The organism is Paracoccus methylovorus (assembly GCF_016919705.1).
Taxonomy (GTDB): Bacteria; Pseudomonadota; Alphaproteobacteria; order Rhodobacterales; family Rhodobacteraceae; genus Paracoccus; species Paracoccus methylovorus.
Window position 1 is genome coordinate 1,118,919 of record NZ_CP070371.1, and the last position, 57,671, is coordinate 1,176,589.

The window sequence follows — 57,671 nt, forward strand, 5'->3', positions numbered from 1 at the left end:
CTTGATGCGACCTTGGTTGCCCATCGACATCATCGGAAAAAGGGCGAACGGCCCGTTGTCATCATCGCAATCCGCCGCACGCAGCGGCTTTGCGCCGCCGCACAGCGGGCAAAGTTCAAGCGTCCTTTGGCAGGGCCGAGCGGACCCGGGCGATGAACATGTGGAATTCCTGCATGAAGCTGCGCAGGAAGTCAGCGGTGCCTTCGTTCGTCACCTCGCCGTCATCGGTGATCAGCCCCGGCGTAAACTGGATATAGGCCTCGGGTGCATTCATCTGCGGCGAGTTGCAAAAGCTAAGCACACTGCGCAAGCTCTGCTGGGCCACGGCTGTTCCGATCGCGCCGGGCGATGTGCCGATCACCGCCGACGGCTTGCGCGTGAAAGAGTTGGTGCCATAGGGACGGCTTGCCCAGTCGATGGCGTTCTTCAATCCGCCCGGGATCGAGCGGTTGTATTCCGGCGTGACGAACAGAACCGCATCAACCGCCGCGATGGCGTCCTTGAACGCCCTGCCGGCTGGCGGATAGTCGGCGTCATAGTCATAGCTGTAAAGCGGCAGGTCCTTGAACGAGATCTCCGACATCTCCAGCTCTGGCGGGGCCAGCCGCACCAGCGCCATGGCAAGCTTGCGATTGATCGATTCCCTGGCAAGACTGCCGATAAGATAGCCAACCTTGTGCGTCGTCATTGTCATATGCCCCGTCGTGAGAAATAAGTTTTCCGGCCGATTCAGGATGCGGTAAACGCGCTGTCACTGTCCACCAACCGGGGCAGAAAGTCACGGCTTCTTTGGTAAAGAGACGGCCGCTTCGGCTTTACCAGCCCCGGTCCCATTCCGGCTTTCCACGAAAATTATTGGCAAGGAAATCAACCAGAACCCGCACCTTCGAGGCCAGATGTCGCGCCGGGGGATAAAGGGCGTGGATCGTGCGCGGCGCGTCCTCCCATTCGGCCAGCACCTGCCGCACCTGACCCGCGCGGATCGCGGGACCACCGACGAAGCTTGGCACATACGCGATGCCATGGCCGCGCACGGCTGCCGCCAGACAAGCTTCGGCGCTGGAAAAGCACAGCCGGCCGGCGACCTGCACGATCAGCGCCTCGGCCTCTGCCGGCCGGGCAAAGCGCCAGCGCGACGGGTCGGGAAAATTGCTGTCCAGGATGCAGTCATGCGTGGCCAGATCCGCCGGGCTTGCGGGCTCGCCATGCCGGGACAGATAGTCGGGCGCCGCCACGGCCACGACCCGCGCATCGCACAGCTTGCGCGCGATCAGGCTGCTGTCTGCGGGCTTGCCGATCCGCACCGCCAGATCAAAACCCTCATCCACAAGGTTGGTGGTGCGGTCCGCAAAGCTGACATCCAACCGGATCTGAGGGAAGGCCTGCGCAAAATCCATCAGCAGCGGCACCAGAGCGATCGTGCCAAAGCTCATCGGAGCGGTGATCCTCAGCCGCCCGCTGGGCGCGCCCGACGCATTGCGCACCGATGCGTCAAGCGCGTCGAACTCTTCGATCAGCGCCTTGACACGTTCGAAATAGGCCTGCCCAACCTCGGTCACCGACAGGGCACGGGTGGTGCGGTTGATCAGTTGGACGCCCAGTTCGGCCTCCAGCCGGGACACCAGTTTCGATGCCTGACCGCTGCTGGTGCCAAGGCGACGCGCGGCTGCCGCAAAGCTGCCCTCGTCCAACACGGCGACAAACATCCGGTCGCAATCAAGACGGTCCATCCGCGCATCCCCTTCCGGTCGGTTTTCCGTGTCAGACCGATGTATAGCACAAAGCAGACCGCCGCATCGGGGATGAGCGGCTTGCATATGCCTTGTCCCGGCGGGGGTTCAGGCCGCACCGCCAAGCCGGACGGCGACCGGATCCAGCCCCGGCATATCCGGGCCGACCGGCACGATCCCGGTGGGGTTGAGCGCCAGAATCGAGTAATAGCCGTGCTTGATATGGTTGATGCTGACCGTGTCGCGCACGCCCGAAATGGCCAGAACCCGCGCCATCCAGCCGCTGATCGCCGGATAATCCGCGATCCGGCGCAGGTTGCATTTGAACAGCCCGTGATAGGCCGCGTCAAACCGCACGGTGGTGACGAAAAGGCGGATATCGGCCTCGGTGAACCGATCGCCCAGCAGGAAGGGGCCGCCATGGGTGAACCGTTCCTCCAACTCGTCAAGCTGGGCGAAGACCTCGGCGAAAGCCTCCTCGTAGGCCACTTGGGTCGTCGCGAACCCCGCGCGATAGACGCCGTTGTTCAGACGCGGATAGATACGGTCGTTCAGCGCATCGATTTCCCCGCGCAGATCCTGGGGATAAAGGTCCGGGCCGCTGGCAAGATCGCCGAAGCCCGAATTGAACATCCGCAGGATCTCGGCCGATTCATTGCTCACTATGGTGCCGCGTTTTTTGTCCCACAGCACCGGCACGGTTGCGCGGCCGGAATAATGCGGGTCCGCGCGGGTATAGATCTGGTGCATGAAGCTGGCGCCATTGACCGGATCGGGATCGGACCCCGAAAAGCCGCCAAACCGCCAACCCTGTTCGGACAATACCGGATTGACCACCGTGACCGATACCACATCCTCAAGCCCCTTGAGCTTGCGTCCGATCAGCGTGCGCGAGGCCCAAGGACAGATCAGCGCGACATAAAGGTGATAGCGCCCTGTCTCGGCCGCAAATCCCCCTTTGCCGCTGGGGCCGGCACTGCCGTCCGGCGTCACCCAGTTGCGAAAGCCCGAGATCTGACGGACGAAACCGCCCTTGTCATCCTTGGCCTGAACCGGCTGCCAATTCTCGACCCATTTACCATCGACAAGCATCTTCGCATCTTTCCGTCTTATACAATGTGCAGGGCGATGGGTGTGCCCCAAGGGTCGTACAGCGTGGACTGCGCGGCCATGTCGGTGCGGTCGCGGATCGCCTTGGCGCGACCGGCATCCAGCCGGATCTGCACCTCGGCCAGCCCGGTCGAGGGGAAGCTGCGCTCACCCGCACCACGGCTGTTCCAGATATTCGTAGCGATATGATGGTGATAACCATTCGCAGCATAGAACAACGCGCCGGGATAGCGGTTGGTGACAACAAGGCCCAGCACACCGGCATAGAAGCTTTCCGCAGGGGCAAGCGCACCGACCTGAAGGTGGACGTGGCCGATCACCGAGCCCTGCGGAACGCCCTGCCATTGCCGGCCCTCGGTCGTGGCAAGCAGGTCGTCAAGGTCCAGTTGCTCGGTCACCATATGGACTTCGCCGTCTTTCCATGTCCAGGACGAGGCCGGGCGGTCGGCATAGATCTCGACCCCGTTGCCTTCCTGGTCCGACAGGTAAAGCGCCTCGCTGACGTCATGGTCGGAAGCGCCGACCACCGCCGCCCGCGTGTCGATGGCGTGCCGAGTCCAGCGGGCCAGATCGCCGCGCTCGGGCAGCAGAAAGGCGGTGTGAAACAAGCCGGCTTCACGAGCAGAGCGGCGACGGGCAGCGGTATCGCGGCGCAGTTCCAGCAGCACCTCTGACTCGGTGCCAAGTTCAGCGGTCTCGCCGTCCGAGCGCAGCAGGTGCAGACCCACCGCCTGCTCATAAAAGCTGCGGACGCGGTCCAGATCGTTCACGGTCAGCGCCACACGCCCCATGGACAGAGGGGCAGTAATGCGGTCGGCAAGTTTTTCTTCGGTCATATCGATCTCCCCGGGCGGATCGCCGGGACGGCTGTTTCCAGCGACATCCGGGTATCCGCTTGATCCAATTTCTGAAACCAATATGCCCAATGGCGATCTGGAAGATTAGCCGTGCAGATCGGGGTAAACCCCTTCCAATATGGAATGAATTGCCCCTGGGTGCTGGCTGTCAGGCGGCGGCTGAAAACTGCCGGATGATGACACGTGCCAGCGTATCCAGACCATAACCGATGACACCGATCACCAGCACCACCGCCATCAGCTCGTCATAGGCCAGCCGGTCGCGGGTATCGGCAGATCGATCTGCCATTCGCCGATGATGCCTGCTGGCGCTCCGCCCAGCAGAAGAACCCGGTCCAAAGGGGATCGCGAGACTTGTTTCCATAGATTATTTTGCAAAAACATGCAATTAGACTTGCTTTCCAATTTATCTGACGCGTTTGGAAGGACGTTCCCTAAACCGGAGGATGCTTGGGATATTTTGCCCCGTGGCCAAATCACCCGAAGGCTGTTCCACCATACCACATCACCGATATCGACGGCCGATAACAAACGATGCGTCGATGACCGGAAACGGCAACAAGCCGATGCAAATGGATTTCCCGATCTGCCCACCGTGGGCGATCTCTCGCACTGCAATCAGAACCTGCGAAAACTCATCGGCCGGCGCGGATGAAACTCGCGATCCGCTCGGCCATCATGATCGTCGGGATATTGGTATTCGCGCAGGGGATGGAGGGCATCAGCGAAGCGTCACAGACCCGCAGCCCGTCGACACCGCGGACCTTACCTGTCGGGGTGGTGACCGCCTGCGGATCGTCAGCGGCACCCATGCGGCAGGTGCCCGATGCATGCCAGGTGCCGCCGACATGGCGGCGCACGAATTCCGTCAGGGCAGCGTCATCGCGCAACAACCCCTCCATCGTGGTGCCAAGCGTAATCACCGAATGAACCAGCGCCGCACGCAAGGGACCGGCCAGGTCGATCATACCGGACAAAAGCCCGCGTTGCGCCGCATTCCATGCGCCCGGCACCGCCACTTTCGCCACTCGCGGCGAATAGCTTGACGGAAAGATCGTGCCGCGACGACCTGCCATATGCGGGTCGGCCAATAACTCGGCCCCCATGCGCAAGGCCTGTTTCAGCCGCTCAAGATCGCGCTCGTCCGAGAGCATACGGAAATCGACCTCGGGTTCCATGGCCAGATCGGCCGAGCGCAGCCGCAGGAGGCCGCGCGAATAGGATTTGTTTACCCAAAAGAGCAAACTTCCCATCCGATGGCCCACCGAATGCCAGCCGGCGCGTGACAGGATCGCGGCATGCATATCGCCTTGCGGCACGCCGGCCAGACCAGAGGAATAGCGCCAGATCGCCTGCTCATGATGTTCAGCCAGATTTTTTTCACGCATCGCGGGCGGCAACCATGTCGCGACGGCAATCGACGGGTGCTCCATCAGATTGCGTCCTACGCCCGGCAGTTCGTGGACGACACCGATACCATGGCCGGCAAGTTCTTCGCCGCGCCCGATACCCGAGCGCAAAAGCAGAGCCGCGCTGTGGATCGCACCCGATGACACGATCACCTCGCGCGCGGACAGGGTCCGGCGCAGACCGGAAGTATCGACGATCACCGCGCCGGTCGCACAGCGCCCGTTGAACACAAGCCGTTCTGCCCGCGCCGCGGTGATGATTGTCAGGTTCGGGCGGCGGCGAACCTCGGGCGTCAGCCATGCCAGAGAGGTCGGCATGCGGCGCCCGGTATCGCTGATCGCCGCCGCGCCGCGATAGGCGCCGTCCAGCCATTCGCCGTTCTGGTCCGGCCGGATGGGCCAACCGCGTTTCTCAAGCGTCTGCATGACCCGCAGCACGAAGGGCGAGATCCGTTCGTCGTCGATCCGCCGGATTGTCAGCGGCCCGCTGTCGCCATGAAGCGGTCCTTCAAAATCCCGGTCGCTTTCGATCTTCACGAACCACGGCAGGCAATCCTGCCAGGACCAGCCCGCCGCCCCCAAATCCTGCCATTCGTCGTAATCGGCAGGCGCACCGCGATTGGCCATCAGCGCATTGATCGCCGAACCACCGCCAAGGATTTTTGCCTGCTCATAGCGCCGCGAAGATCGCGGCGCGCTGTTCGACCGCGCATAACCCATCAGGGCCGTCAGTTCGTCCCAGATATTGCGCGTATCAAGATAGGCGCGACCGGGATATCGGCTGATGACATCGGGCGGGACATCGCTTTCGTTTATATCGCGCCCGGCCTCGACCAGAACCACCCGGCGCGCCGGGTCTTCGGACAGCCGCGCAGCCAGAACGCAGCCCGCCGAGCCTCCGCCAAGGATCAGGTGATCCGCAACCGCACCTGTGTTCATCGCAACGGTCATGCCCACAACCTCTTAGACGGATGTTCGGGGAACGCAGTACTCATGATAGCAATCCCTGTTGACGTGTTCTGACGAAGCCCAGGCCATTTAACGGCTGTTGCGCCAAGTGATCGCGGCCTTCAGACCCTGTTCCTTGCGTATCCGGTTGAACTCGACGCGCTCGGCCCCGCCCGAGGCTTCGATCACGATGTCGGTCTCTACCGCCGCCAGCAAAGCGTTGCGCATGCCCCTGATATCAAAGCTGCGATTGATCGCCCGCTTGGTCAGTTCGACCGACAACGGCGCCGCAGCAGCGATCTCGCGCGCTTTTTCAAAGGCCCGGTCGATATGTTTTCCTTGGCAGACGGTCTCGGTCACCAAACTGATAGCGGCGGCCCGGCTGGCACTGATCTGGTCGTTGCCGGTCAGCAATATGTCCTTGGCATGCTTTGGCGCGATCATCCACGGCAGGATCATCGCGACAATGCCTGATCCGAAACGCACCTCCGGCTCGCCGAAAATCGCGTCCTCGCCGGCAATGGCAATGTCGCAGGCGACGGCAAGCTCCAGCCCGCCGCCGATACAATGACCGTGGATGGCCGAGATCGTGGGTTTCGGGCAGTCCCAGAACTGCATGATGAAATCGAAATCGGCCTCCAGCACGCGACGCCAGTCCTGCACCTTGCGTTCCTCGGCTGCGGCGGATTCCTTCAGGTCGAAACCTGCAGAAAAGGCCCGCCCCTCGCCTGACAGCACGAAACAGCGGATCTCCGGCTGCTGCTGCAACGTGCTTAGGGCCTGGGTCACCTCGCGCATCATCACGGAATCGATCGCGTTCAGGACGCGCGGGCGGTTCAGGATGATATGGGCGATACCCTCGTCCGAGATTTCAAGGCGGATGGTCTCGTAGTCATTGTTCATGCGATGCCTCTTTCCGACGCAGGGCCAGGCAGTCGACCGCGACCGCGCCCTCTGGTCCGGCCAGGACCGGGTTGATTTCGATTTCCGCGACCCGTCCCGCCACCCCAACGGCAAAGGCGCTGAAGCGAGAGATCAGCGTGCAAAGCGCGTCCAGATCGGCCGGGGGGCGACCGCGCGCGCCCGTCAACAGCGGAAATGCCTTCAGCCGCTCCAGCGCGCGCCGCGCCTCGGCCGCGCTTACAGGCGGCAAAACCGCCGTTGTGTCACGGAAGATTTCGGTGAAAACCCCGCCAAGGCCCAAGGTTATCAATGGACCAAAGTCCGGGTCGGTGGTCATCCCAAGGATCAGTTCCACGCCCGAGGCCATGGCCTGAACGATAACCGGCGCCTGCGGATGACGGGCGGAAAGCGCTTGCCAGGCGACTGTCGCCTCTTGCTGGTTCCTTAGCCCCAGGAATACGCCGCCCTGATCGGATTTATGCGCGATGGCCGCATCGTCGATCTTCAATACCACCGGCCAGCCGTGCTGTGCGGCGAAAGCCGCGATGTCTTCCGGGGCGCGGATCTCGGCGAAAGGCGCGCTGGGAATGCCCGCTTCCACCAGCAGCCGGAAACCTTCGGCACTGCGCAGCATATCCCCCCCTGCCCCGTCGAGTATCGCGTGGACCGCAGGCGACAGCCGCTGCGGCGGTGGCTGATCCGCTGCAGGCTGGCCGAACCGCCAGCGCCGCAGATGCCCAAGCGCCGCCAGTCCGCTGGCCGTGCCCATCAGCACCGCAATGCCCCGACCGCGCAGCTCGGCTGCGATATCGGGCGAAAGGGTGGTCGCGATATTGCCCATGACCGCCACCGGCTTGTCGGTTTCGGCATGAACCCTGCGGATCGCCGCCGCCGACATTTCGGAAAAACGGCGGTCTGGCGGCAGGTTGGTCGCCATCACCACGATGCCCACGCCAGGGTCCTTTGCCATCGCGCCCAGCACCGGCGCCATGACATCCGCGCCGTCGCCCCAGTAGTCCAACGGGTTCGAGACCTCCATTCCCGCATCAAGATGTGCACCCACTGCATCCATGGTCGCCGGCGCAAGTTCGGTAAACGGCAAAGCCAGATCAGCGGCCAGATCGACGATCAATTGACGCTCACCCCCGGAATCCGTGCCAAGCGCGATGCCGGACACCGGCATGACCCGGCGCAGCGCCAGAAGTTCGGCGGTATCGAGCAACTCATCCAGGCTGCGGACCTGAACGATGCCATGGCGTTCGAAGAACGCGTCATAGGCGGCATTCGACCCCGACAGCGCACCGGAATGCGAGATGGCAAAATGCTTTGCCGCCTCGCTGCGGCCCAGCTTCAGCACGATGATCGGCACGCCCTTGGCCGCGGCAAGCTGGGCTGCGACAAGAAAGCCGGCGGGATCACGGATGGTTTCCAGCACGCAGGCAATCACCCGGACATCCGTGGCTTCGACAAGAAAGCGGATGTAATCGGCCGCACCGGTCGCAAGCTCCAGCCCGGCCGAAATCGCGTAGTCGAACCCCATCTGACGGCGGTTGCCGACAAGCCCCGACCAGGTCGAGCCGGAATGCGAAATCAGCGCAACACCGGACGGAGCAGGCAGCGACTTGAAGGGCATTCCCGTCAATTGCAGCCCGTCCACCAGATTGACGAAACCCATGCAATTTGCGCCGCAGACCGCCATGCCGGAATTGCTGGCGATATCGCGGATCACATCGATGCGGGAACGGGCACCCTCGTCGCCATGGGCGCGACCGAACAGCACCGCGCCGCGCAGACCGGCCTTGGCAGCCGCCGTCAAAGAGCTTGCCAGATGCGCGTCACCCACCGCAAAAGCGGCGCAATCAACTTCGCCCGGCACTTCGGACAGGCTGCCATGGCATACCATGTCGCCGATCCGGTCATAGCGGGGATTGACCAGCACCACTTCTCCGGCAAATCCAAGATAGCGGATGGATTGCAGCAGGTTTGCGCCGAAACTATCCTCTTTCGGGCTGGCACCAACGATGGCCAGCCGTCGCGGGCGCAGAAGGGCCGAAATGGCCATGTTCATTCTTGTTCTCCTGCAGGAAGGGGCTGAGTGGCGGAAACTGCGCCCAGAAAACTGCGGGTGATCGCCAGCCCGTCATAGATCGCCTCTTCGGCGCTGCGGGCGATGGTGCAATCGCCGATGGTGACGAAGGGCAGCCCCAGGCCGGCAATCTCGCGTTCCAGCGTCATGTCGGGGGCATTGCCCTCGACCAGCACCACGCTATCGACGCCCTCGACGGTCACGGCCGCCCCGCTGGCGGTATGAAGGAACCAAGCGGTGTCATGGTCGACGCCGTAAATCCGCGCATAGGGGATAACCTCTATCCCCGCCTCGTGCAGCCGGCCCGCCCAAAGATCGCGCACATATTGCTGCAGATTCTGGCCAGCACAGACTCCGCTGACTGCCAGACGGACATGGTGCCCGCGCCGCGCAAGCAGGATCGCCAGCCCGATGCCGATCTGGTCGCAACGCCAATCCGCCACGACCACCCTGCCGCCGGGCTTTGCCTTGCCGGTCAGCACATCGGCGGCGGTGACGACATGATCACCCAAGTCGCCCTCGATCCGAGGCATGACTGGCGCCGAGCCGGTGGCGACGATCAACGCATCGGGCCTTTCCTCGGCCAGCATCGCGGCGGTGACACGGGTATTCAGCCGGATCTCGACCTGTCTCAGCGCAAGCTCGGTCACGAGATTGGTCACCAGCCCGCCGAATTCCGCACGATCAGGCAATAGCTGCGCCAGCAGCGCTTGACCGCCAGGCTGCGCCGCCGCTTCGGCCAGAACCACCTGATGACCCATCTCGGCGGCGGTGACGGCGGCTTTCATCCCCGCCGGCCCCGCCCCTGCCACCATGACCCTGAGCGGGCGGGCCGCGGGGGGCGGCTCCAACGGCAATAGCGTTTCACGCCCGGTCAGCGGATTCTGAATGCAAGAAATCGGGTAACCGGCGTGAAAATGGCCGATGCAAGCCTGATTGCAGCCGATACAAGCCCGGATTTCATCCGCCCGGCCGGTGCGCGACTTGCGCGGCATATCGGGGTCCACGATCAGCGCCCGCGTCATGCCGCACATATCGGCCTGACCTGCGGCCAGCACGGCTTCGGCGATCTGCGGCTGGTTGATCCGCCCTGCGACAAAGACCGGCACTCCAACTTGTGCGCGGATCGCAGCCGCATGGGGTGCGACATAGGCGGGGTCGATCTCCATCGGGGGGACGACATGGATCGAGCCGCCCGGCCCCGCCATCGTCCCCAGCGTAGTGTTGATATAATCGACCAACCCCTCGTCGCTAAGCCGTCGACAGACGTCGAGCACCGCCTGCTGGTCAAGGCCGCCCTCCTCTGTCTCATCGGCCGAGATGCGCAGGCCGACCACGACCCCCTCGCCGACCGCACGACGCGCGGCGATCAAAGCCTCGCGCAGAGGGCGCAGACGATTTTCCTCTGAGCCGCCATATTCATCTTCGCGCAGATTGACCGCTGGGTTGAGGAATTGCGCGAATAGCAGGCCATGGCTCGCCATCAGTTCGACACCGTCGTAACCGGCTTCGGCATAGCGTCCGGCAGCGGCCCCTGCGGCCTCGATGATTTCCGCCACCATCGCGGCAGGCATTTCGCGCGGCACGACGTGAAACCGGTTCTCGGGCACCGACGACGGTGCCCAGACCACGCCGCGCATTCCGTTCATCATCCGTCGCGTCACCCGGCCCGGATGCGAAAGCTGGCCGAATATCTTTGCGCCGTGGCGGTGAACGGCGGCGGCAAGCCGCGCGTAATGCGCAATCGCCTCGTCGTCAGTCAGCGTCAGATCCGGCGCCTCGCCAATTGCCGAAGCATGAAATCGCGCCGATTCATTGACGATCAAGCCCACGCCACCGCGGGCCCGCGCCTCGTGATAGGCGATCATCGCCTCGCCCGGCCGGTTGCGCTCGGCCAGCCATGTCTGGTGGCCCGTGGACAGGATTCGATTGCGGATCTCATGACCACGGATGGTCAGGCCCGAGAAAAGATAGGGAAAGCTTGCGGACGAAATCGGATGACCTTCCTGCTGGCAAGGTAGCCGCAAGGCATGCGGACAACCTGATCTGAGGTTACCCTAGCATCCCCATATTCCAAGTTTAGCGACGAAATAGTATGGTTGACATAACCTGAAATCATGACAGAGGCTAACCCATGCCGTTGCGCGCAAGACTGCCTTCCTCTGGCGCCCTTTTCATGTTCGAGGCGGCGGCGCGGCACTGCAATTTCACCCTTGCGGCCGGTGAGTTCAACGTGACGCAACCCGCAATCAGCCGTATGATCTCGCGGCTGGAGCAGCATCTGGGCACTAGCCTCTTTCTGCGCAAAGCGGGCGGGCTGGAACTGACCGAGGAAGGTCTGTTGCTATACCGCGCGGTTCGCGACGGTTTCGAGCGCATCGAGGAAACCGTCTGCGAGATCCAGAACCGCCAGCAAAACCCCGAAGTCGTGACGGTTTCCGTCACCTCGGCCTTCGCGATTCACTGGCTCATGCCGCGCTTCGACCGTTTCCGCCGCGAGGTGCCCGGCGTCACGATCCGGCTGGACCTGATCCATGGCGAACCTTTAGGCCGCCTTGGCGCCGCAGATATCGGCCTGCGCTACGGTATGCCCGAGGGCGAAGAAACCGAGGTCTGGCCGCTGGTCGAAGAGGTGGTGATCCCGGTTTGCAGCCCTGCCTATCGCCGGGACCATGGCGCGATCGACGGGCGGGGCGGGTTGAAAGGTCAGGTGCTGGCCAGCCTGACCGGCAAGATGCGGGTACCATGGTCCCGCTATCTGCAGGCAATCGGCACCGGACCGATGCATGAGGCGACCGAGCTAAGCTTTTCGGATTATGCCCTGATCATTCAGGGGGCGATCAAGGGACAGGCCGTGGCTCTTGGCTGGTGGCATGTCGTAGCCGGAGAAATCCTCAGCGGTGGGCTGGTTCCCGCGGGCCGGAGCCTGCTGCAGACCGGCACCCTTTATCACCTTGTCGCCCGCCGTTCGGCGATGGGCCGCCCTGCGGTGCAGAAGGTGCGCGACTGGTTTCAGGACGAATTCGCAGCACTGGAAAGCCGGCGCAACGAACTGGGGCTGATCCCGGTTCGCAGCGCCGTCCAGATCCCGCCGGTGGAATAACCCTCGCCGGACAGCCCCCTGCCTATGCGGCACGGCCGGCAATGATCCGGTCAAGCCAACCCACCGCCATGTCCGGCACCGAGGCCAGAAGCGTGCTGGTATAGGGCGCGTGCGGCGGCAAGAAGACCGCCTCTTTCTCGCCCTGTTCGACGATGGCACCGTATTGCATCACCACGACCCGGTCGGCGATGGCCCGCACCACCTCGATGTCATGGGTGATGAAAAGATATGACACCCCGAGCCGTGCCTGAAGCTTGATCAACATCCTGAGCACATCGGCCTGAACCACCTTGTCCAAAGCCGAGGTGATCTCGTCGCAGATAATCAGTTCAGGCCCCGCCGCCAGCGCACGCGCAATCGAGACGCGCTGCTTCTGGCCGCCGGAAAGCTGGTCCGGGGTACGGTCGGCATGGGCCTCGGACAATTCCACCATCTTCAGCAGCTCGACCATCCGCGCCTCGCGCGCGGAACCGCGCAGCCCGTGATAAAGCGTCAGCGGTCGCCCGACGATATTGCGAATGGTCTGGCGCGGGTTAAGCGAAGTATCGGCAGATTGATAGATGATCTGGATGCGGCGCAGCACCTCTAGCGGGCGCTGACGCACCCTTTTGGGCAGAGGCTTGCCGTCAAAGACGATCCGGCCCTCCGCAGATTCCTTCAGCCCGGTGATCACCCGTCCCAACGTCGATTTCCCCGAACCGGATTCTCCGACCAGCGCCACCGTCTCACCACGGCCGATGCACAGGTCGATATTCTTCAGCACCACGAAATCGCCATAGCGAGCCGTCAGCCCCTCGACCGCCAACAGCGGCGACCCCTTGGCGTCATGCATCTCGGAAGGAATCGCGGGCATCTCATGCACCGCCCACAGGCTTTTCGTATAGGGATGCTGCGGGGCATCCATGATCTGCGTGATCGGGGCTTCTTCGACCACCTGGCCATAGCGCAGCACCGCGACGCGATGCGCGATCTGCGCCACCACAGCAAGATCATGGGTGATATAGATCGCGGCTACGCCGAATTCCTCGATCACCTTGCGGATCGAGATAAGCACCTCGACCTGCGTGGTCACATCAAGCGCCGTGGTGGGTTCGTCGAAAACGATCAGCGCAGGATTGCAGATCATCGCCATGGCGACCATCGCACGCTGCAACTGCCCCCCCGAAACCTGATGCGGATAACGACTGCCGAAGTTCTGCGGATCGGGAAGCTGGAGCGCGGTAAAAAGATCGACCGCACGCTTTTCGGCCTCATGGCGCGACATGCCGCCCCTATCGGTCGCAACCATGGTGATCTGATCCATCAGCCGATGCGCGGGGTTGAAGGCGGCCTGCGCGCTTTGCGCGATATAGGCGACTTTCGTGCCGCGCAACCGGCGGCGTTCTTCTTCGCGAAGCGTCAACAGTTCGGTCCCGGCCAGCCGCACTGAGCCGCCGATGGCGCGCGCTCCGGGCCGCAGATAGCCAAGCGCGGCAAGTCCGATGGTGGATTTTCCGGCGCCGGATTCACCGACAAGGCCCAGCACCTCGCCCGGCCGAATTGCAAAGCTGACGCCTTTCACGATCTCGGACCAGCGGTCGTTGGATTTCGCCTCGATCCGAAGATCGGTGATCTCGATCACGGGGCCGGTGGATCTATGTATCGTGCTCATGCCCTCAGACCTCTTCATTCAGGCCACTTGCGCGGCTCAGCAGCCAATCGACGACAAAGTTCACCGCGATGGCCAGCAAGGCGATGGCCGCCGCCGGGATCAGCGGAGTGATATCGCCCATGTTGATCAACGCAGCATTATCACGCACCATCGAGCCCCACTCCGCCGTGGGCGGTTGGATGCCCACGCCCAGGAATGAAAGAGCGGCGATGGACAGGAAGATAAAGCAAAAGCGCATCCCCAGCTCTGACAGGATCAACGGCAGGATATTGGGAAAGATTTCGTGGACCGAAATCCACAGCAGGCTTTCGCCCCGCGCCTTGGCACCCTCGACGAAATCAAGGCTGGCGACATTCAGGGCCGCAGCGCGCGAAATGCGAAAGAACCGGGTCGAGGTCAAAAGCGCGATGATCAGGATCAGGTTGGGGATCGAGGAGCCAAAGATCGACAGGATCATCAGGATGAAGATCAGATCGGGGATGGACATCAGCGCATCGACGAAACGAGAGATGATCTGATCGACGATTCCGCCCACCAAGGCCGAGAAAACCCCCAGCAGACATCCGATGACAAAAGAGATCGCCGTGGTGATCAGCGCGATCGAGATCGAATTGCGCGCGCCAAAGATCAGCCGCGACAGGAAGTCCCGACCAAGCTGGTCGGTGCCCAGCAAATGATCGGCGCTCCAGACATCGAAGGGCACCCGCGAAACCACCTCGACCTCGCCATAGGGCGCAAGCAAGGGCGCAAAAACCGCGACGAAGGCATAGATCGCCATGACGACCATGCCAAGTTTCGCCGTAAAGGGGGCCGAACGGATCAGTCGCAGGCTGCGGGTCACGCGGCCCGGTTTGACGTATGGAGTTTCGATGCTTTGTTCCATGGGGTCCCTCAGCGCGGATGCAGCAAACGCGGGTTGCTGATGATCGAGATGATGTCGGCGATAAGGTTGAAGCCGATATAGGCGGCGGCAAAGATCAGCGCGCAAGCTTGGATAACCGGCACGTCGCGGTTGCGCACCGCGTCGATCATCGCTTGACCGACGCCGGGATAGACGAAGACCACTTCGACCACGACCACCCCCGAGATCAGATAGGCAAGGTTCAGCGCCACGACGCTGGCGATCGGGCCGATGGCATTGGGCAGGGCGTGGCGCAGGACGACCCGGCCTTCGGGCTCACCCTTCAGCCGCGCCATTTCGACATAGGGGCTTGCCATGACCGACAGGATCGCCGCCCGGGTGTTGCGCACCATGTGGGCAAGGATCACCATCAGCAGCGTCAGGATCGGCAGCACCATGCGATAAAACTGCTCGCCCCAGTCCATGCTGTTGCGGATCCCGGCCATCGAGGGAAACCACTGCAGTTTCACCGCAAAGACCATCATCACGATATAAGCGACAAAGAATTCCGGCACCGAGATCGACGCCAGTGTCGATGTCGAAAGGAACCTGTCCAGAAAGCGACCGCGAAACCGCGCGCAAAGGACGCCCAGCGTGATCGCCAGCGGCACGGCAATCACCGCCGTGATCGCGGCAAGAGTGACGGTGTTGCGAAGCCGCGGCCCAAGCACATCCAGCACCGGACGCCCGGCGAACGACATGCCCAGATCGCCCGTGGCTGCCCCGCCAAGCCAGGACAGATAGCGCCAGAGCGCGGGCTGGTTCAGCCCCAGCTTGTCCTCCATCGCGGCAACCGCCTCGGGCGTGGCGTTCTGCCCCAGAATGGCAGAGGCATAGCTGCCCGGCAGAAGGCTGACCGAGAAAAAGATCACAAGGGAAACGATCAAAAGGCTCAGAAACCCCAAACCGATCCGACTGACCACCATGGACAATATCGGATGGGAAGATTTGTTCATGTTCTGATGTCTCCGGTAAGGCGGCTTTTTGCAAAGGTCTTCGCCGGCACGAACCGACGAGCACGTCGGGTATCTAAACGTCGGTGCGCCACCAGCGTTCGGCGCACCGGTGATTGTCGGCAGGCAGAATGCCGCCAGTTTCGCCATGGCCGATGTTTTGTGTCATCGCGAGCCGCCAACTGACAAAGGCCACGGTTATCACGCCGCCATCGTCATGCAGGATCTGCTGCATCTCGGCATACTCTGCAGCCCGTTTGACCTGATCGCTTTCTGCACGCGCCTGTTGATGAAGTTCATCGAACCGAGCGTTTTTGAAGCCCGTGTTGTTCCAGGGCGAATCCGACGTGTACGAGGTTGCAAACAACCAGTCGGGTGTCACCCGCCCATACCAATCCGAAGCGTTGAAGGGCTTTTTCAGCCATACGTTGTCCCAATAGCCGTCGTCCGCCTCTTGGATCACATTGATCACGATCCCCGCCTTGGCCGCATGTTCTCGAAACAGGACGGCAGCTTCGATGGCACCTGGAAAGGCCGAATCCGAAACCGACAGATCCACCTTCAATTCTTCCATCCCGGCTTCTTTCAAAAGCGCGCGCGCAGCCTCAGGATCATACACGTATTGCGGTGGCGTTTCCGCCCAAAGCGGCATGATCGGGGCAACGGGGTTGTCATTTCCCACCTCTCCCTCGCCCAGAAAAACCTTGGCGATAATGTCCTCGCGATCAATGGCCAGCTTCAGCGCATTGCGCACGGCGGGATTGTCAAAAGGCGCAACCGAGCAATTCATATCAAAAGTCAGGTGCCGCAGGCTGGGGGTGCGATGCACCTTCAGCGCAGGATTGCGTTCAATCAGGGTGACGTTACGGATATCCACATCCTCGATCACATCGACTTCGCCGGTCAGCAGCGCGTTCAGCCGTGCCGTGCTGTCGGCAATGTTGACGAATTCCACTGCATCAAAATGCGGCAGCCCCGGCTTGTGATAATCGGGATTGCGCACAAGGCGCACGGCGATACCGGGTTCAAAGCTTTCCAGACGGAAGGCGCCGGTCCCAACGCCGCTTTCCCAGTCGATGCCGCCACCTTCGCGCGCGGGAAAGATCGAAAGATGGTAATCCGACAGCAGATAGGGAAAATCGGCATTTCCTTGGGAAAGCGTGATGACAAGCCGATCCTCGCCGTCGGTTTCGATAACGCTGATCTGGCTGACGATGGCAAGCGCGCCAGAGGTGCTGTTTTCGCCCATGTGATGCAACAGGGACTGGCGCGCATCCTCGGCCGTGAAGGCGCGGCCATCGTGGAATTTGACCCCTGTGCGCAGGGTAAAGGTCCATCGTGTCGAATCCGCGTTGCCCTGCCAGCTTTCCGCAAGGTCCCCGGCAAGCGATCCATCGGGCAAAAGCTCGACAAGGTTATTACACAACGCGCCATTGAAGGCCGCGCCACACATCACAGTATTCCAGCTTCCCGGCTCCAGCGCGTCCTGCTGCGACCCGTCATTCATCCCATAGCGCAGAACGCCGCCCTTCTTCGCCGCCTCTTGGGCTCCTGCAAAGGCCGGCATGACCAACGACACGGCAATCATGGCGGTCCCACCAAGAAAGCCGCGACGGGACGGGGCCATGTTCCTCGGCGACGACAGGCCAGGCCCGCCAAGCAAACCTTTTGAATAGCGCATCGAGGTTCCTCCACCCTGTGTGAATCATCGTTGGTATGCCAATTGGGGTCCGGCCATATTCATATTGCGCTGGCCGGACGGGCCCAAGGCAGCCTTTCCCAGTGGGGGCCGCTTCTTTTGGGCTCCGTCCCCGAACCGCGCGGCGGATCAGTCCTTGAGCCACCAGCGTTCGCACATCCGCATGTTGTCGTTGGGCATCAGCCCGCCGACCTCACCGAAGCCGACGCGATTGGAAACCGCATTGCGCCAGCTTACGAAGGCCACCGTTACGATATTGCCATCGTCATGAATGATCTGCTGCATTTCCGCGTAATAGGCGGTCCGCTTCGCCTCATCCGTCTCGGCGCGGGCCAACGCATGCAACTCGTCAAAGCGGGCATTCGACCAGCCGGCATTCCATGGTGCGTTAGAGGTGTAGATCGTTGAGAACAGCCAGTCGACGGTGGCGCGGCCAAACCAGTCGATGCCGGCGAAAGGTTTTTTGAGCCAGACGTTCTCCCAATAGCCGTCCGCCGCCTCGCGGATGACGTTGATCGATATTCCCGCCTTCGCCGCATGTTCCTGATAAAGCGTGGCGGCCTCGATCGCGCCGGGAAAGGCGTTATCGGCCACTGACAGATCGACACTCAGCCGGTCCAGCCCCGCCTTTGCCAGATGTTCCTTTGCCTTTTCGATGCTGTAGTCCCGCTGCGGCATCTCATGGAAAAACTTCTGGATCTCGGCGACGGGATTGTCGTTGCCCTTGGTGCCCTCGCCCAGGAACACCTTGGCGATCACATCGTCCCGGTCCAAAGCGTATTTCAACGCCAGACGCACATCGGGATTGTCGAAGGGCGCGACCTTGGTATCCATGTCGAAGGAAAAGTGCCGCAGGCTTGGGGTTCGCTGAACCTGAAAGTCGGCGTTGCGCTCGATCAACGGCACGTTGCGGATATCGAGGTCCTGAATGAAATCGACCTCTCCGGTCAAAAGTGCGTTCAGCCGCGCAGTACTGTCTGGGATCGAAATGAACTCGACCTCATCCACATAGGGCTTGTTGTTCTTGTGATAGTTCGGGTTGCGCTTGAGCCGCGTCGCGATGCCCGGCTCAAAGCTTTCCAGCAAAAAGGCGCCGGTGCCCTTGCCCGCCTGAATATCGATCCCGCCGCCGTCCAGCGCCGGATAGATCGAAAGGTGATAGTCCGACACCAGATAGGGGAAATCGGCATTGCCTTCGGTCAGGGTAAAAACGACCGTATCGTCACCGTCGGTCTCGATAGAGGCGATCTGCTGCACGATCGCCCGCGCCCCCGAGGCCGAATCCGGGGCCATGTGATGCAGAAAGGACTGCCGCACGTCCTCGGAGGTCAGGCTTTTACCGTGATGGAAGGTGATGCCCGGACGCAGCTTGAAGTGCCAGACCTTCGCACCGTCAGAGGTTTCCCAGCTTTCAGCCAGATCACCCGCGACGGAACCGTCGGGCAGTATCTCGACAAGGTTGTTGTAGACGCCGCCGTTGAAGCTGGTGCCGGTCCAGCTTGTGCCCCAGGTGCCGGGATCGAGGTTGTCGTTCTGCGATGCGTTTTGCAGGCCTAGGCGCAGCAAGCCGCCCGATCTGGGCTCATCGGCCTGTGCGCGCGCACCGCCCGGCAGGCTGGCCAAAGCACCGGCTGCCAACAGGGCAGAGCTTCGCGCCAGAAATTCGCGGCGCGAGACCTGGCCCTTGCGCAGCCGGCCCGCCAGATCGTCCATCTGTCGATGTTGCGATTCGTTCATGTCTTTTCCCTGTCAGCCGTGGTTGTGGTTGATTCTCTGACCGCTTTCCGGCTGTCTTGCGCAGCTTTCAGAACGCGCCGTCATCTTGTGAAAACGACAATAACCCGAAACGGAAACCTGTCAACAAACTGATTGACCAATCAATCGAGCAATGCGCTTATTGGCAAAGTTCAGACCCCCGGAAAATGCTGTCGAACCATGACCGAAACCAGTCTTTGCTATCTCAGTGCCTCAGAACTTTTAAGGATGTATCGCGCGCGGAAAATCTCGCCGGTAGAGGTGGTTGACGCCCATCTTTCGCAGATTTCGAAAAGCGCCGATACGGTGAATGCCGTCTGTTTCACCTATGCGGAAGAAGCACGGCAAAAAGCGCAAGAATCCGAGGCGCGCTATATGTCCGATGCACGGAATACGGGCATGCTCGACGGGATTCCGACCGCGCTCAAGGACGAAAACATGATGGCGGGCAAGATCACGACCTATGGCTCGTTGCTTTATGCCGATCATGTCGCTGACAGCAGCGCGCCGGTGGTCACCCGGCTGCTTGATGCGGGCGCCATCGTCCATGCCCGCACCACCACGCCAGAATTCTCATGCGCACCGTTTTGCCATTCGCGGCAATGGGGCGTCACCCGCAATCCATGGAACCCGGAGTTCACGCCGGGCGGCTCTTCTGGCGGGTCTGGGGCGGCGCTGGCGGCGGGGCTGACGACGCTTGCCACAGGGTCGGATATCGGCGGCTCGATACGGATACCTGCTTCGGCCTCGGGGGTGGTCGGGTTCAAGCCGCCCTATGGCCGCGTACCCGCGACACCGCCATTCAATCTGGACCACTACAATCACCCCGGCCCGATGGCACGCACGGTCGAGGACTGTCTGCTGATGCAAAACGTGCTGGCAGGACCGCATCCACAGGATATCGCCTCGCTGAAACCCAAGCTGGAACTGGCGCTGGACCGGGGCGGCGTTAAGGGTTGGAGGATCGCATATTCGCTGGATTTCGGCTTTATGGAGGTCGATCCGGCGGTGCGCGCGAACACCCTTGCCGCATTGGATATTTTTCGTTCACTCGGCGCCAGGATAGTCGAAGTGGACTTGCCCTGGTCGTGGGAGGTTTATCACGCCGCGGCAATCCACCACAAAACCCTATTCGGGGCATGGCTCGCCGACTATCTTGATGAGCGGGAAAGCCAACTCACCAGCTACGCCGCTGACTTCGCGCGTGCCTCGCTTGGGGTGACGACACGCGATTATCTTGCCAGCCTCGAGGTGGAGGGCCGGATCTGGTCGCATTTCGGCCCGATGATGGAGGGGTTCGATCTTTTCATCTGTCCCACCCTTGCCATTCCGGCGGTGTCGGCCGAGTTCGACATGGCCGGTCCGCTGCAGATCAACGGACGCGACATCGACCCTTATCTTGGCTGGACCATGGCATGGCCCTTCAACATGCTCAGCCGCTGCCCGGTGCTTGCCGTGCCTTCAGGCCACGCCCCCAACGGCGTGCCGACCGGTATCCAGTTGGTCGGGCGCAGCTATGAGGACCAGACGGTCTTCAGCGCCGGCCTTGCATATGAAACCGCGGTCGGCGGCTGGTATGCCACAGCCCAGACACGCCCCGCCCTTCCGTTCTGAGGCATGACATGAAGACGATATTCTCTGAACTCCACAGCCTGCAAAGTGTCGAAACCGAGTTCTATCGCGGCAAATGGGTCGATGCCTTCGAGATCCCACGTCGCGCCGAACTGGTGCTGGCACAGATTGAACGTGCGGGACTGGGTCCCGTCGTTGCGCCCGACAGCTTTGATCTGGCGCCGGTGCTGGCGGTGCATGACCGCGATTTCGTGCGCTTTCTGGAAACCGCATGGCAGGCATGGAGTGCCGAGGTTGGTCCGATCCCCGCCTACCCGAATATCTGGCCGCCTCGCCGGTCACGCATGATCCCGACCCGGCGACCCGGTGCCGAACTGGGCCGCTACGCCGTGGACATGAGCAGCCCGGTGCTGGAGGGAACCTGGGCCGCCGCGCGGGCCGCTGTGGATTGCGCATTGACGGGCGCGCGCCTGATCGATGCCGGGGAGGGTGCGGCCTTTGCACTCTGCCGGCCGCCGGGACACCATGCGGGGCGGGATTACTTCGGCGGCTATTGCTTTCTCAACAATGCCGCCATCGCCGCGCAGTATTTCCGTGACAGCGGTGCGCGACGGGTGGCAGTGCTGGACATCGACTACCACCATGGCAACGGCACCCAGGACATTTTCTATGACCGGGCAGACGTGCTTACGGTTTCGATCCATGGCGATCCGGTTCAGGAATATCCCTATTACATCGGTTTCGCCGATGAGACGGGCGAAGGTGCGGGCGCGGGCTGCAACCTGAACCTGCCGCTGCCTTGGGGAGCGGATTTCACCGCATGGTCGGCAGAGCTCGGCAAGGGGCTGGAGCGTATCGCCGCCTTTGCCCCGGACAGGCTGGTGGTTTCGCTTGGCGTCGATACGTTTGAAGAGGACCCCATCTCGCATTTCCGGTTGAGAAGCGCGGATTACCCGCAAATCGGTCGACGGATCGGAGAACTGGGCCTGCCCACGCTTTTCGTCATGGAAGGCGGTTATGCCATCGAGGCAATCGGCGTGAACGCCGTAGCCGTCCTTTCGGGCTTTGAATCGGCTGGGGCAGGACTGCCCCGACATCTCAACCGCTGAGGCGGTGTTTACGGGATCAGAAATCCTGGGGAAAAAGCATCCGCATATAGGCCATGCAGGCATCGTGGCCGCGCTTCTGCCCCTCGGCCATGGTGATGGGCAGAAGCAGGTTTTCGACCCACAGGCCCGAGATCATCGCGTTCAGCGTCAGCGCCGCCTGTCCTGCGTCGATGTGGATGCCGCGCTGTTGTGCCAGTTCGGCAATATCCTGTGCGACCGCATCGTTGTAATGAATGCGCAATTCGGCGCAGCGTTTGCGAAAATTGGGCACCCGCGCCGCCTCGGCCCAGAAGGCCAGCCAAAGCGCGATGGAATCCTGTCCCGCGGCCTTGCGGCTGAAATCGGTGTCGATCATGTGGCGGATGCGTTCGGCCGGGCCGCGTTCAGACGCGTTCAACCGCGCAAGATAGGCTTCATATTCGGCCGCCGTATGGTCAAGGGCGGCAAAGATGATTCCCTCTTTCGACTGGAAATGAAATGCCACCACGCCATAGGAACATTTCGCCTCGGCGGCGATCGAGTTGATGGTAACGCCGGTCAGTCCACGTTTCGAAATCACCTTCACCGCCGCTTTCAAAAGCGAGCGGCGGCGGTCGACTACCTGATCATCCCGGCTTTTCTGGGCGGTCCCGGTGGCGTTGCGCCGTGATCTTGGTTTCGGCTCGGTCATTGGAATATCAGTCTTTTCGCGGCGGTTTTGGCGAATACGGCATATCGTCCCCGCAATAGGTGCTGTGAAAGCAAAGTCAAGTTCAGGCTGGCGGCAGTCCGAGTAACCGTGCGGCATTATCGTGCAGCCACAGCCGCCGCGTCTCATCATCCAACCCCAGCGCATCAAGCTCATCCAGCGCGGTTTCGACCGGCATCATCGGGAAGGCCGAGCCGAAAATCATCTTTCGTTTCAGGATGGTCCGGCCGTATTGCAGCAGCGGCTCATAGCCGGAATGCGCCTTGGCCAGCAGCTTGGGCCGCACGGCCAGAACGCCGATATAAAGGTTCGGATGGCGCCAGGCCACGCCGATCAGTTCTTGCACCCAGGGCCAGCCGGGCGGCGAGGCCACTGCGCGAAGATCGGGATAGCGCACCATGACATTGTCGATATATTCGGGCCGCCCCACCGACATCGGCGTATGGGTCGAAAAGTTGATCCCGCAATGGATATTCACCGGCACATCAAGCTCGATGGCCTTTTCGTAAAGCGGGAACAACCGCTCGTCGTCGGGCCGCATTTTCAGTTCGAAACATTGCAGGTTCAGCCCGCGCAGCCCAAGGTTTCGGACGGCATGGTCAAACTGCTCGACCGCATCCGCCTGCCAGGGATCCACCCCGGCAAAGCCGATATAACGTGGACCGTGGGTACGAATGAAATCCGACACCGCCTTATTCGGAATACGGAAGCCGAAAGTGGTGGTCAGATCCCTGGCCTTCAGCACGACATGACGCGCATCCAGCGTCTCATAGGTGCGAAGCCAGCCCTCCAGCCCCTGTGCCGCGTCGGACTGGGCCGAACGGCTTTCACTGGCTTGATAGACCCGGCGATAGTTCTGCAAATGCGGCGCGGCGGGCGAGAAATCCGGGTGCGGCGGGCGGCTGGAGAAATCGATCAGCATCAGTTCAGTTCCATTTCCTGCGGTCTTCAAGGATGACCTTCGCGGCATTGTGGCCCGGAACGCCTGTCACGCCCCCTCCCGGATGGACCGAGGCCGAGGCCTGATAAAGCCCATCGACCGGACTGCGATAATCGGCGTAATTCGGCGAATGGCGGCGGAAAAACATCTGGTCGGCGCTGATCTCACCATGATGGACATGGCCGTTCGGCAGGTCAAATATCCGCTCCAGATCCAGCGGGGTCAGGGTTTGCCGGTGCAGGATCTTGCTTTCGATATTCGGGAACTGGGTTTTCAACACCTTCAGCACCCGTTCCCAAAGCTCTTCGCGCCGCTCGTCCCATGTCCCGCGCGCAAGGGTATAGGGTGCATGGCCACCAAAGATATTCATGATGTGATGGCCGGCAGGCGCCAAGGTCGGATCGACCAGCGAGGGAACCTTGACGATCAGAAAGGGCTCGTCGGACATGTCGCCTGTCTGCGCCTGATGCCATGCCCGCTCCATATAGCCCACCGAGGGCGCGATGGTCATCTGCGGCACAATTCCCCCGTCCGGGTTGCTCCGGCCAAAAACCGGTGCGTCGGGCAATGAGGACAGGGCCAGATTTACCCGAAACACCGTGCTTTCACAGCGGATGTTGCGGATGTCGCGGTTGAACTCTTCCGGCAGGCTGTCGGGGTCAAGAAGCTTGGTGAAGATGGTCCGTGCCGTGGCATTGCCGATGACGATCTTCGAGCGGATCTCTTCGCCCCCCTCAAGCCGCACCCCTGCTGCGCGGCCGTTTTCGACGATGATCCGCGCGACGGGGCAAGAGGTGCGGACCTGCATCCCATAAGCCTCGCCCGAGCGGCGGATCGCCTCGGAAATCGCCCCCATGCCGCCTTTCATGAAGCCCCCCGGCCCCGCCGCCGTCGTGGCGTCGCGCACGATGCTGCGCACCAGCATATAGGCGGAACCCGGGGTTTTCAGGCTGGAGTTGGCCCCGCCGCCGCCGGCAAAAAAACCCAAAACCAGCTTCATGTCCTCGGACGAGAACCAGCGCGAAAGATAATCATAGGCGCTCATCGTCAGCAGGTTGTAGATGTCGTAGAACTGCGGGCCGATCTTGCGGAAACGCCACACGAACCCGGCAAGCCGTTTCAGATCGCCAAGCTTTCCGCTGGCGGGATTGACCGGAATTTCCCATAAAAGCTGTTTCATATGCGGCGCGATCTTCAGCATATGCGCGCGGTATTTGGCATAGGCTTCGCCGTCGACATTCGAAAACTTCGCGATTTCGGCGGCGAACAGATCGGGGTCGTCCCACATGGTAAAGGTGCGCCCGCCCTCAAGCGCAAAGACGGTTGGCGCGGCCGGCAGGACTTCAAAACCGTATTTCTGCAATTCCAGGTCAAGGATGACCTTGGGCTGCAAGAGCCCCTGATAATAAGAGGCGATGGAGCTGCGATAGCCCGGCGCGATTTCACCGGTGACTGCGGCGCCGCCGACGATCTCGCGGCGCTCGACAACCAGAACCTTGACCCCGGCACGGGCAAGATAGGCCCCGCAGGTCAGCCCGTTATGGCCCCCGCCGACGATGATGGCGTCATATTGCGGTTTCATGCCGGAGTTCCCCCGATCCAGCTTGCAGTGCTGCGGTCCCAGGACCCTGCGCGCAGATTGTTGACGCCTGCTGTGATCCTCGGCTTGGCGATTTTGAGCGAGGCGGTGCGGGGAAAGTCGTCGACAAAGGTATAAAAGCGCGGCACCTTGAATGGCGCAAGACCGGCCTGCGCGGTGGCAATGATACCATCCAGCGTCTGCCTGTCGGCCAGTGCCCCCTCTTTCAGGCGCAGATACGCCTTGACCTCTTCGCCGCGCAAGGGATCGGGCACACCGACCACGGCAACCTCTGCGACGCCCGGTGCGGCAGCCAGCACCGTCTCGACCTCTCGCGCCGCGATATTTTCCGCCGAGCGGCGGATCATGTCCTTTTTGCGGCCGACGATATAAAAGAACCCATCATCGTCCTGCCGGAACAAGTCGCCGGTCGAGAACCAGCCGTCCTGCAATACCTCGGCCGTGGCCTGAGGATTGTTGTAATAGCCCAGCATGATGCCCGGTCCGCGAATTTGCAGCTCGCCTATCTTGCCTTGGGGAACCGGCTGGCCTGCCTCATCCACGATGCGGCATTCGCGAAACGGGCATGGCACGCCGCAAGAGCCGGAACCGACCTTGTCGGCGTGTTCGATGGGGGCGAACATTGCGGGCCCGATTTCGGTCATCCCGAAAGCCTCGCGTGCGTTCAGATCGAACCGCGCCTCGATGCCTTGGTGCAGATCGCGCGGACACCCATAGATATTGGCACGGATCACCCGATTATCGGCATCATGCGATTGCGGAGCCATGCCATGCAGCACCCAAGGCAGCAGGCAGAACTCGATCCGATGCTCTTTCAGCCATCCGGTAAAGCGGCTGGTCGATTGCTTGGCCGCCACGAAAAGCGTGCCGCGCTGATAGAGGGTCATCAGCAGCAGCCATTGCGGGTCCATGTAAAAGAAGGGCGTCGAGGCAAGGATGCGGCGATAGACCCGGCCGTCGCGAAAAGCGTTCACCTTGCCGGCCGAGATCCAGTATCGCTGGCTGAGCATGCAGCCTTTCGGAAAGCCGCTGGTGCCCGATGTGAACTGGATGTTGAGAAGATCGTCATGGCCGACGGGTGCGGGCGGCGTGAAACTGTCGGCAGGTTGGGCGGCCAGCGCCTGCCAGTCATGCGCCTGCCCTTCAGCCCTACCCCCGACGACGATCAACCGGCGCGACGGCAGGGAGATCAGTCCCTGCGCATTGGCCTCGTCCAAGGCGGCGCGGGTATCGGCATGGGTCACCACCCATTCTGCCTGTGCTACGTTCATAACATGGGCAATCTCGCGCGATGTATAGCCGGGATTGATCGGCACCATCACAGCGCCGATCCGGCCAAGCGCAAGCCAGGTCAGCGGAAAGGCGGCGATGTTGGGCAGCATCACACCGACATGGGTGCCTTTCGTGATGCCAAGCGCGACCAGCCGCACCGCCAACCCGTTCACCATCCGCCGCATTTGCGCATAGGTGATGGTTTCGCCGCTTTCGAAGAAATTCCACAGCAGCCGCTCTCCCGCATCATCTGCGGCCGCATCTATCAGCGCCCCGATGTTCGGTGGCAGCGGCTCGGCCTCGATGGCAAGGCGGCGCTTCTCATAGGGGACCACGGGTTGGGCTAGGACTTCGTCCTTCCACATGACAATGCTCTCCGATCTGCGCGGATCATAGTGGCGGAAAGACCGGATGCGAAAGGACGCATCCGGCAGGAAAGCGCATCACCCCGAAACCGCGGACAATGCACTGGGCCCCATGTCAATGGGCGAACCAGACCGCCTTGAGGTCGGTATATTTGTCCATGGCATGAAGCGACTTGTCGCGGCCAAAGCCGGATTGTTTGAAGCCCCCGAAAGGAACGGCCAGCGAACCGCGGTCGAAGCAGTTGACCCACACCACACCGGCCCTGATTGCCTTGGCCGCGCGATGGGCGTTCTTCACCGAGCCGGTCCAGACCGCCCCGGCAAGGCCGTAGATCGTGTCATTGGCGACCTCCATCGCCTCATCGAAGCCATTGACGGTGATCGCCGACAATACTGGGCCGAAGATCTCCTCTTGGGCGATCTTCATATCGTTGCGCACACCGTCAAAGACCGTCGGCTCGATGAAGAACCCGCCGGTTTCGGTCCGCACACGGTTGCCGCCGATCATCGCATTGGCACCGTCCGCGCGCCCCGCGTCGATATAGCCAAGCACCCGGTCCATCTGCTCTTCGCTTACCAGCGAACCCATGCGAGTGGCGGGGTCGAGCGGGTCGCCGGGTGCATAGGCTTTTGCATGGGCCGCGATTTTTTCCAGCAAAGCATCGCGCACCTTCCGGTCAACGATCAGCCGCGAGCCGGCATTGCAAACCTGGCCGGTATTCGCAAAGATCCCAGCGGCAATACCCGCCGCGGCCGCGTCCAGATCGTCGCAATCCGCCAGCACCACCTGTGGCGACTTGCCCCCCAGTTCCAGACCGATCCGCTTGATGTTGGACTGGCCAGAGTATTGCATGAAATACTTGCCGACCTCGGTCGAGCCGGTGAAGCCCACGCAATCGACATCCATATGCAGGCCCAGCGCCTTGCCCGTGATATGACCCAAACCCGGGACCACGTTCAGAACACCCGGCGGGATCCCTGCCTCAATGGCCAGCTCGCCTAATTTCAGCGCCGTAAAGGGCGATTGTTCGGCCGGCTTCAGGATCACCGAGTTGCCGGTCGCCAGCGCCGGCCCCAGCTTCCAGGCCGCCATCGACATCGGATAGTTCCAAGGCACGACGGCGGCGACGACACCCACCGGCTCTCGCACGACAAGGGTGGTCATGTCATGGGCGGTGGCCGCGACCTCGCCATAGACTTTGTCGATGGCCTCGGCATACCACGCGATACAGCCCGCCGCGCTGACCACATCGCCGTTATAGGCATTGGCGATCGGCTTCCCGACATTGAGCGTTTCCAGCAAGGCCAGCTCTTCACGGTTGGCAAGGATCAGTTCGGAAAAGCGCAGAAGAATGCGACGGCGGTCGGCCGGGGCCATGCGCGACCAGACGCCCGAGTCAAAGGCCCGACGCGCCGAACGCACCGCCGTATCGACGTCACCTTCATTGCACGAGGCGATCTGGGCCAGCACCCTTCCGTCGCCGGGATAGACGCAGGCGAAAGTCTCGCCCGAAAGGCTGTCGACATATTTTCCGTCGATAAACGGACGGTCGGGAAGCTTCACGGCTTTGGCGCGGGTGTGCCAGTCGATGTTCTGGAGCATGTCATTCCTGTCGGATTGGAGGTTTCGTTGCGGGCCGCGTCAAACGTCGACCTGCTCTTTCATTTGCAACCCGTGCGCGGCGCCCACTTCGGAAATCGCCTGACGCATGATCGCGATCATGTCGTCAATCTGCGCACGGGTAATGATCAGCGGCGGCGAAATCACACAAAGATCGCCAAGCGGCCGCACGATCAGGCCCAACTCAAAGCAGCGTTCGTCGATCTTGCGAGTAAACGCCTTGTCATCGTCGTTGCCATCCGGGCGCGTCGGGTCCAGCATGCATTGCACGCAGCCCACCAGCCCTACGGCGCGGGTTTCAGCCACACCCGGCAGATCGGTAAGCGAGGCCAAAGCGGCGGCGAAATAGTCCGCCATCTCACGGGCGTGATCGACGATGCCGTCGCGTTCCATCAGTTCGATATTGGCCAGAGCCGCCGCGCAGGCGACCGGCTGGTTGGAATAGGTATAGCCGTTGGTGAACCAGCTTCCCTTCGCGTTCTCGCCCGAAATACGCGCCAGAACTTTTTCCGAAATCGCCAACCCGCCCAGCGGCACATAGCCCGAGGTGACTCCCTTGGCGAAGGTGATGATATCCGGAACGATCCCAAAGACCTTCTCTGATGCGAACCATTCGCCGCAGCGGCCAAATCCCGTCACCACCTCGTCCGAGATATACAGGATGTCGTGCCGTTCGCAGATCGCCTTGAAGCGGGCGTGATATCCCTTAGGCGGAATGATCACCCCACCCGATGCAAGGATCGGCTCGGCAAGGAAGGCCGCTATCGTATCTGCGCCGAGCGCCTCGATCTGATCCTCGAATTCCTTGACCAGATCGTCCAGAAACTGCTCGGCGCTGCGGTTGCCAGCATGGCGCAGATTGGGACTGGACAGAAACGAGATCCGGTCCTGATGAATGTCGAAATTCGGCCAGTTGCCGGTACGCCCCGTGCAGGCCGCCGTCAGCGCGGTGGAGCCGTGATAACCGTCATAGCGCACGATGATGCGCTTTTTCTGCGGCCGCCCCAGGACATTGTTGAAAAATTCGCTGAAACGCAAAGCACTGTCCACGGCAGTCGAACCGCCGGTGGTGAAAAAGATCCGATTCAGATCGCCGGGCGTCAAAGAAGCAATCTTCCGGGCCAGCTTTGCCGCCGGACTCGTCGCCATGTACCAGGGCGAGGCATAGGGCAGCACCATGGCCTGATGTGCGATGGCATCGACGATCTCTTTGCGGCCATAGCCGACCTGAGCGCACCACATGCCAGCCGGGCCGTCGATCAGGCGGCGACCACCTTCCGCAAATACATAGATCCCTTCGGCATGGGTCAGGACAGGCTGCGTGGCCTTGCCAAGCTTTGCCATCTCTTGCGCCGGCAAAAGGATATGTTCGCGCACCGCCGCTTCGACATCCCCGGTTCGATTCTCTGCCACCGCATTCCCCCTTATTTCTCAGGCCAGTAAGGCCCTACCCGACCGATCCGGCCGCGCCTCTGCGCACAAGTAGCCGTCAAACAAGGGTGAAAGTCAATATTTCTGATTGATCGGGCAATCAGAAATATTGCGGCCGGAGAGGTTCTGGCATGTTGCTTCGTCCCGGTCGCAAACGGTGTCATGGAAACATCATGCCGCGTGCATGGATCAGCCTGAGCAACAAGTCAGAGGGCACGCAGACATGCATTCGCGCCGCCCCGAAAACTATCGAGGCAACGAGGAACTGCTGGGTTCCCGAAGAGCGTGTCCTGTTTACCCGTTCACCGCAGCCATTCCGGCAGCGTCTTGGGCGCAGTGCCGGTAAGAGCCACCTGAATGCATTGCGCAAGACTGCCGAACCTGAGCGCGCGGCCCGAAAGCCCCGGTCCGTAATGGGCATACTTCCCGGAATTGGTCATCACGCAACGCGTCCGGACCGGAAATACGGGTTCGGAAATCGAGCACCAGCAAAGATCGGGAATAACCGTCACCCCGCTTGCTTCCAGCTTGGCCAGCGTTCCTTCGGCGCTGGCCTGCGCGATCGTGCCACGCCCGGTGGTCAGGATGGTCGGAATGACCACCTGCCTCCCCTCCAGCCGATCCGCCAGTTCGCGGCATTCGCTTAGCGAGGCATGAGGACTGCCAAGCGCCACCAGTTCGACCTCTTCGGGACCTTCGTTCAGCATTCTCCAGCCGTCCTCCATCTCGGCGCGGCTGATCCGGCAGTGGTCGGCATCCTCGGCGATCTGATCCGCTTCGGGGGTGACGCCCTCGACATGCAGCATCGGCGCGGCCGAGGTGGTGCCAAAGGCCGCGCAAAGCGCCTTGAGCGCATCCGGGTCCGGCCGCGCCGCCGACAGCCCGCGCAGCAAGGGAACGCGATCCGGGGACGACTTTCCCGCCAGATAGCCCACCAGCGGCCAAAACGCGTCATCGACCGTATCGGGCAGCTCCACCTCAATGATGCGGCGCGCTTTGCGGTGCTGGTCCAGATACACCCCCGACAAGGGCGCGCGGGCCGTCAGCGCGATGCACAGGTCAAGGAAATCCGGGTGCTTGGCCGTGCGCGCGCCCAGCACGCTGTTGGCATAAATCACTGCGTTGGATTCCGCCCATGCCACCGCCTCTCCCAGACCGGGTGCACTGTCTAGAAGATAGGGGGAACAGGTAAAGGTCGGGCGGCATCCCATCGCGACATAGGCATCCGCCAGCCGCTGTGCCGGCCCGCCGAAAACCGGCGGAACCCCCTGCCGCCGCCAGTTGTCATGGTCGACCGAAATCGCGTTCATGGTCGTGGGAATCTTTACCTTGGCACCCATCTCGGCCATCCGCTCGGCAAAGGTCAGGTTGGCCGGGCTGGCGTAGATGCAGCCATCGATATGGGCCTGCGTCACATCAACCAGCCGTTCTGCGCCTTGCTGAGCGGCCATCGCACAGATAATGCGCATGGCTTGCGCACAGGCCACGCCGTCGCGACCATCCAGAATCGCCCGATCCTGTTTCGTAAGCTCCAAAGAGCTTGCGGCAGGCGCAGGAACCGCAATCGTAAGGTCCCCGGCAGCGATCAATCCCGCAGTGATCCGGCAGGATTTCCGCGCCGCCACAGCCTGAAAGGCATCCTCCGACAAGCGCAGCACCGGCAGGTTCTTTCCGAACATCTCGGCAGCGATCAGGGCACCCAGGGTCGCGACATCTTCGGGTTCAGAAAAGATCAGCGCCGCCGGACCCCGCCCAGACAGCATCAGGTCAAGAAGAACCCCCGATCCGGTGCATGACCCCCGCGTCGTGGGCATCATCAGCACGCATCCGGTAATCACGCGCCCGTGCAAGGGGTGGTGAACGTCGATGATCCCGCCGGTGGCGGGGTCGATCCCGCCCCAGAAGCTGAGGGCCTCGTCCGAAGAAATGATCGGGCCTTCTGCAGTGCCGGGCAGAATGCCAAGCGCGGTCATGGTCATTTACTTCGCCTCCAGCCCGTTCGGGTAATGGCCCCGATCCTGGGTGTCTTTATTGTTTCAGCGTCGGCGTGACACCCCAAGTATCCGACAGCATATAGCCACTTTGCCAAGGGTCCTCGGGATCAAGAAGGTAGCTGTGCTGCCCGGTAATCCACGCGCGTCCGGTAATCTGCGGGGTTATCGTGGTAACACCCTTTTGCTCGTTCACCTCCAGTATCTTGCCGACGAACTGCGAGCCGATAATGGATTCGTGAATAAGCACGTCCCCGACACCCATCAATCCGCGGGCCTGCAAGACCGCCATCCGCGCCGAAGTGCCGGTCCCGGTCGGCGACCGATCAGAGCGACCCGGAGCAACGATGCAGGTATTGCGGGTGACCTTGCCAGTGCCCGCAAACGGCATCGCAAATTGCACGATCGAGACGCCGCGCACGTTGGGAAATTCAGGATGCGCCACCTCGAACTGCTCGCGCGCGGCCTTGCGGATCTTTTCCCCCAGAACGGCAAGGTCGCGCGCCTCATCCGGGCGGATCTCGAAGCCAAGCGCCTTTGCATCGACAATCCCGAAGAACATGCCGCCATAGGCGATGTCCAGCGGTATGGTGCCATGACCCTCGACCTCCAAGGCGCCGTCAAGGAGGGCGGCAAAAGCCGGGGCGTTCCTGAACGTGACCGAGCGGCACTTGCCGTCCCGGCATTCCGCAGCGACCTCGATGACGCCCCCGGGCATGTCCAGTTTGAACCGCGTGACCGGCTCTTGCATGGGAACCATGCCGGTTTCCAGCAGAACCGTCGCCACGCAGATGGTGTTCGAGCCGGACATGGGCGGGTACTCGGTCGGCTCCATGATGATCGCGCCGGCCGCGCATCCCGGCGTGATCGCCGGAACGATCAGATTCACATGGCGCGCGACCGAGCCGCGCGGCTCGCAGATCAGCAACTGGCGGATATGATCGTGATCACGTTCCATCGTGATCATCCGCTCCATCATGGTTTTGCCGGCAGGCGGAAGAACACCGCCCACGATCACATCGCCGATTTCACCCTCGGCATGGCAGCCGACGACATTGATGGAAAGACGCGAGCGCATGGTTTGTCCTTTAGCAAAGCTGGTTCAGGCAGCAGACGGCGACGGATCGAAATCCGCCGCTATTACGCGGACCGGGGCTCAGGTCCGCCACGTTGGGTCCATCATTTTACCACGAAGCCATGTGCGAACGGATCGCGTTCGGCGTCGATATAGATCGTGTTCAGCCCCGTCTGGCGTGCCCATCCAGCGATCGAGGGAATGATCGCATCGCGCCCGGAAACGGTCGTGGCGGCCTCGACGCGACCCTTGAAGATGGAGCCGATGATGGATTCGTGCCAGAACTCATCACCCACCGACAGCTTGCCCTTGGCCGCAAGCTGCGCCATGCGCGCCGAGGTGCCGGTGCCGCAGGGGCTGCGGTCGATGGCCTTGTCGCCATAAAAGACCGCGTTGCGGGCATGCGCGCCCGGAACCGTCGGGGCGCCGGTCCACTGGATGTGGCTAAGGCCGTTGATCGCCGGATGCTCGGGGTGGACGAATTCATATTTCGCGTTCAGCGCCGCCCGCAGTTTGGGACTGAAGCCGATCAGTTCACCTGCGGTAAAATCGACCATGTCGCGGAAGTTCTTTTGCGGCTCGACGATGGCATAGAAATTGCCGCCATAGGCCACGTCCACGACGATCTCGCCCAGACCCTCGACCTCGGCGGTCAGGCCTTCGGAATGCAGGAAGCCGGGCACATTGGTCAGCCGGACCTCCTCGACATAGCGGCCTTCCTGGCGGTATTCGATATCGACCTTGCCAGCCGGGGTCTCGATGGACAGCCTGCCCGGCTGACGCGGGGTGATCAGGCCATTTTCGATCCCCATGGTGATCGTGCCGATGGTGCCGTGACCACACATCGGCAGGCAGCCCGAGGTTTCGATATACAGCACCGCCACATCGCAATCCGCCCGCGTCGGCGGATAGAGGATCGAGCCCGACATCATGTCGTGGCCGCGCGGCTCGAACATCAGACCGGTGCGGATCCAGTCGAACTCGCGCAGGAAATGTGCGCGTTTTTCCAACATGTCAGCGCCCTCCAGCCGCGGGGCGCCGCCCGCAACCAGACGGACGGGATTGCCGCAGGTATGGCCGTCGATGCAGGGAAAGATATATTGCGTCATGTTCGCCTCAGAAACGCGCCGGAGAAAAGGGCGCCAAATCGATGCCGGGATCCGCGCCCGACAAAAGGTCGGCCACGATCCGCGCCGTCCCGACCGACTGGGTCAGACCCAGATGGCCGTGCCCGAAGGCACACAGGACATTGGGATGGCCGGGCAAGGGTCCGATGGCAGGCAGGCTGTCGGGCAGCGAAGGGCGGAAACCCATCCACTGCTCTCCTCCGCCGGTTCTCAACCCCGGAAGGAAGGCGGCGGCCTTTTTCAGCATCGCCTCGGCGCGCTTGTAATTCGGCGGCAGCTTCAAGCCGCCAAGCTCTACCGCCCCGCCGACACGGATGCCCGATGTCAGCTTGGATACCACAAAACCGTGCCCCCCGAAGGTGATCTGGCAACGCAGATCGAACGCATCGGCGGGCAGCGTGGTGTTATAGCCGCGCTCGGTTTCCAGCGGGATGCGGACCCCCAGCGTGCGCGCCAACAGATGCGAAAACGCCCCCGCCGCCAGCACGACCCGGCCGCGCAGCTTTCCGGCAGTGGTCAGCACGCCGTCATCGGCCAGACCCGTGGCCTCGGCGATGGTGATCTCACCGCCATTGGCCCGAAACCGGTCGGCCAGTGCGACCGTATAATCGCGGGGATCGGCGATGGAGTACCATCCCGGCGTAAACGTGCCGTGGGTGAAATGCGACGACAGGCCGGGCTGGACGGCTGACATCTCATCCAAGGTCATGTGCCGGAACTCGATGCCGTGATCTTCGCGCGCCTGCCACCCCGGCAGCGACGCGTTAAACTCTGCCTGCGATTCATAGACCTGAAGGTTCCCTTCCTTGCGCAGCATCGGCAGGGTTCCGGTCGCGGCAAGAAAGGGCTCAAGCTCGGCCTTGGACAAATCCATCAAGGCGGTCTGCGCGGTGGTCGAGGCACGGACCCGCGCAGGCGCGCAGGCCCGCCAAAAACGCAACATCCAGGGTGCGATGCGCAAAGCATAGGCCGGAGGCACCGACAACGGGCCAAGCGGGTCCAGCAGCCATTTCGGCGCCTGCCGCATGATGCGGGGCGAGGCCAGCGGCAGAATATCCGTAAAGGCAAAGGCCCCTGCATTGCCGGCCGAGGCACCCGCCGCCGGTCCCTCACGGTCGATCACCTGCACCGCAATGCCACGCGCCTGCGCGACCAAAGCGATGCTCAGCCCGACGACGCCCGCGCCGACCACAACAACCTTGTCGGTCATTGCCGGGTGCTCGACAGGAACTTGCGGGTTTCCGGGTTCTGCGGGTCGCCGAAGATCTGTTGGGGCGGGCCGATCTCGGCCATGACGCCCTGATGGAAGAATGCAACGCGATTGGACACATCGCGTGCAAATGCCATCTCATGCGTGACGCAGATCATGGTCATACCCTCTTGCGCCAGCATCTTCAGCGTATCCAGCACCTCGCCCACCAGTTGCGGGTCCAGCGCCGAGGTCACCTCGTCGAACAGCATGTATTCGGGCGACATGGCCAAGGCGCGGGCAATGGCCATGCGCTGCTGCTGACCGCCCGACAACCTGCCGGGATAGGTCTTCAGCTTGTCGCCAAGGCCGACGTGGGTCAGTTGCCGCACGCCGATCTCTTCCGCCTGTGCCCGCGACATTCCCAGAACCTTGCGCGGCGCAAGGGTGACATTGTCCAGCACGGTCAAATGCGGAAATGCGTTCCATTGCTGGAATACGATGCCGACCTTGCGACGCAACTTGTTCAGGTTGGTGGATTTCGCGTGAACTTCGGTCCCGTCGATCAGGATGCGGCCGGAATCTATCGGCTCCAACCCGTTGATGCAGGTCAGCAGCGTGGACTTACCCGAGCCGGACCCGCCGATAATGGTAACCACCTCGCCATCGCTGACGGTCAGATCGATGCCCTTCAGCACCTCGAGTTGTCCAAAGGATTTGCGGACGTTTTCAATCTCAATCATTGGACCACCGTTTTTCAAGGTAACCGCCGAAACGGGCCAGCGGGAACGAGATGACAAAATAGAATGTGCCGCAGATCAGCAGCAGGAACAGCGGCTCCTGCAGACGCGTGATCAGGATCTGGGTGGATTTCAGAAGCTCGGTCACCTGCACGACATAGACCAGCGCGGAATCCTTCATCACGCCCAGCGCCAACCCGATCCACGACGGCAGCGCGACACGCGTGGCCAGCGGCAGGACGATCTCGCGCATGTCCTGCCACCAACTCAGGCCCAGCGACCGTGCCGCGCGCCGGGTGGTGGCCGGCACCGCGTCGATCCCGCCGCGCACGATCTCGGCGCAATAGGCAGCGGTATACATCGACAGCACGATGCAGGCGACCGTGAAGCCCGAGATATTCAGCCGCAGGATCGTGCCCAAAAAGGCGTTGGCCAGCACAAGCTGGATCAACAGCGGGATGGAGCGGAAAATATCCAGAACAAAGGTCAGCGGCGCTGCCCAGAGCGCGCCCACCTGATAGCGCAGAACGCCGAAGACAATGCCAAGCAAGGTGCCGGCGATTACCGAGATCAGCGTGACCACGATGGTCATGCCAGCGCCCTTGGCCAGGAAAATCAGGTCGGCGACTGTCAGTGCGGTATCAAACATCGGACGCCCCCCTCAATACCTGAACAGTCGCGCGGCGATCAGCCGTGCACCAAGGGTGATGACCTTGGTGATGACGTAAAAGATCACCGCGGCCAGCGCGAACAGCTCGAACGTGCGGAATGTCAGCGCGTTCAGGGCCTGGGTGACGCCGTAAAGATCGGTGCTCATCCCGACGGTGACACCCAGCGAGGTCATCAGGACCGCCCAGACCATCTGGTTCGTCATCGGCAGGAACGATATGCGCAGCATCTGCGGCAGAACGACATATCGGAACGCCCCCGCCTGCCCCAGCCCCAGCGAACGCGCCGCGCGGGTCTGGGTGTCGGGGATCGCTTTCAGGGCACCGCGGAAATTCTCGGTCAGGTAGCCCGCGTTGTTGAAGGTGATGCCGATCAGCAGCGACAGATATGGGCTTAGATGCAGGCCAAAGCTGCCCAGCCCGAAATGCGCCATATAGATCTGGAACAGCGCTGGAGTGTTGCGCGCAATCTCGACCCAGGTTTTCGCTATGGCGGACAGCACGCGGATGCCGGACAGGCGAAACATGGTCAGCATGATCGCCAGAAGGATGCCGATGATCATCGACAAGATCGCAATCTGCATGGTGACGATGGCGCCATCCAGCATCTGCGGAAGCCTGGCCATCGCCTGCTTCCATTGGAATGTGTAATTGAACATGGCCGTCCCGCTGCTGTCGGAAAGCATCAAGGCGGCGCGGTTGTCGCGCCGCCTTGCGACGGAATTTAGCGATAGACGCCGGGTATCGTCAGGTTGGCCGGTTCGCCCTCACCAACCCATTTGGCATAAAGTTCGGCATAGCGGCCGGTGCGCACCTGCTGGTTCACGAACAGGTTCAGATAGTTGAGCAGCCCGTATTCCTCGCGCAGGGTGAACAGGGCCACATAGTCGGGGACCATCGGCGCCTTGTCGACAACCCTGATGCCGGGGAAGTTGCCGGAATTCACGTTGGCGTTCGCAACCTCGACGGTCGAAACCGTTGCGTCCAGTTGACCCTGGCTCAGCGCCAGGAACACGTCCGCTTGGGTCTGATAGGGGCGGAAGGTGCCCTCGCCCCATTCGGTAACCTGCTTCTCCAGCCAGATCGCCTCATAGGTGCCGGCGGTGGCGCCGACGGTCTTGCCTTTCATGTCCTCCCAGCTCGCCATCTCGACCTTGTTGTTGGCGACCACAGCATTCTCGAAGGCGTAATAGGGTATGGACATGCCCACGGTCTTGGCACGCTCCAGCGTGTCCGAGGTCGAGGCGACCCCCACGTCCACGCGGCCCGACATCAGCGCCGGGATCCGTTCCGGGAACGGGGTTTCGACGATCTCGGCCTTCACGCCCAATGCCGCGGCCAGATCGTTGCAATAGTCGACGTCGAAGCCGACGGGATTATTGCTTTCGTCGCGCATTCCCATGGGGGGAAAGTCCAGGACGACCGCACAGCGCAGGGTGCCCGAGGCGATGATGTCATCAAGCTTGTCGGCGTAAGACGGGGTTGCAAACGCAACAGCAGCCGCCAGCAGGCTTACTATAATGGGGGATTTCGTCATGAACCTTCTCCTGTCAGTCCGTATCGGCCTGTCCCGGCCGATTCCATAATAGACAATAGCCGGAGGTTTTTTTCCAAATCAAACCAAAAATACAATAAATATACAAAAAGTGGACGAGGCACGCGTGCACAGCGGACCTCGATGGAGTTTCTTAGCGGAGATCTTCCGGCAACAGGCCCTCGGGGAAGTTCTGATAGCTGACCGGCCGCAGGAAACGGCGGATGGACAGGGTGCCGACGCTGGTGGCACCGAAATTAGTGCTGGCGGGGTAAGGGCCGCCATGGACCATAGTGTCGCAGACCTCGACCCCGGTGGGGAACCCGTTGACCAGAACCCGGCCAGCCTTGCGCTCCAGCACCGGCAGCAGCCGCTGCGCGGCCGCCAGATCGGCATCATCCATATGGATCGTGGCGGTCAACTGGCCGTCGAAGCCGCGGGCAAGGCGCAGCATCTCTTCCGCATCGCGCACGCGGACGATCAGGCCCAGCGGGCCGAAAACCTCTTCGCCCAGCATGTGATCCTGAAGATAGGCGTCCGCCGTGGTTTCATAAAGGTTCGGGCTGGCCTGCCTGCCATCACTGTCGGTGGTCAACACCGGCTTCACCGCGTTGCGGCCGTCGAAGCGATCCTTGCCTTCGTGATAGGCGCGCGCGATGCCCGCAGTCAGCATGGTTTGCGGGGCGGCCTGCTCCAGTGCGGATCTGGCGGCGGCGGTGAAACGATCCGCCTCCGGGCCGTCCTGCACAACCGCGATGCCGGGATTGGTGCAGAACTGGCCTGCACCCATGGTCAGCGAACCGGCCCAGCCGGTGCCGATCTGTTCGGCACGCGCCGCCATTGCCGCAGGCAGCAGGAACATCGGGTTGACCGAGCCAAGCTCGCCGAAAAACGGGATCGGCTCGGGCCGGCTGGCGCAGAGGTCGAACAGCGCCCGCCCCCCGGCAAGACTGCCGGTAAAGCCCACGGCCTTGATGACGGGGTGCTGAACCAACGCGGTACCAACGTCGCGCCGGCCCCCCTGAATCAGACTGAAGACACCGGGATGAAGATTGCAGGCCCTGATCGCCGCATGGATCGCCTCGGCCACGATCTCGCTGGTCCCGGGATGGGCGCTGTGGCCCTTGACCACGACCGGGCAGCCAGCAGCCAGTGCGGCCGCCGTGTCGCCACCCGCAGTCGAAAAGGCCAGCGGGAAGTTCGAGGCGCCGAAAACCGCCACCGGGCCGATGGGACGTTCCAGCAAGCGGATATCAGGGCGCGGCAGAGGCTGGCGATCAGGCAGCGCGGGATCGTGCCGACGGTCGAGATAGTCGCCCTTGCGGATGTGTTCCGCGAACAGCCGCAACTGGCCGGTGGTGCGGCCACGTTCGCCGTTCAGCCGCGCCTCGGGCAGGCCTGTTTCCTGCGTGCCGATCTGCGTGATCGCCTGGGCGCGCGCCTCGATTTTGTCAGCGATGTTTTCAAGAAAACGGGCGCGATCCTCGCGCGAGGAATAACCGTAGTCCCAGAACGCCTCTTCCGCAGCCTCGCAGGCGCGGTCCACCAACTCGACCGTGCCCACGCTGAAGCTGCGAACCGGGCCATGCGCCGGTTCATTGTCAAAGCGTTGGTCGGTGGCGATCCATTCGCCGGCTACCAGATGCTTGCCGTGGAATTCGTAATCCATCGCCGATCCTTCCTTTTCAAAACCCGGGGGACATGCCAGCACAATATAAGCGCCAGCGGTCTTTGAGTTTTTGTATATTTCATGTATGCAGACTGTCAATCATGGATGGCCCATCGTGCGAAAGAGGAAAATATGGAGCAGACACTGACTGTCGACGCCTTGCGGGACCGCGTCGAAGGAATTTTCCGCCACGCCGGAATGAACGCGATTCAGGCCGCCGCGCTGTCGCGGGTCATCACGGCAGGGGAACGGGACGGCTGCAAATCCCATGGTGTGTATCGCATCGAAGGCGTCTTGCGCACGCTCAAGGCTGGCAAGGTGCTGGGCACGGCAGAGCCAGAGCTTGACGGGGGCAGCGACAGTGCCATCGTCCGGGTCAACGCCCGTGGCGGGTTCTCCAACCCAGCATTCGAGCTTGGGCTTCCCGTTCTGGCCGCACGCGCGAAACGCTTGGGACTTGCGGCTTTGGTCGTGAACGACTGCACCCATTTCGCAGCACTGTGGCCCGAGGTCGAGGCCGTCACCGATCACGGGCTTGCCACCATGGTCATGTGCCCCAGCTATGCAACGGTCGCGCCTGCCGGCGGCAAGCGGCCGCTGCTAGGGACCAACCCCTTTGCTTTCGGCTGGCCGCGCACGGGCCGCGCGCCCTATGTGTTCGATTTCGCCACATCGGTCGCTGCGCGGGGCGAGATCGAACTGCATCGCCGTGCGGGCAAGCCTTTGCCGAAAGGCTGGGCCATCGACGCCGAGGGCCAGCCGACCACCGACCCCGAGGCCGCGCTGGCAGGGGCGATGCTGCCGTTCGGCGGGCACAAGGGGTCCGCTATCGGCACCATGATCGAACTGCTGGCCGGCGTCATGATCGGCGACCTGACCAGTCCCGAGGTTCTGGATTTTCTGGGCAGCACCACGCTTGCACCGTTTCATGGCGAACTGATTCTGGCACTGTCGCCGGAAAAATTCACCGCCGGCCGCGAAGGCGATCCCTTCGCCCGGGCGGAACTGTTGTTCGAGGCCATTCAGGGCCAAGGCGCGCGCCTGCCTTCGCAACGCCGATTTGCCGCCCGCGCCAAGGCAGAGGCCGAAGGGATCACTCTGTCGGACAGCGAAATCGCGCAGCTTGAACGATTTGAATCGCTTGGGCTCAACGCCGTCGCCTGAATCAAAAAGGCCCTTCCGGTTCGGAAGGGCCTTTGCCGCGGCCGCCTCAGGCCTTGTATTTCTGCACCGCCCCCGGCAGCTTGCTCCATTCCGCATACCAGGTCTTGAACTGGTGGTACTGTGTTTCGGCCCAGCCCCGCTGGCTTGGCGACAGCTCGTCCGTTTCATTGAAGTGCAGCTGATATTGGGTGTCGCCCTGCAGCGTCATCATGTGCTTGTAATACAGGACCAGATCGGTTTCCTCGTCCCAGGACGACAGCACCTCAAGCGCCTCGCCCAGTTCGCAGGCACGAAGACGGGCGTCCAGATCACCCTGCGCCGCAGCCTTCGAAAGCGCGACAAAATGCAGGATTTCCCGCGGCAGGACGTTACCGATGCCGGTGATCGTGCCGGTCGCGCCGCATTTGACATAGCCGTGATAGACCCCGGTATCGACACCGGCCATCAGGATCACGTCCTTGTCGGCGCTGGTGATGTGTTCGGCGGCATAGGTCATGGCGGCGGCACCGCCGAATTCCTTGAAGCCGACAAGGTTCGGATGCTCGGCACGCAGGGCAAAGAACAGGTCGGCCTTGGTTTCGAACCCGTAGTGGGGGCTGTTATAGATCACTGCGGGCAGATCCGGCGCGGCAGCAAGGATTGCCTTGAAGTGGTGGCGCTGCGCCGTAGCCGAGGCCCCGCGCGACAGCACGCGCGGGATTACCATCAGCCCCGCCGCGCCAACCTTTTGCGCGTGCTTTGCATGGGCCACCGCCATCGCCGAGTTCACGGCACCTGTGCCCACGATCACCGGGATGCCTGCCTGCACCAGCCGCTCGACGCCCGCCATGCGCTGCTCGTCGGTCAGCAACGGCCAGTCGCCCATCGAACCGCAATAGACGACCGCCGACATTCCCGCCGCGATCAGTTCCTGCGCCTTGCGCACCAGGGCGTCGTAATCGGGCAAACGGTCGGCGGTGCAGGGGGTCATCAGGGCAGGAATAACCCCGGTGAAGATCTGGGTGTTCATCGTGACGGTTCCTTGTCTCGGCAAGTCAAAGGGCTGATTCTTTCAACCGCCATTTTAATGTTTGCATTTTATTTGTCGACAAGAATTAGACAGCCCCCGTCACAAAGGCAGGGACTGCCGCTCATCCCGCGCCAGGAACTGCTGGATCTGCCGGACGATCTGATCGGCATGGGCTTTGGCCAGCCGGTCGCACAACTCGACATCCCGCGCCGCGATGGCGGCAATGATCGCCTCGTGCTCATCTACATATTCACGCGGCAGGCGGTCGTTGAACGACTGGTAATACAGGCGCAGCAGCCGGCGGCCTTCGTCCAGAACCCGCAGGAACAGGCTGAGGTAATAGGGATTGCGGCCTGCCTCGGCGATGGCCGCATGCAGATCGCGGTTGGACGAAATCATCGCCAGCGCATCCTGCGCCTCGACCGCCGCAGCAAACCGGGCCTGATGATCGCGGATGACCTGCAAATCGGCAGGCTGGTGATAGGTCGCGGCCAGCCGGGTGGTCACGCGATACATCAGCGTCAGCGCATCAAAGAAGGTATGCAGGTTGAGAAAGTCGATATTGGCAACCATGGTCGAGCGGTTCGGCAGGGTCTCGACCAGCCCCTCGCCCGCCAATCTGACCAATGCTTCGCGAATAGGTGTGCGGGACATGCCAAAGCGGTCGGCCAGTTGGACCTCATCAATCGGACTTCCCGGCGGCAGGACCAGATCAAGGATTTCATCGCGCAGCAGGTCATACACCCGCTTGACGCCTGACCCGCGTTTGCGCTCGGGAAAGGTCTCTGTTTCGGCCATGTGCACGACTCCTGCGGTCCTGAATGCGATGTCGACAACATAAATACTTAAGGTTCAATATTCGTTCAATCCTTCTGCGTCGATGGTGGCAATGCGCAGCCGCCGAGTTGACAAGCCAGCGGGTGCCGTTATCGCGGCAATGGTGATCTGCGCGATCCACGATTCATCCATCACAACCCAAGATGGCGCCGATCCACTGCGGGTGCTATCAGTTGTCCGAGTCATTATTCCGGAGAGCGATATATGCGTTCGCGCAAATCCTTGGATAGCGAAGAAGGGCCCAACAGTTCCTTCGTCAACGCCCTGGCGCGGGGGCTGGATATTCTCAGCTCGTTCCGCCGAGGTGAAACTTCGCTGGGGAACAAGGATTTTTCCGAAAGGACCGGATTAAGCAAATCAACCGTCTCGCGGCTGACCTATACGCTGCACAAGACGGGCTATCTGGCCTATGATCCCCTTACCTCGCGTTACAGTCTGGCGCCCCCGGTGCTGTCGCTTGGCTTTTCCTGCCTGTCGGGAATGAGCGTGCTGACCCTTGCCAAGCCCAAGATCGAGGCGCTGGCGAACGAAGTCGGCGCGCCTGTCGCCATCGGCGGGCGCGACCGGCTGTCCATGGTCTATCTGGAATGCGCGAAAGGCAGCAACGCGGTAATTCTTGCCATCGACGTGGGCGTCCACCTCAAGCTCGCGACATCGGCGCTTGGGCGGGCCTATATCGCGGCCCTGCAGGACAAGCAGCGCGAAGAAATCTTCGCCGCGCTGGCCGTGCATGAAGGGGAAAGCTGGCCGGAACTGCGCCGTGGCATCGAAGAGTCGATCGAGTGCTATCACAAACACGGCTACTGCCTGTCGCTGCGGGATTGGAAACCGGATGTGAATGCCATTGCCGTGCCCTATGTGCCGGGCGGCGGCGGTCCGATCCTGGCTTTCAACTGCGGCGCGCCGACACAAATCATGAGCGAAGACCGCATCCGCAACGAGGTTGGGCCGAAGCTGGTCGATCTGGTGAAAGAGATCAACCTGATCACCCGCTGACTGCCGTCCCGGGGGGCTGGAAACGGCGCGCACCCCGGCCGGGGTGGGGTCGCGCCGTGCCGGACAGGTTGCCGTCGGCAACCCCCGATCAGCGGCCCAGTTTCTCGGCCAACACCTCTTCGGTGTGCTGGCCGACCAGCGGCGGCGGCCGATCATAGGTGATGGGGGAATCCGACAGCCGCAAGGGACTGGCGCCGATCGACAACTCGCCCGCATGCGGATGCGCCACCGTCTGGCGCAAGCCACGCAGCTTGACCTGCGGCTCTTCGAAGACCTGATCCACCGTATTGATCTGGCCGCAAGGCACGACGCAGGACTCCAGCGCGGCTTGCAGTTCCGCCGATTTGCGTTTGCGCGTTTCAGCCTCGATCATCGGGATCAGTTCCTGACGATGGCCGACCCGGGCCGCATTGGTCGAATAGCGTGCATCGCTGCCCCATTCGGGATGGCCCAGTTCGGCCGCAAGACGGGCAAACTGTCCGTCATTGCCCACCGCGATGACCAGATAGCCATCCTCAGTCGGAAAGCTTTGGTACGGCACGATGGTCGCATGCCCGTTGCCAAGCCGCGTCGGCACCTTGCCCGAGATGAAGTAAGAGGTCGCGTGGTTGGACAGCATGGCCACCTGAGTATCCAGCAGCGCCATGTCGATATACTGCCCCTTGCCGCTGCGCTGCCGCTGGTGCAACGCGGCAAGAATGGCGATGGTCGCGTAAAGGCCGGTCGAAAGATCGGCCATCGCGATCCCCACCTTTTGCGGCCCGGCCCCCGGCAAACCGTCGCATTCGCCGTTGATGCTCATCATCCCGCCCATGGCCTGGATCATGAAATCATAGCCCGCCTTTCCGGCCAGCGGTCCTTCTTGTCCAAAACCGGTGATCGAGCAATAGACCAGACCGGGGTTCACCTTGGACAGGCTTTCATAATCCAGCCCGTATTTCTTAAGCCCGCCGACCTTGTAGTTTTCAACCAGCACGTCCGCCTTGGCAGCCAGCGCGCGGATCGTCTCTTGCCCCTCGGGGGTCGAGATATCCAACGCGATCGAGCGTTTGTTACGGTTGGCGCAAAGATAATAGCTTGCGTCCCCGGGCGCGCCGGTTTCCGGGTCGGTCAGGAACGGAGGCCCCCAGCCCCGCGTATCGTCGCCGCGCCCCGGCCGCTCGACCTTGACCACATCGGCGCCAAGATCCCCCAGGATCTGCGTGGCCCATGGGCCGGCCAGAATGCGGCTGAGATCAAGAACAAAAATGTCGTCGAGGGCCTTCATGGCATTACTCCGAGGTCAGCAGTGCAGGCGCGCGGAATTCAGCACCGCGCGCCGGGATGTCAGGGCATGGTGCGTTCAGATCCGGTTCGATAGCGAAAGGTGCCCTCGCCAAGCCCGATCAGGTTCCCGGTCTCGTCATGCACCTCGGCGGCACAGAATATGATCTTGCGCCCGCCCCCCTTGACGCGCCCCACGGCGCGGATGCGATTTGCGCTGACCTGCCCGGCAAAGGAAACAGTCAGCGACAAGGTTACACATTGCCGGGAGGCCGCATCCACCGGCGCCCATGTCGCCGCATAGCCGCACGCGTTGTCGATCAACGAGGCCAAGGCGCCGCCGTGCAGGACACCCGCGCGATTAAGGTGGCAGGCCATCACGTCCAGTTCTATCGCCGCATATCCTTCGCGCCATTCGCTTAGCCGATAGCCCAGCAGTTCCCTGTATCCGCTGGGCTCTTCGTTCTCGCGACGGATCTGCGGATCGTCAGAGGGGGTCCGGCTCATTCACGATGTCTCTGGCGAAATACAGATCGTGCAGCCGATCCAGATCGACATTGGCCGCAGGCTCGGACAGCACCACCTTGCCGCCACGCACCAGATAGACGTGATCCGCGACCTCCAGCGCCTTGTTCGTATTCTGCTCGACCAGAATGATCGTGCGCCCCTGTTGGCGCAGCCGGTCCAGGATCGTCATGACCTCATCGACCACCACCGGCGCAAGACCAAGCGAGGGTTCATCGACCAGAATCAGCTTGGGCTCTTCCATCAGTCCGCGGCCCATGGCGAGCATCTGCATCTCACCCCCCGAAAGCGAGCTGGCAAGCTGGTGCCGCCGCTCTTTCAGGCGGGGAAACATATCATAGGCGATCTCCAGGTTCTTGCGCGCGCGCGGCCGGGCACGCCGGACGAACCCGCCGATCAGCAGGTTGTCCTCGACCGTCATGTCGCGAAAGATCATCCGCCCCTCGGGGATCATGGTGACGCCATCGGCGACCATGTCCCAGGTGGGAAGATTTGCAACCTCGTGGCCGTTGAAGCGGATCTTTCCGCTGCGCACCGGGATCAAGCCCATGATCGCGCGCATCAGCGTGGTTTTGCCGCCGCCGTTCGGCCCCAGAATGCAGGTCAGCTTTCCCTCTTCGGCGCTTAACGAAATATCCCAAAGGACGTTGATCGCGCCATAACCCGCGCGCAGGGCCTCGACTTCAATGAGCTTCGCCACCGGTATAGCTCCTGATCACTTCGGGATTGCGGAAAACCTCGTCGGGGCTGCCGTCGGCGATGGCTTTGCCGAAGTTCAGCACGATGACGCGCGGACAGGTGTTCGAGATCGTTTCGATGTCATGCTCGACCATCAGCAGCGCGACACCAAAGCGTCGACGGGCATCATCGAGGGTACGCATGAAGGCACGTTTGCCCGCTGTTTCGATCCCGGCAAGCACCTCGTCCAGCAACAGCAGTTTCGGCTCGGTCGCCAATGCCTTGCCGACTTCGAGTGCCTTTTGCTCGGTCAGCGCAAGCGAGGTTGCTGCATCCATCTGCGCCTTGTGGCCAAGGCCGGTGATATCAAGGATCTCGTCGATACGATGCGGGTCGATCCGGCCGGTGCCAAAACGCTGCGCGACCAGCAGGTTCTCGCGGACGGTCAGCTCGTGCATCGGTTGGGGCACCTGAAACGCCCGGCCGATGCCGATGCGGGCGCGTTGGTGGACCGGCAGATTGGTCAGGTCGTGATCAAAAAAGCGAACCTTGCCCGTCGTCGGGCGCACAAGACCCGAGATCGCGTTGAACAATGTCGTCTTGCCGGCGCCGTTCGGCCCGACAAGGCCCATGACCTCGTGCTCGGCCAGTTCGAACGAGACATCCGAGACCGCCACAAGCCCGCCGAATGCCACCGTGATACGATCAAGCTTCAGCATTGCGGTCCTCCTTCGCGAAGATCCGTCCCAGCCACGGCAACAGACCCCGCGGCGAGAAGATGACGATTGCCGCCAAAGCCGCGCCAAGGATCAACTGATGCCCCGCCGGCATATACGCTTTGAACACAAGCTGGTCGGCCAGATAGACGATCAGCGCGCCGGCGACCGGACCCCAAAGTGTCCTGTAGCCGCCAAAGATGGCCGCAACGATGGCAAGCGTCGTCCACGACCCGGCAAATGCGTAGTCGGGCTCAAGGAAGTTGATGTAATGCGCGTTGAAGGCGCCCATGAGCCCGGTGAAAAACGCCGAGACGACCAGCATCATCGCCTTGAGCAGCGTGGCATTGACTCCCACGACCCGGGTGGCGTCCTCGCTTTCATGCATGGCGCGCAGCGCCAGACCCTCGGGGCTGCGCCGGATCAGCGCGTAGGCCAACACCGTCATCAGCACGAGCGTCAGCACCACATAATAGCCGCCGATCTTGCTGCCGAAGTCAAAGCCGCCGATCGCCGGCAGGCGCGGGATCGACAGGATGCCCGCAGCGCCATTGGTCAGCCAGCTAAGCTCGGTCGCCAGAATGCGCAGGATTTCCGAAAATGCCAGGATCGCCAGCGCGAAATAGGGCCCGCGCAAGCGCAGCGCCGGCAGCGTCAGCAACGAAAACAGCGCCGCCATCACGCCCCCCGCCAGCAGGCCGGCAAAGACGTTCCAGCCCGCCGAACTGGCCAACAGCGCCGACGTATAGGCCCCGACGCCGAAAAACGCCGCGTGACCAAAGCTGACCAGCCCGCCCAGATTACCCAGCATGGCCCAGGCAAGCGCCACCCCGGCAATGGTCAGCGCCGAGACGATCAGCCCGATGACGTAATTGTTGTTTCCAAGCAGCAGCGGCACCAGCACATAGGCCGCGGCAATCAAAACCGGAAGAATATAGCGGGTCATCATCCGCGCCTCCTGACACGACCGAAGAGACCAGAGGGCATCACCAGCAGCACGACAAGGAACAGCACCATCCCGACCAGTTCCTGCAAGGCCGAGGACCAAAGCGTCGCGGTCAGCGCCTCGGCCACGCCGATCAGGACCGCGCCCACCAGGACACCCGGCACCGAGCCCATGCCGGCAAGCACCGTGATGATGAAAGCCTTGATGGTCAGCGCATGTCCCAGCGCAGGCTGGATGACCTTGCCGGTAAACAGTGCAATCCCGGCGACCGAGGCCAATAGCCCTGCCACCGCGAACGAGAGCAGCTCGGTAGAGCGCGGGTTGATCCCCATCAGCTTTGCCGCATCACGGTCGGACGAAACGGCACGCAGCGCCCGCCCATACCAGGTTTTGGAAAGCCACCACCAAACCCCGCCGACCAGGCACAACCCGACAATGGCGAACAGAATTTCGGAGTTCATCGCAAACAGCGTATCGCCCACGGTCATCGCATCCAGATACCATGCCGTCCCGGTCGACCGGATGTCGGCCGACCATGTCATCAGGATCGCATTCGTCAGAATGATGCCGATGCCAAAGGTCAGGATCAGCGAGTTGATCTCGCGGTCCGTCTTGACCCGTGTCAGCAGCAGATAGATCAGCACGCTGGTGATGCCGACGATCACGATGGCGAAAGGCAGCGCCGTGACCGGGTCGAGGCCAAAGCGGCTTTCCGCCGTATAGGCAATGTAACCTGCCAGCAGCACCAACTCGCCATGGGCAAGGTTAATGACGCGCATGGTGCCAAAGACCAGCGCGAGGCCAAGGGCGATAAGCGCGTAATACGCACCCGCCAACACCCCTGAAAAAACAGACTGAGCCAGAAGATCGAACATTCCGTCCTACCTTACGATCCTGATTATGGGTGGGCGGCGCGTGGCGCCGCCCGGCAAAGACGGAAGGAAATCACCACGGAACGCTGGGGAATACAGGCTGGCCGGTTGCCGCATCCGACGGCCAGACAAGAACGACTTTTCCGTCCTGATGCTGACCCATGCGGTGGGTGAAGTTGACGTTTTCGCCGGTTGCGTCGAATTCCACTGGGCCAATCAGCGTGTCGGTCCGGGCCTTGCGCAGTTCATCGGCGATGCCGCCCTGCCCAATGGTTCCCGCATCGGCGGCCTTTGCGGCAGCCTCGAACAGCAGCATCGACTGCACATAGCCGAAGATACCCAGATAGTCGGGTTCCTTGTCGAACAGCCGCTTATAGGTGTCGGCGAATTCCTTTTCCTCGGGGGTGTTGAATTCGGCCGGGAAGGAAAGGGTCGAGGTCCCGTAAACACCTTGCATCAGGTCGGGGAAATCGCTCCACATCTTGGGCGTGGCAAGCGACCAGACGCCAGAGACGGCTTTGACATCGGGCTTCAGCACCTTTGCCGCGCGCAGGATGCCGACATAATCGTTTTCATAGCCGATCATCGCGATGGCCTCGGGACGGTCGCGCAGCTTGATCTTGTTGACGATGGGCTTGAAGTCGGTCACGGCCGGATCAAAGGGATGCATCCCAACGGTCTTCCCCTCTTCAACCCAAGCTTTTTCAAGCTCCTTCGCGACCTCTTCGGTCGCCTCCTTGGTCGAATAGATGATGGAAACCGACTCGATGCCCTGTTCGCTGAAATAGTGGTGAAGCGCCTTCGCATAACCAGCCGAACTGTTGATGCGGAAAAAATTCTGCAGCCCGCGCTTGGGCAATTCGGCGGCCACGCCACCCGAGGTTATATAGACCTTGTTCAGCCGCTCAGCCACGTCCGATGCCGGGCCAATGATGTTCGAGCCATAACCGCCGGTAAAGGCGATCGCACCCTGAGCATCCAGCTTTTCGATCGCGGCAACGGCCTTTGCCGGCTGCGATTCATCGTCCACCGTCAGGATCTTTACCGTGTGGCTGCCGTTCGTGCGGTTGAAGATGTCTGCGGCGACCTGAATCCCCTCGTTCATCCCGGCGCCGACACGGGCCAGCGCGCCCGTCAGCGGCAGTTCCGAACCGATTACCAACTCGTCCGCATATGCGGGCGTCATTGCCGCCGCCAGTGCAAGCAGCGACGCAGCCATGAGTTTTTTCATGTAGCGATCTCCCAGTAAATGCTGCCGTTTCGACCGCGCGTTTGCGCCAAAGTTATGCAGGAATTTCATTCCACGCCGACGCTGAGTCGTCCCGGCTCCCCCACCGCCCGAAGGCATTCGTGGCGATTGCTTGCACGGCCTGCGCCGAGCTGTCAATAAAAATGGAATCTAATTTCGATACACGGAACAAAGCACAAAGATAAACTGTTGTTATGTCTTGCGAACCTGATCACTGCGACCTGTAGCCACACCATAATCCAGGGACAATCGGCCCAAATCCGGCATTTTTACGTTTGACAGACCGGCAAAACAGCGCAAGTAATTCCGCTATACGATGTAATATTTCGTTAGATGGAATATAAGGTGAAAAGATGAACAGTCGCACAACGACCGCCCAGGCGTCTGTCAATTATTCGGTCATCGATGGGGTTGCGGTCGCTCTGCTGGATGCGCTGCCGGTCAATGCCCTTTCCGTATACCTGCGGCGCGAGCTTTGCGATGCAATGGATCGCGCTGCCGCAGACCCGACGGTGCGCGCTGTCGTGCTTGGCAGCACAGGAAAAATCTTTTGCGCCGGGGCCGATATCACCGAATTCGGCAAGCCGCCCGTTGCCCCCTCATTGCCCGAAGTGCTGTCCAGAATAGAGGGTTCGCCCAAACCTGTCGTCGCAGCGATAAACGGTGCGGCGCTTGGCGGGGGTTGCGAACTGACGCTGGCCTGCCATGCCCGTGTTGCCGGGCCAAAGGCCGGTTTCGGCCTGCCCGAGGTCAAGCTGGGCCTCATCCCGGGGGCCGGCGGAACGCAGCGGTTGCCACGCATTCTGCCGCCCGCCGATGCCTTTGCCATGATGCTGTCCGGCAGGTCGATAAAGGCGGACGAGGCCGCGGCAAAAGGACTGGCCGACGAGATCGCAAATGACCCCATCGCAGCGGCGCGGGCGCTTGCACTGCGTCTGGCGGATGCCGGGAGCTGGCCTGTTACCTCGGCCCGCAAAATTGCGGACGGTGGGGCCGAAGCCTTTGCCGAAGCCGCAGCTGACGCAAGACGCAAGCACGGCGGCCTTCTCAGCACCGGCGCGCTGATCCGGGCGGTTCAGGCGGCACTGACAAAGCCGTTTCAGGAAGGGCTTGCGGTCGAGCGCGAGGAGTTTCTGAAACTTATCCCCTCCGATCAGGCGGTGGCGCTGCGTCATGTGTTCTTTGCCGAACGTATCGCTGGGCATATCCCGGGGATGACAAAGGAAATGTCGGCGCGGGCCGTGGAAAGCGTCGCGATCATCGGCGCAGGCACAATGGGCGGCGGCATTGCGATGACCTTTGCCAACGCCGGTATCCCGGTGCGGTTGATCGAAACCTCGCGAGAGCTTCTCGACAAGGGCATCGGGCGGATTCGCGACAATTACGCCGTTTCGGTCCAGCGCGGCTCCATGTCCCAAGATGCGATGGATGCCGTGCTGGCGCAGATCGACGGCGCCGTCGGGCTTGAGGGTGTGGCGGCGGCAGACCTCGTGATCGAGGCGGTTTTCGAGGATATGGACGTCAAGCGCCAGATCTTTGCCGAGATCGGCCGGTTCGCGAAGCCCGGGGCGATCCTTGCCACGAACACCTCTTATCTGGACGTGAATGAGATCGCGCAGGCATCGGGCCGCCCCGCTGACGTGCTGGGGCTGCACTTCTTTTCACCCGCGAACGTGATGCGGCTTCTTGAGGTGGTGCGCGCGGACGAAACGGCCCCCGACGTTCTGGCAACGGCCGTCGCTTTGGGGCGGCGGATCGGCAAGCTTCCGGTGGTTTCCGGCGTCTGCTTCGGCTTCATCGGCAACCGTATGCTCGCGCAGCGCACCCGTGCGGCCGAGCGGCTGCTTCTGGCGGGCAACAGTCCCACCGGAATCGATGCAGCGATCACCGCTTTTGGCTTTCGCATGGGACAGTTTGCGATGCTCGATCTCGCCGGGATCGACATTGGCTGGCGCACGCGCAAAGCCTTTGGCGGGTTCGCCCCGGTGGGTGATCGGCTGGCCGAGATGGGTCGTTTTGGGCAAAAGACCGGGCGCGGATTCTATATCTATGCCGAAGGGCAACGAAAAGGCACCCCCGACCCCGAGGTCGCCGCAATCGCGGCATCCGAGGCAAGGGCGCTTGGTATCACGCCCGAACTGCTGGCGCGCGACCAGCTTATCGAGCGGCTGTTCTATCCGATGGTGAACGAAGGTGTCCGTATCCTCGACGAGGGGATCGCCTATCGTCCGTCGGATATAGATCTGGTGTGGATCAACGGCTACGGCTGGCCGAACTGGACCGGAGGGCCGATGTTCTGGGCCGACCAGGTCGGTCTGGACAGGATCGTGGCCTCGCTGACCGAACAGGCCGAGCGCCTGAATGCCCCCGAACTCGTCCCTGCGCCGCTGCTCGTCCAGCTTGCTGCCGAAGGCCGGAATTTGGCCTCGCTGACCAAAGGAAACCAAGTATGACCAAGGCCGTCATCGTTTCGACCGCGCGCACGCCCATCGGCAAGGCGCATCGCGGATATTTCAACCTGACAAAGGGTGCCGACATGGCGGCCCACGCCATCCGCGCGGCATTGCGGAAATCCGCCGTCGAGCCGGACGCCGTCGAAGAGGTCGTCTTTGGCTGCGGCTATCCCGAGGCGGCAACCGGCGGAAACGTGGCACGCCATGGCGCGATCATGGCCGGGCTTCCCGTAGGTTCGGCCGGTGTAACGGTCAGCCGCTTTTGCGCCTCGGGGCTGGAGGCGGTTGCCAATGCAGCCGCACGCATCAGCCGCGACAGGGTTCCCGTCGCCGTCGCGGGGGGGGGCGAATCGATCAGCCTTGTCCAGCCGGTCGTGCGCCGGGATCTTGTCCAGAACCCTTGGCTTTTGCAGTATAAACCCGAAATCTATGCCACGATGATCGAGACGGCGGATAACGTCGCCCACCGTTATGGCATCTCGCGCGAGGATCAGGACCATTTCTCGGTCGAAAGCCAGCGCCGCACCGCAGCCGCGCAGGCAGCGGGACTGTTTGACGAAGAGATCGTGCCGATGGACGTCACCTATCAGGTGACGAACAAGGAAACCGGCGAGACCTCGACCCATCAGGGCCGCATCGAAAAGGATGAGGGCAACCGTCCCGACACCACCTATGAGGCGCTTGCCCGGCTCAAACCTGTGCGGGGCGAGGATCAATTCATCACCGCCGGCAATGCCAGCCAGCTTTCGGACGGGGCTTCGGCGCTTGTCATGATGTCCGAAACCGAAGCCAGGGCGCGGGGCCTAACGCCGCTTGGCAGCTTTGTCGGCTATGCGACGGCAGGGTGCGAGCCCGATGAGATGGGCATCGGCCCGGTCTTTGCCGTGCCGCGGCTTTTGGAACGCAACGGGTTGACGGTCGACGACATCGACCTGTGGGAGCTGAACGAGGCTTTTGCCTCGCAATCGCTTTACTGCATCCGCAAGCTGGGGCTGGACCCGGACAAGGTCAACGTGAACGGCGGCGCAATCGCGATTGGCCATCCGTTCGGCATGTCCGGCGCGCGTCTTGCCGGACATGCGCTTTTGGAAGGCCGCAGGCGCGGCGCGCGATATGCGGTCGTCACCATGTGCGTCGCAGGCGGCATGGGTGCTGCCGGCCTTTTTGAAATCGGGAGCTGAGCCATGGATCTTCGTTTTGCAGCCGATGAAAACACCTTCCGCGCCGAGGTGCGCGAGTTCTTGCGCAGCCATATCCCCGAAGATATCCGCCGCAAGATTTCTGAGGGGCGCAAGCTGGATCGTCAGGACTATGTGACGTCACAACGCATCCTGAACGCCAAAGGATGGGCGGTCCCGCACTGGCCGGTCGAATGGGGCGGGCAGGACTGGACGGCGGTCCAGCGATATATCTTTACCGAAGAGCTGCAGCAGGCCGCCGTGCCGCTGCCGCTGCAATTCAACTGCTATATGGTCGGTCCGGTCATCGCGGCCTTCGGCAACGAAGCGCAGAAGAAACGCTTTCTGGCGCCAACCGCGAACCTTGATATCTGGTGGTGTCAGGGCTTTTCGGAACCCGGGGCGGGCTCCGACCTTGCCTCGATCAAGACCCGGGCGGTGCGCGACGGCGATCATTACATCGTCAACGGCCAAAAAACCTGGACGACGCTGGGCCAGTATGCGGACTGGATTTTCTGTCTCGTGCGGACGAACCCCGAGGTGAAAAAGCAGGCCGGCATCTCGTTCCTGCTGATCGACATGAAAACGCCCGGCATCACCGTGCGCCCGATCATCACCATCGAAGGCCATCACGAGGTCAACGAAGTCTTTTTCGACGACGTGCGCGTGCCGGTGGAAAACCTTGTGGGCGAGGAAAACAAGGGCTGGGATTATGCCAAGTTCCTGCTGGCCAACGAGCGTTCCGGCATCGCCCGGATCGGCATGACGAAGGAACGCATAGGCCGCATCAAGCGCCTTGCCCGCGAGGTGCCCGGGAATGGCAGCACGATGTGGGACGACATGGAGTTCCGCACCCGGCTGAGCCAGGTCGAGATCGAGCTGAAGGCGCTGGAGATCACGCAGATGCGTGTGCTTGCCGCGCAGATGAAATCGCAATCCGACAAGCCCGATCCCGCCTCCTCGATCCTCAAGATCAAGGGCTCGGAACTGCAGCAGGCTTCGACCGAGTTGCTTTTGGAACTCGCCGGCCCGTATGGCGCCGTCGGCCCCGACCGGATGGCCGGGAACGAGTTGCCAGAGTTCGGCTGGGCCGACGGTGCGGCGGCGCTTTATTTCAACAACCGCAAGGTCTCGATCTACGGGGGATCGAACGAGATCCAGCATAACGTGATCGCAAAAGCGATCCTGGGACTCTGAGGGGACGGCGATGGATTTCGATTTCAGCAGTGAACAAGCGCAGCTCAAGGAAAGCGTCGAGCGTTTCGTGGCGGCAAGCTATGGCTCGCTGGAAAACCGCGAGGCGATGCGCAAGCTGCCCGGCGGTTTCGACAACCGGATCTGGGAAGGCTATGCGGAACTAGGACTTCTGGGCATGCCCTTTGCCGAAGAGGACGGCGGCTTTGGCGGCGGTCCCGTCGAGACGATGATCGCGATGGAGGCGATCGGGCGCAATCTGGCGTTGGAGCCCTATCTTTCGACCGGGGTTCTTGCAGCAACCGCTATCCGATTGGGGGCGGATGCCGCACAGAAAGAACAGTTGATCCCGGCAATTGCCGAGGGGACGCTGCGCATCTCTCTGGCTTGGCAGGAACCGCAGGCCCGCTATGATCTGGCCAATATCACGACCACCGCGCGCCCGCAGGGCGACGCATACATCCTGAACGGCCGCAAGGATCTGGTGCTGAACGGCGATACAGCCGGGATGCTCATCCTGTCGGCGCGCACTGCGGGTAAACCCTGCGAGCCCGACGGGATCACGCTGTTTCTCGTGCCCGCCGATGCCCAGGGGGTGATGATCTCGGGCTATGGTTCGCAAGACGGCGGACGGCTGGCCGATGTCGTGCTTAACGATGTAGTGGCGCAACCTTTGGGTCCTGTCGGTGGCGGCCACGCCATCCTTGAGCGGGTGATCGAGGCCGGTATCGCCGCAGTCGCGGCCGAGGCCGTGGGCTCGATGGAGGCGCTGCATGCGTTGACGGTCGATTATCTCAAGACCCGCAAGCAATTCGGCGTCGCCATCAGCACATTCCAGACGCTGCAACACAAGGCGGTCGATATGCTGCTCATGCTCGAACAGGCGCGGTCGATGGCCTATTACGCCACGATGATGGTCGAGGCCGAGGATGCCGAAGAACGCCGCGCCGCGCTGTCGGCGGTCAAGGTGCAGATCAACCGTTCGGCGCGATTTATCGGGCAGACCGCGGTGCAGCTTCACGGCGGCATCGGCATGACGATGGAATATATCGGTGCCCATCACTTCAAGCGACTTGCAGTGATCGAGACGCAGTTCGGCGACACCGCCTTTCACCTCGCGCGCGTTACCAAGGCGGGCGGGCTGATCGCGACGACCTGAGGCGACAGGCATGAGCATCCTGCGTTCAGAACGCATCGGCAATGTCCTGGTGCTGACCATCGATGGCCCGCAGACACGCAATGCCCTTGTCCCCGAAGTCTATTCCGCTGGGGTCGAGGCATTGGAGCAGGCCCGCGACCAAGCCGATATCGGTGCGGTGGTACTGACCGGCGCCGGCGGGTGTTTCTGTTCCGGCGGGAACCTTGCCGGTATCGGGGAGCGTCGCACAAAGGGCGAAGACGCTGCCCGCGCCGCTATCGAGCGTCTGCATGACTTTGTCCATGCCTTGCGCGACGCTCCGATGCCAGTGATCGCCGCAGTCGAGGGGTGGGCGGCAGGTGCGGGCTTTTCGCTTGCGCTGGCCTGCGACATGATCGTGGCGGCACGGGATGCGCGGTTCAGCATGGCCTATGTTCGCGTGGGCCTTAGCCCCGATGGCGGTGGCACCGCCTCGCTGACCCGTATGCTGCCGCGCCAGATGGTGTCGGAAATCGTTATGGAAGGGGGCGAGATCGGGGCCGAAAGGCTGCATGCATTCGGTCTGGTGAATGAGCTTGCCGATGCGGGAACGGCCCTGACTGCCGCATTCACCCGCGCAGAACGCCTTGCCAAGGGTCCGCGCGGGGCCATCGCCTCGATCAAGGGGCTGGTGGCGTCGGGACAGACGGCGAGCTTTGGCGCCCAACTGGATGCCGAACGCGACGCCTTCGCCCGTAACCTGATCTCGGATGATGCAGGCGAAGGTCTTGCGGCATTTTTCGAGAAACGTGCGCCGCGTTTTGGCAGAAAGTAACCGGCAAGCTTACGAGGCGGTGTGAAGCTCCAACACGGCAGAGCGGCGACAGCAATACTTCACAGGATCGGCGCCGTAGCCCGGGCAATGAAATCACGGACGCGCGCGGGGTCCTTGATGCCGGGCGCGCTTTCGACACCGGAAGAGACATCGACGCCGGGCGCGCGCGTCAGGCGGATCGCCTCGGCCACGTTCGCGGGTGTCAGCCCACCCGCAAGCAGCCAAGGCTTCAGGATTTGCCGCCCCGCCAGCAGCCGCCAATCGAAAGCCAGCCCGTTGCCGCCCGGAAGGGTCGCGTTCTGGGATGGTTTTGCGTCGATCAGCAGCATGTCGGCTACCAGCCCATAATCCCAAAGCGCATCAAGATCCTGTGGTTCGGAAATACCGACCGCCTTCATGACCGGCAGGCCGAAGCGTGATTTGACCTCGGCCACCCGATCCGGCGACTCGCTGCCATGCAACTGGATGATGTCCAGCGGCACCCGCGACAGGACCGCGTCCAGCGCCGCATCATCGGGATTGACGAAAAGGCCGACCTTGGCCACCCCCAGCGGCACCTGCACGGCAAGCCCTGCAGCGGTCTCTGGCGTCACATTGCGGGGGGATTTCGGGAAAAATACGAAGCCGACATAGCGCGCTCCGGCCTCCACGGCTGCCGAAAGGCCAGTGGCCTCGGTGAGGCCGCAGATCTTGACGGAAACGGCCATGAAATCAGCGCGGCGCGGGCAGCGCCGAACCGGAACCGGCCGCTGCGGCCGGCCGTTGCGCGGATTCGTCCAAAATCGCAAGCACATCATCGCGCGGTGCGGTATGGACCCGGCGCAGGTCGCCGACCTCGCGCTGCAACTGCGCCAGATCATGCGCCCGACGGCTGGATTCGCTGCGCAGATGCGATTCGCGCAGCCATTCCCAAACCAGCCCGACCAGCACGCCGAATACCATG

At 62.1% G+C, this 57,671-nt stretch carries 50 protein-coding genes (1 of these 50 only partly in view); 10 read left to right on the forward strand and 40 right to left on the reverse strand.

Translation table 11 applies throughout. The features are described from left to right. Positions 1-115 precede the first annotated feature (115 nt). From JWJ88_RS18725 to JWJ88_RS18765, 9 genes are all read right to left on the reverse strand, one after another. Positions 116-688 carry an NADPH-dependent FMN reductase gene (locus JWJ88_RS18725; RefSeq protein WP_205295941.1) on the reverse strand — a complete coding sequence of 191 codons (573 nt, stop codon included), beginning with the start codon at positions 686-688 and terminating at the stop codon, positions 116-118. Between the two features lie 127 nt (positions 689-815). Continuing rightward, a complete protein-coding gene (locus JWJ88_RS18730; protein WP_205295942.1) occupies positions 816-1,730 on the reverse strand; it encodes a LysR family transcriptional regulator in 915 nt (304 codons plus the stop codon). Positions 1,731-1,838: 108 nt separating this feature from the next. Next, positions 1,839-2,822, reverse strand: a complete 984-nt coding sequence (locus tag JWJ88_RS18735) for a glutathione S-transferase family protein (RefSeq protein ID WP_205295943.1) — start codon at positions 2,820-2,822, stop codon at positions 1,839-1,841. Positions 2,823-2,839: 17 nt separating this feature from the next. After that, entirely contained in the window at positions 2,840-3,676 is an 837-nt protein-coding gene (locus JWJ88_RS18740; RefSeq protein ID WP_205295944.1) for a VOC family protein, read from the reverse strand. Between the two features lie 169 nt (positions 3,677-3,845). Then, the gene (locus JWJ88_RS18745; protein WP_205295945.1) at positions 3,846-3,986 is read right to left on the reverse strand and encodes a hypothetical protein; all 141 of its coding nucleotides are present in this window, start codon (positions 3,984-3,986) and stop codon (positions 3,846-3,848) included. A gap of 346 nt (positions 3,987-4,332) precedes the next feature. Beyond that, entirely contained in the window at positions 4,333-6,057 is a 1,725-nt protein-coding gene (locus tag JWJ88_RS18750) for a GMC family oxidoreductase (RefSeq protein WP_205295946.1), read from the reverse strand. 87 nt (positions 6,058-6,144) lie between these two features. Beyond that, on the reverse strand, positions 6,145-6,957 hold the full coding sequence (locus tag JWJ88_RS18755) for an enoyl-CoA hydratase/isomerase family protein (protein ID WP_205295947.1): 813 nt from the start codon (positions 6,955-6,957) through the stop codon (positions 6,145-6,147). Next, a complete protein-coding gene (locus tag JWJ88_RS18760; RefSeq protein WP_205295948.1) occupies positions 6,947-9,025 on the reverse strand; it encodes an acetate--CoA ligase family protein in 2,079 nt (692 codons plus the stop codon). The genes JWJ88_RS18755 and JWJ88_RS18760 overlap by 11 nt, the downstream gene beginning before the upstream one ends. Beyond that, positions 9,022-11,070: an oxidoreductase gene (locus JWJ88_RS18765; protein ID WP_240200294.1), complete on the reverse strand. Its 2,049-nt coding sequence runs from the start codon at positions 11,068-11,070 to the stop codon at positions 9,022-9,024. The genes JWJ88_RS18760 and JWJ88_RS18765 overlap by 4 nt, the downstream gene beginning before the upstream one ends. 149 nt (positions 11,071-11,219) lie before the next feature. On the opposite strand from JWJ88_RS18765, the gene JWJ88_RS18770 reads away from it, so the two are divergent. Next, positions 11,220-12,146, forward strand: a complete 927-nt coding sequence (locus tag JWJ88_RS18770) for a LysR substrate-binding domain-containing protein (RefSeq protein ID WP_205295949.1) — start codon at positions 11,220-11,222, stop codon at positions 12,144-12,146. Between the two features lie 22 nt (positions 12,147-12,168). Here JWJ88_RS18770 and JWJ88_RS18775 read toward each other — a convergent pair whose 3' ends face one another. The 5 genes from JWJ88_RS18775 to JWJ88_RS18795 all read right to left on the reverse strand — a co-directional run bounded on the left by JWJ88_RS18775 (position 12,169) and on the right by JWJ88_RS18795 (position 19,087). Beyond that, a complete protein-coding gene (locus JWJ88_RS18775) occupies positions 12,169-13,797 on the reverse strand; it encodes an ABC transporter ATP-binding protein (protein ID WP_205295950.1) in 1,629 nt (542 codons plus the stop codon). A 4-nt stretch (positions 13,798-13,801) separates the two neighbouring features. Continuing rightward, on the reverse strand, positions 13,802-14,680 hold the full coding sequence (locus JWJ88_RS18780; protein WP_205295951.1) for an ABC transporter permease: 879 nt from the start codon (positions 14,678-14,680) through the stop codon (positions 13,802-13,804). Between the two features lie 8 nt (positions 14,681-14,688). Beyond that, entirely contained in the window at positions 14,689-15,654 is a 966-nt protein-coding gene (locus JWJ88_RS18785) for an ABC transporter permease (RefSeq protein ID WP_205295952.1), read from the reverse strand. 73 nt (positions 15,655-15,727) lie between these two features. Continuing rightward, positions 15,728-17,332, reverse strand: a complete 1,605-nt coding sequence (locus JWJ88_RS18790; protein WP_205295953.1) for an ABC transporter substrate-binding protein — start codon at positions 17,330-17,332, stop codon at positions 15,728-15,730. 147 nt (positions 17,333-17,479) lie between these two features. Next, complete coding sequence (locus JWJ88_RS18795; RefSeq protein ID WP_205295954.1) at positions 17,480-19,087, reverse strand: ABC transporter substrate-binding protein; 1,608 nt, start codon at positions 19,085-19,087, stop codon at positions 17,480-17,482. Positions 19,088-19,285: 198 nt separating this feature from the next. Here JWJ88_RS18795 and JWJ88_RS18800 point away from each other — a divergent pair, with 198 nt between their 5' ends. Beyond that, positions 19,286-20,719 carry an amidase gene (locus JWJ88_RS18800; protein WP_205295955.1) on the forward strand — a complete coding sequence of 478 codons (1,434 nt, stop codon included), beginning with the start codon at positions 19,286-19,288 and terminating at the stop codon, positions 20,717-20,719. 8 nt (positions 20,720-20,727) lie between these two features. Continuing rightward, on the forward strand, positions 20,728-21,786 hold the full coding sequence (locus tag JWJ88_RS18805) for a histone deacetylase family protein (protein ID WP_205295956.1): 1,059 nt from the start codon (positions 20,728-20,730) through the stop codon (positions 21,784-21,786). A 16-nt stretch (positions 21,787-21,802) separates the two neighbouring features. Here the strand turns inward: JWJ88_RS18805 and JWJ88_RS18810 are convergent, their stop codons facing one another. The 15 genes from JWJ88_RS18810 to JWJ88_RS18880 all read right to left on the reverse strand — a co-directional run bounded on the left by JWJ88_RS18810 (position 21,803) and on the right by JWJ88_RS18880 (position 39,696). After that, positions 21,803-22,456 (reverse strand): TetR family transcriptional regulator C-terminal domain-containing protein, encoded by a 654-nt coding sequence (locus JWJ88_RS18810; RefSeq protein ID WP_205295957.1) that lies wholly within the window; start codon positions 22,454-22,456, stop codon positions 21,803-21,805. An 82-nt stretch (positions 22,457-22,538) separates the two neighbouring features. After that, positions 22,539-23,396 (reverse strand): amidohydrolase family protein, encoded by an 858-nt coding sequence (locus JWJ88_RS18815; protein ID WP_205295958.1) that lies wholly within the window; start codon positions 23,394-23,396, stop codon positions 22,539-22,541. Positions 23,397-23,400: 4 nt separating this feature from the next. Next, the gene (locus JWJ88_RS18820) at positions 23,401-24,996 is read right to left on the reverse strand and encodes a phytoene desaturase family protein (RefSeq protein WP_205295959.1); all 1,596 of its coding nucleotides are present in this window, start codon (positions 24,994-24,996) and stop codon (positions 23,401-23,403) included. Then, positions 24,993-26,651: a class I adenylate-forming enzyme family protein gene (locus tag JWJ88_RS18825; protein ID WP_205295960.1), complete on the reverse strand. Its 1,659-nt coding sequence runs from the start codon at positions 26,649-26,651 to the stop codon at positions 24,993-24,995. Before JWJ88_RS18825 ends, JWJ88_RS18820 begins: the two co-directional genes overlap by 4 nt. 115 nt (positions 26,652-26,766) lie before the next feature. Continuing rightward, the gene (locus JWJ88_RS18830) at positions 26,767-28,254 is read right to left on the reverse strand and encodes an aldehyde dehydrogenase (RefSeq protein ID WP_205295961.1); all 1,488 of its coding nucleotides are present in this window, start codon (positions 28,252-28,254) and stop codon (positions 26,767-26,769) included. Between the two features lie 39 nt (positions 28,255-28,293). Next, complete coding sequence (locus JWJ88_RS18835) at positions 28,294-29,685, reverse strand: aminotransferase (protein WP_205295962.1); 1,392 nt, start codon at positions 29,683-29,685, stop codon at positions 28,294-28,296. A gap of 320 nt (positions 29,686-30,005) precedes the next feature. Beyond that, positions 30,006-31,682 (reverse strand): cis-3-hydroxy-L-proline dehydratase, encoded by a 1,677-nt coding sequence (lhpI, locus tag JWJ88_RS18840; RefSeq protein WP_205295963.1) that lies wholly within the window; start codon positions 31,680-31,682, stop codon positions 30,006-30,008. 49 nt (positions 31,683-31,731) lie between these two features. Continuing rightward, positions 31,732-32,772 carry a proline racemase family protein gene (locus tag JWJ88_RS18845; RefSeq protein WP_205295964.1) on the reverse strand — a complete coding sequence of 347 codons (1,041 nt, stop codon included), beginning with the start codon at positions 32,770-32,772 and terminating at the stop codon, positions 31,732-31,734. 101 nt (positions 32,773-32,873) lie between these two features. Further along, complete coding sequence (locus JWJ88_RS18850; RefSeq protein ID WP_205295965.1) at positions 32,874-33,878, reverse strand: 4-hydroxyproline epimerase; 1,005 nt, start codon at positions 33,876-33,878, stop codon at positions 32,874-32,876. A 7-nt stretch (positions 33,879-33,885) separates the two neighbouring features. Then, positions 33,886-35,106 (reverse strand): NAD(P)/FAD-dependent oxidoreductase, encoded by a 1,221-nt coding sequence (locus JWJ88_RS18855; protein WP_205295966.1) that lies wholly within the window; start codon positions 35,104-35,106, stop codon positions 33,886-33,888. Continuing rightward, a complete protein-coding gene (locus JWJ88_RS18860; RefSeq protein WP_205295967.1) occupies positions 35,103-35,828 on the reverse strand; it encodes an amino acid ABC transporter ATP-binding protein in 726 nt (241 codons plus the stop codon). The genes JWJ88_RS18855 and JWJ88_RS18860 overlap by 4 nt, the downstream gene beginning before the upstream one ends. After that, positions 35,821-36,474, reverse strand: a complete 654-nt coding sequence (locus tag JWJ88_RS18865; RefSeq protein ID WP_205295968.1) for an amino acid ABC transporter permease — start codon at positions 36,472-36,474, stop codon at positions 35,821-35,823. Before JWJ88_RS18865 ends, JWJ88_RS18860 begins: the two co-directional genes overlap by 8 nt. Before the next feature lie 12 nt (positions 36,475-36,486). Beyond that, positions 36,487-37,152 (reverse strand): amino acid ABC transporter permease, encoded by a 666-nt coding sequence (locus JWJ88_RS18870; RefSeq protein WP_205295969.1) that lies wholly within the window; start codon positions 37,150-37,152, stop codon positions 36,487-36,489. A 65-nt stretch (positions 37,153-37,217) separates the two neighbouring features. Then, positions 37,218-38,030, reverse strand: coding sequence for an ABC transporter substrate-binding protein (locus JWJ88_RS18875; RefSeq protein WP_205295970.1), 813 nt, complete (start codon positions 38,028-38,030; stop codon positions 37,218-37,220). Between the two features lie 151 nt (positions 38,031-38,181). Next, entirely contained in the window at positions 38,182-39,696 is a 1,515-nt protein-coding gene (locus JWJ88_RS18880; protein WP_205295971.1) for an aldehyde dehydrogenase (NADP(+)), read from the reverse strand. 132 nt (positions 39,697-39,828) lie between these two features. On the opposite strand from JWJ88_RS18880, the gene JWJ88_RS18885 reads away from it, so the two are divergent. Next, positions 39,829-40,860 (forward strand): Ldh family oxidoreductase, encoded by a 1,032-nt coding sequence (locus JWJ88_RS18885; RefSeq protein WP_205295972.1) that lies wholly within the window; start codon positions 39,829-39,831, stop codon positions 40,858-40,860. A 46-nt stretch (positions 40,861-40,906) separates the two neighbouring features. Here the strand turns inward: JWJ88_RS18885 and JWJ88_RS18890 are convergent, their stop codons facing one another. Beyond that, positions 40,907-41,869, reverse strand: a complete 963-nt coding sequence (locus JWJ88_RS18890) for a dihydrodipicolinate synthase family protein (protein WP_205295973.1) — start codon at positions 41,867-41,869, stop codon at positions 40,907-40,909. A gap of 99 nt (positions 41,870-41,968) precedes the next feature. After that, a complete protein-coding gene (locus JWJ88_RS18895; protein WP_205295974.1) occupies positions 41,969-42,667 on the reverse strand; it encodes a GntR family transcriptional regulator in 699 nt (232 codons plus the stop codon). 243 nt (positions 42,668-42,910) lie between these two features. Between JWJ88_RS18895 and JWJ88_RS18900 the strand changes: the two genes are divergently transcribed. Beyond that, the gene (locus JWJ88_RS18900; RefSeq protein ID WP_205295975.1) at positions 42,911-43,702 is read left to right on the forward strand and encodes an IclR family transcriptional regulator; all 792 of its coding nucleotides are present in this window, start codon (positions 42,911-42,913) and stop codon (positions 43,700-43,702) included. 88 nt (positions 43,703-43,790) lie between these two features. On the opposite strand, the gene JWJ88_RS18905 is transcribed toward JWJ88_RS18900, so the two are convergent. The 7 genes from JWJ88_RS18905 to JWJ88_RS18935 all read right to left on the reverse strand — a co-directional run bounded on the left by JWJ88_RS18905 (position 43,791) and on the right by JWJ88_RS18935 (position 49,933). After that, on the reverse strand, positions 43,791-44,969 hold the full coding sequence (locus JWJ88_RS18905) for a CaiB/BaiF CoA transferase family protein (RefSeq protein ID WP_205295976.1): 1,179 nt from the start codon (positions 44,967-44,969) through the stop codon (positions 43,791-43,793). Positions 44,970-45,028: 59 nt separating this feature from the next. Further along, positions 45,029-45,472 (reverse strand): PaaI family thioesterase, encoded by a 444-nt coding sequence (locus JWJ88_RS18910; protein ID WP_205295977.1) that lies wholly within the window; start codon positions 45,470-45,472, stop codon positions 45,029-45,031. Beyond that, positions 45,453-46,190 carry an ABC transporter ATP-binding protein gene (locus JWJ88_RS18915; protein WP_205295978.1) on the reverse strand — a complete coding sequence of 246 codons (738 nt, stop codon included), beginning with the start codon at positions 46,188-46,190 and terminating at the stop codon, positions 45,453-45,455. The genes JWJ88_RS18910 and JWJ88_RS18915 overlap by 20 nt, the downstream gene beginning before the upstream one ends. Next, positions 46,174-46,887: an ABC transporter ATP-binding protein gene (locus JWJ88_RS18920; RefSeq protein ID WP_205295979.1), complete on the reverse strand. Its 714-nt coding sequence runs from the start codon at positions 46,885-46,887 to the stop codon at positions 46,174-46,176. The genes JWJ88_RS18915 and JWJ88_RS18920 overlap by 17 nt, the downstream gene beginning before the upstream one ends. Further along, entirely contained in the window at positions 46,874-47,833 is a 960-nt protein-coding gene (locus tag JWJ88_RS18925) for a branched-chain amino acid ABC transporter permease (RefSeq protein WP_205295980.1), read from the reverse strand. Before JWJ88_RS18925 ends, JWJ88_RS18920 begins: the two co-directional genes overlap by 14 nt. Beyond that, positions 47,830-48,705 (reverse strand): branched-chain amino acid ABC transporter permease, encoded by an 876-nt coding sequence (locus JWJ88_RS18930; protein WP_205295981.1) that lies wholly within the window; start codon positions 48,703-48,705, stop codon positions 47,830-47,832. Before JWJ88_RS18930 ends, JWJ88_RS18925 begins: the two co-directional genes overlap by 4 nt. Positions 48,706-48,775: 70 nt before the next feature. Then, entirely contained in the window at positions 48,776-49,933 is a 1,158-nt protein-coding gene (locus tag JWJ88_RS18935) for an ABC transporter substrate-binding protein (protein WP_205295982.1), read from the reverse strand. Positions 49,934-50,304: 371 nt separating this feature from the next. On the opposite strand from JWJ88_RS18935, the gene JWJ88_RS18940 reads away from it, so the two are divergent. The 5 genes from JWJ88_RS18940 to JWJ88_RS18960 are packed head-to-tail and all read left to right on the forward strand — an operon-like array spanning position 50,305 to position 56,728. Then, entirely contained in the window at positions 50,305-52,404 is a 2,100-nt protein-coding gene (locus tag JWJ88_RS18940) for a 3-hydroxyacyl-CoA dehydrogenase NAD-binding domain-containing protein (RefSeq protein ID WP_205295983.1), read from the forward strand. After that, positions 52,401-53,585, forward strand: a complete 1,185-nt coding sequence (locus JWJ88_RS18945) for an acetyl-CoA C-acyltransferase (protein WP_205295984.1) — start codon at positions 52,401-52,403, stop codon at positions 53,583-53,585. The genes JWJ88_RS18940 and JWJ88_RS18945 overlap by 4 nt, the downstream gene beginning before the upstream one ends. 3 nt (positions 53,586-53,588) lie before the next feature. Continuing rightward, a complete protein-coding gene (locus JWJ88_RS18950) occupies positions 53,589-54,779 on the forward strand; it encodes an acyl-CoA dehydrogenase family protein (RefSeq protein ID WP_205295985.1) in 1,191 nt (396 codons plus the stop codon). 10 nt (positions 54,780-54,789) lie between these two features. Then, positions 54,790-55,935 carry an acyl-CoA dehydrogenase family protein gene (locus tag JWJ88_RS18955; protein WP_205295986.1) on the forward strand — a complete coding sequence of 382 codons (1,146 nt, stop codon included), beginning with the start codon at positions 54,790-54,792 and terminating at the stop codon, positions 55,933-55,935. A 10-nt stretch (positions 55,936-55,945) separates the two neighbouring features. Then, positions 55,946-56,728, forward strand: a complete 783-nt coding sequence (locus JWJ88_RS18960; RefSeq protein ID WP_205295987.1) for an oxepin-CoA hydrolase, alternative type — start codon at positions 55,946-55,948, stop codon at positions 56,726-56,728. Between the two features lie 59 nt (positions 56,729-56,787). On the opposite strand, the gene JWJ88_RS18965 is transcribed toward JWJ88_RS18960, so the two are convergent. Both JWJ88_RS18965 and JWJ88_RS18970 read right to left on the reverse strand, forming a co-directional pair. Continuing rightward, positions 56,788-57,435 carry a phosphoribosylanthranilate isomerase gene (locus JWJ88_RS18965; RefSeq protein ID WP_205295988.1) on the reverse strand — a complete coding sequence of 216 codons (648 nt, stop codon included), beginning with the start codon at positions 57,433-57,435 and terminating at the stop codon, positions 56,788-56,790. A 4-nt stretch (positions 57,436-57,439) separates the two neighbouring features. Beyond that, positions 57,440-57,671, reverse strand: the 3' portion of a protein-coding gene (locus tag JWJ88_RS18970; protein ID WP_205295989.1) for a LapA family protein. 170 nt of this gene lie beyond the right edge of the window; only the last 232 of its 402 coding nucleotides appear in the window; its start codon lies beyond the right edge, outside the window; it ends in the stop codon at positions 57,440-57,442.

Bases quoted from the DNA above. Each gene is read 5' to 3' on its own strand.
- JWJ88_RS18725 (WP_205295941.1), bottom strand. From the start codon at position 688: ATGACGACGCACAAGGTTGGCTATCTTATCGGCAGTCTTGCCAGGGAA.
- JWJ88_RS18730 (WP_205295942.1), bottom strand. From the start codon at position 1,730: ATGGACCGTCTTGATTGCGACCGGATGTTTGTCGCCGTGTTGGACGAG.
- JWJ88_RS18735 (WP_205295943.1), bottom strand. From the start codon at position 2,822: ATGCTTGTCGATGGTAAATGGGTCGAGAATTGGCAGCCGGTTCAGGCC.
- JWJ88_RS18740 (WP_205295944.1), bottom strand. From the start codon at position 3,676: ATGACCGAAGAAAAACTTGCCGACCGCATTACTGCCCCTCTGTCCATG.
- JWJ88_RS18745 (WP_205295945.1), bottom strand. From the start codon at position 3,986: ATGGCAGATCGATCTGCCGATACCCGCGACCGGCTGGCCTATGACGAG.
- JWJ88_RS18750 (WP_205295946.1), bottom strand. From the start codon at position 6,057: ATGACCGTTGCGATGAACACAGGTGCGGTTGCGGATCACCTGATCCTT.
- JWJ88_RS18755 (WP_205295947.1), bottom strand. From the start codon at position 6,957: ATGAACAATGACTACGAGACCATCCGCCTTGAAATCTCGGACGAGGGT.
- JWJ88_RS18760 (WP_205295948.1), bottom strand. From the start codon at position 9,025: ATGAACATGGCCATTTCGGCCCTTCTGCGCCCGCGACGGCTGGCCATC.
- JWJ88_RS18770 (WP_205295949.1), top strand. From the start codon at position 11,220: ATGTTCGAGGCGGCGGCGCGGCACTGCAATTTCACCCTTGCGGCCGGT.
- JWJ88_RS18775 (WP_205295950.1), bottom strand. From the start codon at position 13,797: ATGAGCACGATACATAGATCCACCGGCCCCGTGATCGAGATCACCGAT.
- JWJ88_RS18780 (WP_205295951.1), bottom strand. From the start codon at position 14,680: ATGGAACAAAGCATCGAAACTCCATACGTCAAACCGGGCCGCGTGACC.
- JWJ88_RS18785 (WP_205295952.1), bottom strand. From the start codon at position 15,654: ATGAACAAATCTTCCCATCCGATATTGTCCATGGTGGTCAGTCGGATC.
- JWJ88_RS18790 (WP_205295953.1), bottom strand. From the start codon at position 17,332: ATGCGCTATTCAAAAGGTTTGCTTGGCGGGCCTGGCCTGTCGTCGCCG.
- JWJ88_RS18795 (WP_205295954.1), bottom strand. From the start codon at position 19,087: ATGAACGAATCGCAACATCGACAGATGGACGATCTGGCGGGCCGGCTG.
- JWJ88_RS18800 (WP_205295955.1), top strand. From the start codon at position 19,286: ATGACCGAAACCAGTCTTTGCTATCTCAGTGCCTCAGAACTTTTAAGG.
- JWJ88_RS18805 (WP_205295956.1), top strand. From the start codon at position 20,728: ATGAAGACGATATTCTCTGAACTCCACAGCCTGCAAAGTGTCGAAACC.
- JWJ88_RS18810 (WP_205295957.1), bottom strand. From the start codon at position 22,456: ATGACCGAGCCGAAACCAAGATCACGGCGCAACGCCACCGGGACCGCC.
- JWJ88_RS18815 (WP_205295958.1), bottom strand. From the start codon at position 23,396: ATGCTGATCGATTTCTCCAGCCGCCCGCCGCACCCGGATTTCTCGCCC.
- JWJ88_RS18820 (WP_205295959.1), bottom strand. From the start codon at position 24,996: ATGAAACCGCAATATGACGCCATCATCGTCGGCGGGGGCCATAACGGG.
- JWJ88_RS18825 (WP_205295960.1), bottom strand. From the start codon at position 26,651: ATGTGGAAGGACGAAGTCCTAGCCCAACCCGTGGTCCCCTATGAGAAG.
- JWJ88_RS18830 (WP_205295961.1), bottom strand. From the start codon at position 28,254: ATGCTCCAGAACATCGACTGGCACACCCGCGCCAAAGCCGTGAAGCTT.
- lhpI (WP_205295963.1), bottom strand. From the start codon at position 31,682: ATGACCATGACCGCGCTTGGCATTCTGCCCGGCACTGCAGAAGGCCCG.
- JWJ88_RS18845 (WP_205295964.1), bottom strand. From the start codon at position 32,772: ATGCGCTCGCGTCTTTCCATCAATGTCGTCGGCTGCCATGCCGAGGGT.
- JWJ88_RS18850 (WP_205295965.1), bottom strand. From the start codon at position 33,878: ATGACGCAATATATCTTTCCCTGCATCGACGGCCATACCTGCGGCAAT.
- JWJ88_RS18855 (WP_205295966.1), bottom strand. From the start codon at position 35,106: ATGACCGACAAGGTTGTTGTGGTCGGCGCGGGCGTCGTCGGGCTGAGC.
- JWJ88_RS18860 (WP_205295967.1), bottom strand. From the start codon at position 35,828: ATGATTGAGATTGAAAACGTCCGCAAATCCTTTGGACAACTCGAGGTG.
- JWJ88_RS18865 (WP_205295968.1), bottom strand. From the start codon at position 36,474: ATGTTTGATACCGCACTGACAGTCGCCGACCTGATTTTCCTGGCCAAG.
- JWJ88_RS18870 (WP_205295969.1), bottom strand. From the start codon at position 37,152: ATGTTCAATTACACATTCCAATGGAAGCAGGCGATGGCCAGGCTTCCG.
- JWJ88_RS18875 (WP_205295970.1), bottom strand. From the start codon at position 38,030: ATGACGAAATCCCCCATTATAGTAAGCCTGCTGGCGGCTGCTGTTGCG.
- JWJ88_RS18880 (WP_205295971.1), bottom strand. From the start codon at position 39,696: ATGGATTACGAATTCCACGGCAAGCATCTGGTAGCCGGCGAATGGATC.
- JWJ88_RS18885 (WP_205295972.1), top strand. From the start codon at position 39,829: ATGGAGCAGACACTGACTGTCGACGCCTTGCGGGACCGCGTCGAAGGA.
- JWJ88_RS18890 (WP_205295973.1), bottom strand. From the start codon at position 41,869: ATGAACACCCAGATCTTCACCGGGGTTATTCCTGCCCTGATGACCCCC.
- JWJ88_RS18895 (WP_205295974.1), bottom strand. From the start codon at position 42,667: ATGGCCGAAACAGAGACCTTTCCCGAGCGCAAACGCGGGTCAGGCGTC.
- JWJ88_RS18900 (WP_205295975.1), top strand. From the start codon at position 42,911: ATGCGTTCGCGCAAATCCTTGGATAGCGAAGAAGGGCCCAACAGTTCC.
- JWJ88_RS18905 (WP_205295976.1), bottom strand. From the start codon at position 44,969: ATGAAGGCCCTCGACGACATTTTTGTTCTTGATCTCAGCCGCATTCTG.
- JWJ88_RS18910 (WP_205295977.1), bottom strand. From the start codon at position 45,472: ATGAGCCGGACCCCCTCTGACGATCCGCAGATCCGTCGCGAGAACGAA.
- JWJ88_RS18920 (WP_205295979.1), bottom strand. From the start codon at position 46,887: ATGCTGAAGCTTGATCGTATCACGGTGGCATTCGGCGGGCTTGTGGCG.
- JWJ88_RS18925 (WP_205295980.1), bottom strand. From the start codon at position 47,833: ATGATGACCCGCTATATTCTTCCGGTTTTGATTGCCGCGGCCTATGTG.
- JWJ88_RS18930 (WP_205295981.1), bottom strand. From the start codon at position 48,705: ATGTTCGATCTTCTGGCTCAGTCTGTTTTTTCAGGGGTGTTGGCGGGT.
- JWJ88_RS18935 (WP_205295982.1), bottom strand. From the start codon at position 49,933: ATGAAAAAACTCATGGCTGCGTCGCTGCTTGCACTGGCGGCGGCAATG.
- JWJ88_RS18940 (WP_205295983.1), top strand. From the start codon at position 50,305: ATGAACAGTCGCACAACGACCGCCCAGGCGTCTGTCAATTATTCGGTC.
- JWJ88_RS18945 (WP_205295984.1), top strand. From the start codon at position 52,401: ATGACCAAGGCCGTCATCGTTTCGACCGCGCGCACGCCCATCGGCAAG.
- JWJ88_RS18950 (WP_205295985.1), top strand. From the start codon at position 53,589: ATGGATCTTCGTTTTGCAGCCGATGAAAACACCTTCCGCGCCGAGGTG.
- JWJ88_RS18955 (WP_205295986.1), top strand. From the start codon at position 54,790: ATGGATTTCGATTTCAGCAGTGAACAAGCGCAGCTCAAGGAAAGCGTC.
- JWJ88_RS18960 (WP_205295987.1), top strand. From the start codon at position 55,946: ATGAGCATCCTGCGTTCAGAACGCATCGGCAATGTCCTGGTGCTGACC.
- JWJ88_RS18965 (WP_205295988.1), bottom strand. From the start codon at position 57,435: ATGGCCGTTTCCGTCAAGATCTGCGGCCTCACCGAGGCCACTGGCCTT.